This is a genomic window from Streptomyces rubiginosohelvolus (assembly GCF_014649875.1).
Classification (GTDB): domain Bacteria; phylum Actinomycetota; class Actinomycetes; order Streptomycetales; family Streptomycetaceae; genus Streptomyces; species Streptomyces rubiginosohelvolus.
In genome coordinates, this window is sequence record NZ_BMTW01000010.1 from 197031 (window position 1) to 253929 (window position 56899).

Annotated in this window: 55 protein-coding genes (1 of these 55 running past the window's edge); 32 read left to right on the plus strand and 23 right to left on the minus strand. The window is 71.4% G+C overall.

The window, feature by feature from the left end:
- The gene (gene ypfJ, locus IE134_RS22710) at positions 1-891 is read right to left on the minus strand and encodes a KPN_02809 family neutral zinc metallopeptidase (RefSeq protein WP_030713490.1); all 891 of its coding nucleotides are present in this window, start codon (positions 889-891) and stop codon (positions 1-3) included.
- Between the two features lie 203 nt (positions 892-1094).
- Between ypfJ and IE134_RS22715 the strand changes: the two genes are divergently transcribed.
- From IE134_RS22715 to IE134_RS22725, 3 genes are all read left to right on the plus strand, one after another.
- A complete protein-coding gene (locus IE134_RS22715; protein ID WP_030713493.1) occupies positions 1095-2693 on the plus strand; it encodes an ABC-F family ATP-binding cassette domain-containing protein in 1599 nt (532 codons plus the stop codon).
- Between the two features lie 342 nt (positions 2694-3035).
- A complete protein-coding gene (locus IE134_RS22720) occupies positions 3036-3257 on the plus strand; it encodes a helix-turn-helix domain-containing protein (RefSeq protein ID WP_006123601.1) in 222 nt (73 codons plus the stop codon).
- Between the two features lie 144 nt (positions 3258-3401).
- Positions 3402-4193: an enoyl-CoA hydratase/isomerase family protein gene (locus tag IE134_RS22725; RefSeq protein ID WP_030713497.1), complete on the plus strand. Its 792-nt coding sequence runs from the start codon at positions 3402-3404 to the stop codon at positions 4191-4193.
- Between the two features lie 37 nt (positions 4194-4230).
- On the opposite strand, the gene IE134_RS22730 is transcribed toward IE134_RS22725, so the two are convergent.
- Positions 4231-5061 carry a hypothetical protein gene (locus tag IE134_RS22730; RefSeq protein WP_189431534.1) on the minus strand — a complete coding sequence of 277 codons (831 nt, stop codon included), beginning with the start codon at positions 5059-5061 and terminating at the stop codon, positions 4231-4233.
- Between the two features lie 93 nt (positions 5062-5154).
- Here IE134_RS22730 and IE134_RS22735 point away from each other — a divergent pair, with 93 nt between their 5' ends.
- The 5 genes from IE134_RS22735 to amaP are packed head-to-tail and all read left to right on the plus strand — an operon-like array spanning position 5155 to position 7472.
- Positions 5155-5625 carry an Asp23/Gls24 family envelope stress response protein gene (locus IE134_RS22735; protein WP_189431536.1) on the plus strand — a complete coding sequence of 157 codons (471 nt, stop codon included), beginning with the start codon at positions 5155-5157 and terminating at the stop codon, positions 5623-5625.
- A 44-nt stretch (positions 5626-5669) separates the two neighbouring features.
- Positions 5670-5861: a hypothetical protein gene (locus IE134_RS22740; RefSeq protein ID WP_030713507.1), complete on the plus strand. Its 192-nt coding sequence runs from the start codon at positions 5670-5672 to the stop codon at positions 5859-5861.
- Entirely contained in the window at positions 5858-6208 is a 351-nt protein-coding gene (locus tag IE134_RS22745) for an Asp23/Gls24 family envelope stress response protein (protein WP_030713510.1), read from the plus strand. Before IE134_RS22740 ends, IE134_RS22745 begins: the two co-directional genes overlap by 4 nt.
- Entirely contained in the window at positions 6205-6888 is a 684-nt protein-coding gene (locus IE134_RS22750; protein ID WP_030713514.1) for a DUF6286 domain-containing protein, read from the plus strand. The genes IE134_RS22745 and IE134_RS22750 overlap by 4 nt, the downstream gene beginning before the upstream one ends.
- A 5-nt stretch (positions 6889-6893) precedes the next feature.
- Positions 6894-7472 (plus strand): alkaline shock response membrane anchor protein AmaP, encoded by a 579-nt coding sequence (amaP, locus tag IE134_RS22755; protein WP_030713517.1) that lies wholly within the window; start codon positions 6894-6896, stop codon positions 7470-7472.
- 30 nt (positions 7473-7502) lie between these two features.
- On the opposite strand, the gene IE134_RS22760 is transcribed toward amaP, so the two are convergent.
- From IE134_RS22760 to IE134_RS22785, 6 genes are all read right to left on the minus strand, one after another.
- A complete protein-coding gene (locus IE134_RS22760; protein WP_030713521.1) occupies positions 7503-8258 on the minus strand; it encodes an SDR family oxidoreductase in 756 nt (251 codons plus the stop codon).
- 4 nt (positions 8259-8262) lie between these two features.
- On the minus strand, positions 8263-10056 hold the full coding sequence (locus IE134_RS22765; protein ID WP_030713524.1) for a glycoside hydrolase family 15 protein: 1794 nt from the start codon (positions 10054-10056) through the stop codon (positions 8263-8265).
- Positions 10057-10126: 70 nt separating this feature from the next.
- Entirely contained in the window at positions 10127-10930 is an 804-nt protein-coding gene (locus tag IE134_RS22770) for an SURF1 family cytochrome oxidase biogenesis protein (protein WP_030713527.1), read from the minus strand.
- 78 nt (positions 10931-11008) lie between these two features.
- Positions 11009-11242 carry a metallothionein gene (locus IE134_RS22775; protein ID WP_006123591.1) on the minus strand — a complete coding sequence of 78 codons (234 nt, stop codon included), beginning with the start codon at positions 11240-11242 and terminating at the stop codon, positions 11009-11011.
- A 63-nt stretch (positions 11243-11305) separates the two neighbouring features.
- Positions 11306-12337 (minus strand): DEDDh family exonuclease, encoded by a 1032-nt coding sequence (locus IE134_RS22780; RefSeq protein WP_030713530.1) that lies wholly within the window; start codon positions 12335-12337, stop codon positions 11306-11308.
- Positions 12338-12442: 105 nt separating this feature from the next.
- Entirely contained in the window at positions 12443-15037 is a 2595-nt protein-coding gene (locus tag IE134_RS22785) for an MXAN_6230/SCO0854 family RING domain-containing protein (RefSeq protein WP_189431558.1), read from the minus strand.
- Positions 15038-15324: 287 nt separating this feature from the next.
- Here IE134_RS22785 and IE134_RS22790 point away from each other — a divergent pair, with 287 nt between their 5' ends.
- Both IE134_RS22790 and IE134_RS22795 read left to right on the plus strand, forming a co-directional pair.
- On the plus strand, positions 15325-16251 hold the full coding sequence (locus tag IE134_RS22790) for a sterol desaturase family protein (protein ID WP_030713535.1): 927 nt from the start codon (positions 15325-15327) through the stop codon (positions 16249-16251).
- A complete protein-coding gene (locus IE134_RS22795) occupies positions 16248-16946 on the plus strand; it encodes a lysoplasmalogenase (protein WP_030713539.1) in 699 nt (232 codons plus the stop codon). The genes IE134_RS22790 and IE134_RS22795 overlap by 4 nt, the downstream gene beginning before the upstream one ends.
- A 69-nt stretch (positions 16947-17015) precedes the next feature.
- Here IE134_RS22795 and IE134_RS22800 read toward each other — a convergent pair whose 3' ends face one another.
- Entirely contained in the window at positions 17016-18554 is a 1539-nt protein-coding gene (locus IE134_RS22800; RefSeq protein ID WP_030813902.1) for a S8 family peptidase, read from the minus strand.
- A 347-nt stretch (positions 18555-18901) separates the two neighbouring features.
- On the opposite strand from IE134_RS22800, the gene IE134_RS22805 reads away from it, so the two are divergent.
- The 3 genes from IE134_RS22805 (at position 18902) to moaA (ending at position 22088) form a co-directional block, all read left to right on the plus strand.
- On the plus strand, positions 18902-19267 hold the full coding sequence (locus tag IE134_RS22805) for a DUF485 domain-containing protein (protein ID WP_030713545.1): 366 nt from the start codon (positions 18902-18904) through the stop codon (positions 19265-19267).
- Positions 19264-20907 (plus strand): monocarboxylic acid transporter, encoded by a 1644-nt coding sequence (locus tag IE134_RS22810; protein ID WP_030713548.1) that lies wholly within the window; start codon positions 19264-19266, stop codon positions 20905-20907. The genes IE134_RS22805 and IE134_RS22810 overlap by 4 nt, the downstream gene beginning before the upstream one ends.
- 191 nt (positions 20908-21098) lie before the next feature.
- On the plus strand, positions 21099-22088 hold the full coding sequence (gene moaA / locus IE134_RS22815; protein WP_030713550.1) for a GTP 3',8-cyclase MoaA: 990 nt from the start codon (positions 21099-21101) through the stop codon (positions 22086-22088).
- A gap of 27 nt (positions 22089-22115) precedes the next feature.
- On the opposite strand, the gene IE134_RS22820 is transcribed toward moaA, so the two are convergent.
- On the minus strand, positions 22116-22373 hold the full coding sequence (locus tag IE134_RS22820) for a hypothetical protein (protein WP_030713552.1): 258 nt from the start codon (positions 22371-22373) through the stop codon (positions 22116-22118).
- Between the two features lie 256 nt (positions 22374-22629).
- Positions 22630-23007: a DUF3099 domain-containing protein gene (locus IE134_RS22825; RefSeq protein WP_098020036.1), complete on the minus strand. Its 378-nt coding sequence runs from the start codon at positions 23005-23007 to the stop codon at positions 22630-22632.
- 202 nt (positions 23008-23209) lie between these two features.
- Here IE134_RS22825 and IE134_RS22830 point away from each other — a divergent pair, with 202 nt between their 5' ends.
- Positions 23210-23488 (plus strand): GlsB/YeaQ/YmgE family stress response membrane protein, encoded by a 279-nt coding sequence (locus IE134_RS22830; RefSeq protein ID WP_006123578.1) that lies wholly within the window; start codon positions 23210-23212, stop codon positions 23486-23488.
- 85 nt (positions 23489-23573) lie between these two features.
- Here the strand turns inward: IE134_RS22830 and tyrS are convergent, their stop codons facing one another.
- The 3 genes from tyrS to IE134_RS22845 are packed head-to-tail and all read right to left on the minus strand — an operon-like array spanning position 23574 to position 27812.
- Complete coding sequence (tyrS, locus tag IE134_RS22835) at positions 23574-24845, minus strand: tyrosine--tRNA ligase (protein ID WP_030713556.1); 1272 nt, start codon at positions 24843-24845, stop codon at positions 23574-23576.
- A gap of 52 nt (positions 24846-24897) precedes the next feature.
- The gene (locus IE134_RS22840) at positions 24898-26292 is read right to left on the minus strand and encodes a metallopeptidase TldD-related protein (protein WP_030713558.1); all 1395 of its coding nucleotides are present in this window, start codon (positions 26290-26292) and stop codon (positions 24898-24900) included.
- Positions 26289-27812, minus strand: coding sequence for a TldD/PmbA family protein (locus tag IE134_RS22845; protein WP_030713560.1), 1524 nt, complete (start codon positions 27810-27812; stop codon positions 26289-26291). Before IE134_RS22845 ends, IE134_RS22840 begins: the two co-directional genes overlap by 4 nt.
- A gap of 220 nt (positions 27813-28032) precedes the next feature.
- On the opposite strand from IE134_RS22845, the gene IE134_RS22850 reads away from it, so the two are divergent.
- From IE134_RS22850 to IE134_RS22870, 5 genes are all read left to right on the plus strand, one after another.
- Positions 28033-33300, plus strand: a complete 5268-nt coding sequence (locus IE134_RS22850; protein WP_098895008.1) for a hypothetical protein — start codon at positions 28033-28035, stop codon at positions 33298-33300.
- A gap of 1 nt (position 33301) precedes the next feature.
- Positions 33302-34819, plus strand: coding sequence for a hypothetical protein (locus IE134_RS22855; RefSeq protein ID WP_098895007.1), 1518 nt, complete (start codon positions 33302-33304; stop codon positions 34817-34819).
- Positions 34820-35026: 207 nt separating this feature from the next.
- Positions 35027-35746 carry a 3-oxoacyl-[acyl-carrier-protein] reductase gene (fabG, locus tag IE134_RS22860; RefSeq protein ID WP_030713562.1) on the plus strand — a complete coding sequence of 240 codons (720 nt, stop codon included), beginning with the start codon at positions 35027-35029 and terminating at the stop codon, positions 35744-35746.
- Between the two features lie 5 nt (positions 35747-35751).
- On the plus strand, positions 35752-36519 hold the full coding sequence (fabI, locus tag IE134_RS22865) for an enoyl-ACP reductase FabI (RefSeq protein WP_010061423.1): 768 nt from the start codon (positions 35752-35754) through the stop codon (positions 36517-36519).
- Positions 36520-36694: 175 nt separating this feature from the next.
- Entirely contained in the window at positions 36695-37066 is a 372-nt protein-coding gene (locus IE134_RS22870) for a hypothetical protein (protein WP_126931228.1), read from the plus strand.
- Between the two features lie 25 nt (positions 37067-37091).
- Here IE134_RS22870 and IE134_RS22875 read toward each other — a convergent pair whose 3' ends face one another.
- Complete coding sequence (locus tag IE134_RS22875) at positions 37092-37766, minus strand: FadR/GntR family transcriptional regulator (RefSeq protein WP_098020039.1); 675 nt, start codon at positions 37764-37766, stop codon at positions 37092-37094.
- A 127-nt stretch (positions 37767-37893) separates the two neighbouring features.
- Here IE134_RS22875 and IE134_RS22880 point away from each other — a divergent pair, with 127 nt between their 5' ends.
- The 4 genes from IE134_RS22880 to IE134_RS22890 all read left to right on the plus strand — a co-directional run bounded on the left by IE134_RS22880 (position 37894) and on the right by IE134_RS22890 (position 40292).
- Positions 37894-39192, plus strand: coding sequence for a CynX/NimT family MFS transporter (locus IE134_RS22880; protein ID WP_189431539.1), 1299 nt, complete (start codon positions 37894-37896; stop codon positions 39190-39192).
- Between the two features lie 17 nt (positions 39193-39209).
- On the plus strand, positions 39210-39326 hold the full coding sequence (locus tag IE134_RS34465) for an SGM_5486 family transporter-associated protein (RefSeq protein WP_007446146.1): 117 nt from the start codon (positions 39210-39212) through the stop codon (positions 39324-39326).
- 148 nt (positions 39327-39474) lie between these two features.
- Entirely contained in the window at positions 39475-39681 is a 207-nt protein-coding gene (locus tag IE134_RS22885; RefSeq protein ID WP_030713581.1) for a hypothetical protein, read from the plus strand.
- Between the two features lie 92 nt (positions 39682-39773).
- A complete protein-coding gene (locus IE134_RS22890; protein ID WP_010061430.1) occupies positions 39774-40292 on the plus strand; it encodes a SixA phosphatase family protein in 519 nt (172 codons plus the stop codon).
- Between the two features lie 101 nt (positions 40293-40393).
- Here IE134_RS22890 and serB read toward each other — a convergent pair whose 3' ends face one another.
- The gene (serB, locus tag IE134_RS22895) at positions 40394-41668 is read right to left on the minus strand and encodes a phosphoserine phosphatase SerB (RefSeq protein WP_030713582.1); all 1275 of its coding nucleotides are present in this window, start codon (positions 41666-41668) and stop codon (positions 40394-40396) included.
- Between the two features lie 367 nt (positions 41669-42035).
- On the opposite strand from serB, the gene IE134_RS22900 reads away from it, so the two are divergent.
- Positions 42036-44669 carry an ABC transporter ATP-binding protein/permease gene (locus IE134_RS22900; RefSeq protein WP_189431541.1) on the plus strand — a complete coding sequence of 878 codons (2634 nt, stop codon included), beginning with the start codon at positions 42036-42038 and terminating at the stop codon, positions 44667-44669.
- 78 nt (positions 44670-44747) lie between these two features.
- On the opposite strand, the gene IE134_RS22905 is transcribed toward IE134_RS22900, so the two are convergent.
- From IE134_RS22905 to IE134_RS22915, 3 genes are all read right to left on the minus strand, one after another.
- Complete coding sequence (locus IE134_RS22905; protein ID WP_030713587.1) at positions 44748-45524, minus strand: transglycosylase SLT domain-containing protein; 777 nt, start codon at positions 45522-45524, stop codon at positions 44748-44750.
- Between the two features lie 272 nt (positions 45525-45796).
- On the minus strand, positions 45797-46990 hold the full coding sequence (locus IE134_RS22910; RefSeq protein WP_444545691.1) for an S-adenosylmethionine:tRNA ribosyltransferase-isomerase: 1194 nt from the start codon (positions 46988-46990) through the stop codon (positions 45797-45799).
- Between the two features lie 29 nt (positions 46991-47019).
- The gene (locus IE134_RS22915) at positions 47020-47742 is read right to left on the minus strand and encodes an SDR family NAD(P)-dependent oxidoreductase (RefSeq protein WP_030713600.1); all 723 of its coding nucleotides are present in this window, start codon (positions 47740-47742) and stop codon (positions 47020-47022) included.
- Positions 47743-47985: 243 nt separating this feature from the next.
- Here IE134_RS22915 and IE134_RS22920 point away from each other — a divergent pair, with 243 nt between their 5' ends.
- The 3 genes from IE134_RS22920 (at position 47986) to IE134_RS22930 (ending at position 50169) form a co-directional block, all read left to right on the plus strand.
- Positions 47986-49131, plus strand: a complete 1146-nt coding sequence (locus IE134_RS22920) for a GAF domain-containing sensor histidine kinase (RefSeq protein ID WP_030713601.1) — start codon at positions 47986-47988, stop codon at positions 49129-49131.
- A complete protein-coding gene (locus IE134_RS22925; RefSeq protein ID WP_030713603.1) occupies positions 49124-49768 on the plus strand; it encodes a response regulator in 645 nt (214 codons plus the stop codon). The genes IE134_RS22920 and IE134_RS22925 overlap by 8 nt, the downstream gene beginning before the upstream one ends.
- Positions 49769-49917: 149 nt before the next feature.
- Positions 49918-50169 (plus strand): chaplin family protein, encoded by a 252-nt coding sequence (locus IE134_RS22930; RefSeq protein ID WP_126931225.1) that lies wholly within the window; start codon positions 49918-49920, stop codon positions 50167-50169.
- Positions 50170-50421: 252 nt separating this feature from the next.
- On the opposite strand, the gene IE134_RS22935 is transcribed toward IE134_RS22930, so the two are convergent.
- The gene (locus IE134_RS22935) at positions 50422-51213 is read right to left on the minus strand and encodes an Rv1486c family protein (RefSeq protein ID WP_030713607.1); all 792 of its coding nucleotides are present in this window, start codon (positions 51211-51213) and stop codon (positions 50422-50424) included.
- A 144-nt stretch (positions 51214-51357) separates the two neighbouring features.
- Between IE134_RS22935 and IE134_RS22940 the strand changes: the two genes are divergently transcribed.
- The 4 genes from IE134_RS22940 (at position 51358) to IE134_RS22955 (ending at position 54667) form a co-directional block, all read left to right on the plus strand.
- The gene (locus IE134_RS22940; RefSeq protein ID WP_010061441.1) at positions 51358-52155 is read left to right on the plus strand and encodes an ABC transporter ATP-binding protein; all 798 of its coding nucleotides are present in this window, start codon (positions 51358-51360) and stop codon (positions 52153-52155) included.
- A gap of 87 nt (positions 52156-52242) precedes the next feature.
- Positions 52243-52671 (plus strand): NfeD family protein, encoded by a 429-nt coding sequence (locus IE134_RS22945; protein ID WP_030713610.1) that lies wholly within the window; start codon positions 52243-52245, stop codon positions 52669-52671.
- A 163-nt stretch (positions 52672-52834) separates the two neighbouring features.
- A complete protein-coding gene (locus tag IE134_RS22950; protein WP_030713614.1) occupies positions 52835-53815 on the plus strand; it encodes an SPFH domain-containing protein in 981 nt (326 codons plus the stop codon).
- A 78-nt stretch (positions 53816-53893) separates the two neighbouring features.
- Positions 53894-54667: a sulfite exporter TauE/SafE family protein gene (locus tag IE134_RS22955; protein ID WP_030713621.1), complete on the plus strand. Its 774-nt coding sequence runs from the start codon at positions 53894-53896 to the stop codon at positions 54665-54667.
- Between the two features lie 62 nt (positions 54668-54729).
- On the opposite strand, the gene IE134_RS22960 is transcribed toward IE134_RS22955, so the two are convergent.
- From IE134_RS22960 to IE134_RS22970, 3 genes are all read right to left on the minus strand, one after another.
- Positions 54730-55242: an HNH endonuclease gene (locus tag IE134_RS22960; protein WP_189431545.1), complete on the minus strand. Its 513-nt coding sequence runs from the start codon at positions 55240-55242 to the stop codon at positions 54730-54732.
- 138 nt (positions 55243-55380) lie between these two features.
- On the minus strand, positions 55381-55917 hold the full coding sequence (locus IE134_RS22965; RefSeq protein WP_189431547.1) for a YbhB/YbcL family Raf kinase inhibitor-like protein: 537 nt from the start codon (positions 55915-55917) through the stop codon (positions 55381-55383).
- Positions 55918-56004: 87 nt separating this feature from the next.
- The gene (locus IE134_RS22970) at positions 56005-56787 is read right to left on the minus strand and encodes a sporulation protein (protein WP_010061447.1); all 783 of its coding nucleotides are present in this window, start codon (positions 56785-56787) and stop codon (positions 56005-56007) included.
- Positions 56788-56874: 87 nt separating this feature from the next.
- Between IE134_RS22970 and IE134_RS22975 the strand changes: the two genes are divergently transcribed.
- Positions 56875-56899 carry the 5' portion of a DNA-3-methyladenine glycosylase gene (locus tag IE134_RS22975; RefSeq protein ID WP_030713627.1) on the plus strand. The gene runs 629 nt beyond the window's last position, so the window shows 25 of its 654 coding nt (coding positions 1-25); it begins with the start codon at positions 56875-56877; the stop codon falls past the right edge of the window.

Below are 56899 nucleotides of genomic sequence, written 5' to 3' on the forward strand. Positions count from 1 at the left end.
TCAGGCGAACGTGTCGCACCGCTCCATGTCGCCCGTGCGGAACCCGGTGGAGAACCACTGCTGCCGCTGCGCGGCCGAACCGTGCGTCCACGACTCCGGGGTGACCCGGCCCTGGTACCGCTCCTGGATCCGGTCGTCGCCGACCGCGGCCGCCGCGTCCAGGCCGTCCCGGATGTCCGCCCGGGTCAGCTCGGTGATCAGCGGCCGGCCCGTCGACTCGTCCGGTGTCGTCGTGGCGTGGTGCGCCCAGACCCCGGCGTAGCAGTCGGCCTGCAGCTCCACCCTTACCGCGTTGCTGTTCTCGCCCTGCCGCCCGTCCTGCGACCGGCCCAGCGTGCCCATCAGGTTCTGCACATGGTGGCCGTACTCGTGCGCCACCACGTAGGCCTGCGCGAACGGGCCGCCGCTGGAGCCGAACTTCGTCCGCAGGTCCTCGAAGAAACCGAGGTCCAGATAGACCTTCCGGTCGCCGGGGCAGTAGAACGGCCCGACCGCCGAGGTGGCAGCTCCGCAGGCGGTGCCCACCTGCTGGCTGAACAGGACCGTGCGGGCCCCCGCGTACATGGCGTCCCGCCGCTGGAACTCCAGCCGCCAGAAGTCCTGCACGCTGTTGACCACCGCCACCGTCCGGCAGTCCTCCCGGCTGTTCGCGTCCTGCCCCTTCAGACAGCTCTCCTGCACCTGCCCGGCCGACGAGGCGGTCGCCGCCGGGTCGGCGCCGTCGGAGGAGAGCCCCAGCTGATCGGGGCCCACGCCGAAGAGCAGGCCCAGGATCAGGGCGATCACCCCGGCGATTCCCCCGCCCACGGTGGCCCGCCCGCCCGGGATCCGGCTGCCGCGGACGTCTTGGACCTCGGAGGTGTCCAGATCGGCGTCGTCGTCGAACTGCACGCTCGCACCACCCTCGGGATCGGGCGGGCGACGGCGTGCCGCCCTGGGGCGAGTATCGGACGGTTCGTCCCACCGGGCACGCGGAAAAGCAGTTGCGCACCGCCAGTAGAATGGCCCTATGGCCTACCTCCTTGTGCATTAGCGGCGTCGAGAGACCTCCGCCCTCGTCCCTCCGCCGTCCTGACTGCCCTGGAGTTTTTCCCGTGATCACCGCTTCCGGCATCGAGCTGCGCGCCGGCGCCCGCATCCTCATCGAATCCGCTTCCTTCCGTATCGCCAAGGGCGACCGCATCGGCCTCGTCGGCCGCAACGGAGCGGGCAAGACCACTCTCACCAAGTGCCTCGCGGGCGAAGGCACCCCCGCCGGCGGCACCATCACCCGGTCCGGCGAGGTGGGCTACCTCCCGCAGGACCCGCGCACCGGCGACCTCGACATCCTCGCCCGGGACCGCATCCTCTCCGCCCGCGGTCTCGACACGATCCTGCGCAAGATGCGGGAGAACGAGGACCGGATGGCGAACGGGCAGGGCGCCACCCGCGAGAAGGCGATGAAGAAGTACGAGCGCCTGGAGACGGAGTTCCTCACCAAGGGCGGGTACGCCGCCGAGGCCGAGGCCGCCACCATCGCCGCCGCGCTCAGCCTGCCCGACCGGGTGCTCGGCCAGCCCCTGCACACCCTCTCCGGCGGCCAGCGCCGCCGTGTCGAGCTGGCCCGGATCCTCTTCTCGGACGCCGACACCCTGCTCCTGGACGAGCCGACCAACCACCTCGACGCCGACTCCATCGTCTGGCTGCGTGACTACCTCAAGACCTACCGCGGCGGCTTCGTCGTGATCTCCCACGATGTCGAGCTGGTCGAGACGGTCGTCAACAAGGTGTTCTACCTCGACGCCAACCGCTCCCAGATCGACGTCTACAACATGGGCTGGAAGCTCTACCAGCAGCAGCGCGAGGCCGACGAGAAGCGCCGCAAGCGCGAGCGCCAGAACGCCGAGAAGAAGGCCGCGACCCTCAACGCGCAGGCCGACAAGATGCGCGCCAAGGCCACCAAGACCGTCGCCGCCCAGAACATGGCCAAGCGTGCCGACCGGCTGCTCTCGGGCCTGGAGGCCGTGCGCGTCTCCGACAAGGTCGCCAAGCTGCGCTTCCCCGACCCCTCGCCCTGTGGCAAGACCCCGCTGATGGCGGAGGGCCTGTCCAAGTCGTACGGCTCGCTGGAGATCTTCACCGACGTCGACCTCGCCATCGACAAGGGCTCCCGCGTCGTCATCCTCGGCCTCAACGGCGCCGGCAAGACCACGCTGCTGCGCCTGCTCGGCGGCGCGGAGAAGCCCGACACCGGCGAGGTCATCGAGGGCCACGGCCTCAAGCTCGGCTACTACGCCCAGGAGCACGAGACCCTCGACCCGGAGCGCACGGTCCTGGAGAACATGCGCTCGGCCGCCCCCGACCTCGACCTCGTCGAGGTCCGCAAGACCCTCGGCTCCTTCCTCTTCTCCGGCGACGACGTGGACAAGCCCGCGGGCGTCCTCTCCGGCGGCGAGAAGACCCGGCTCGCGCTCGCGACCCTGGTCGTCTCCTCCGCCAACGTGCTCCTGCTCGACGAGCCGACGAACAACCTCGACCCCGCCAGCCGCGAGGAGATCCTCGGCGCGCTGCGCACCTACAAGGGCGCCGTCGTCCTCGTCACCCACGACGAGGGCGCCGTCGAGGCGCTCCAGCCGGAGCGGATCATCCTGCTCCCGGACGGTGTCGAGGACCTCTGGGGAGCGGACTACCGCGACCTCGTCGCCCTCGCCTGATCCACCGGGGCGACTGCCCGATTCACCGGGGATAGATCATTCGGCCTACGCGTGATCCGTCATCTGCGTGAGAGCGTCTCGTACTCCGGTGGTGCGCCCGGCGCTCACCCGTCGCACGCCCCTTTTCCGGGTGCTCCTCCCCGCACGGCCCTGACCTGCCGGTTCTCCGGTCGGTGAGGGCCGTGCGCCCTCGTGCGCCCGCGGGAATCAGGGATTCCGCTCGTGTCGACGCGCCTCTCGTCAGGGAAACCGCTCGCACCGACCTTGCCGAATGGGTGGCCAGGAAGCGCGGGAGGGGTGATCATGAGAAGTCCAGAGCGCACTTCCCATGAGGAGGCACGGGTGGCCGAGACTCTGAAGAAGGGCAGCCGGGTTACCGGCGCCGCGCGTGACAAGCTCGCGGCAGACCTGAAGAAGAAGTACGACTCCGGTGCGAGCATCAGGGCGCTGGCCGAGGAAACCGGCCGCTCCTACGGGTTCGTCCACCGGATGCTCAGCGAGTCCGGAGTGACGCTGCGGGGACGCGGCGGCGCGACACGGGGCAAGAAGGCCGCTTCGGCCTGAGGCCTCAGAATTTCGGCGTCGTCGGCGTCATTCGGGACCGACGGATTTCGGGGTGGCCACCCGGCTGACCGCAAGGTCGCCCGGGTGGTTACTGTTCAGTCACTTACTACCGAGTGCTGACTGCACCCCATCCGGAGGCGCCCCATGACCTCGCTCGACACTGTGCTCGACAAGGACGGCGTACGGCTCACCGTCGACGATGCCGTCGCCACGGTGACGCTCACCAACCCGGCCAAGCGCAACGCTCAGTCTCCCGCTCTGTGGCGGGCGTTGACCGAGGCCGGACGGGCGCTGCCCGGCACGGTGCGGGTCGTGGTGCTCCGCGGCGAGGGCAAGTCCTTCTCCGCCGGCCTCGACCGGCAGGCCTTCACCCCCGAAGGCTTCGACGGCGAGCCGTCGTTCCTCGACATGGCGCGCGGCCCGGAGGCCGAGCTCGACGCGACCATCGCCGAGTACCAGGAGGCGTTCACCTGGTGGCGCCGCAACGACCTCGTGTCGATCGCCACGGTCCAGGGCCACGCCATCGGCGCCGGCTTCCAGCTCGCCCTCGCCTGCGATCTGCGGATCGTCGCCGAGGACGTGCAGTTCGCCATGCGCGAGACCAGCCTCGGTCTCGTCCCCGACCTCACGGGCACCCACCCCCTGGTGAACCTCGTGGGGTACGCCCGCGCGCTCGAAATCTGCGCCACGGGCCGCTTCGTCCACGCGGAGGAGGCCGAGCGCACCGGCCTCGCCAACCTCGTGGTCCCCGCCGACCAGCTCGACGCGGCGGCCCGCGACCTCGCCGGGGCCCTGCTGGCGGCACCCCGCGACGCCGTCGTCGAGACGAAGGCCCTCCTCGCCGGCGCGCTCTCCCGCGACTACGAGCAGCAGCGCGTCGCCGAGCGCGCCGCCCAGGGCCGCCGGCTCCGCGACCTGGCGGGCATCACCGACTGACACCTGGCACCCCACGAAGGCCCGCGAACGGCGGCTGTCATACGCCGCTGTCCCGGCCGGGCTCCGCCCCCGGAGCCCGGCCCGCCCCCACCACGTCCGTGACCAGCACCGACACCGGCAGCCGTTCCTCCGTGGCCGCCGCCACCGCCGTACGCACCGACCGGGCGACATCCAGCGCCCGGTGGTCCCCGGCCGTCGCCACCTCGACCCGTACGTGGTCCCGCGCGGTATGCACCGGGCTGCCCAGGACCCGGGTCAGCGAGACGACGCCCGGCACCCCGGCGGCCGCCTTCGCCGCCGGATCCTCCGGCTCCGCGCCCCGGGCCGGCGGCGCGGCCGGGGTCACGGTCACCTGATCGGACGCACCGTCCTCCAGCAATGCCGTCACCGTCAGGTCCACCTCGGCGATCTCCAGGCCCAGCCGGGCCGCGGCGGCCGTCAGGAGCGCCGCGCGCAGGGCCGCGGCGGTGTCCGGCAGCGGCCGGTCCGGGGCCGCCGCGAACTCCGCCTCGATCCGCAGCGGCCCCGGTGGCAGCGCGCTCGGCGGAGCCGGGGGCGCCCCCGGGCCTCCCGGGTCCGCAGAGGCCCCCGCACCAGCGGGGCCGCCCCCGGCGCCCGCGCCCGCCACCGGGTCACCCTCCACCGTGCCCTCCACGGGAACCGCTTCCTCCGCCAGGCCGATCCGCAGCTGCCCGAGCACCGCCCCCGGGTGGGCCGCCGCCCCGCGCAGCACCGACGCGGCAGCCGTCTCCGCGATCCACACGCCGTCCGCCGGACCGCCCAGCGGCAGCAGCCGGCCCAGGCCCAGCCGTTCCCGTACCCCAGCGGTCCATTCGTCGGCCCTCCGCGGGCCCCGCGCCGTTGTCATCCCCCCAGCCTGCCGTATCCACGGCGCGGGATGGGGAAAGCGCACTTAACGTGGGCACGGAAGTCCAACCCTGTCCCGAAGGGAAGAGCGGCGATGACTGAGAGTTCACAGCGCAACAACCCCACCGGCGGTGCGGGCGACAAGTCCCTCGGCAAGCGCGGCGGCGGTGACCCCGGGACCCGGGGCCGCACCACCATCGCCGACGGCGTCGTCGAGAAGATCGCCGGAATGGCGGCACGCGATGTCGTCGGCGTCCACGCCATGGGCAGCGGCCTGTCGCGGACGTTCGGCGCGGTCCGCGACCGGGTCCCCGGCGGCGGCAAGTCCGTCACCCGCGGCGTGAAGGCGGAGGTTGGCGAGTCCCAGGCGGCCCTCGACCTGGAGATCGTCGTCGACTACGGCGTGTCCATCGCCGACGTGGCCCGCGACGTCCGCGAGAACGTCATCTCCGCGGTGGAGCGCATGACCGGTCTTGAAGTCGTCGAGGTCAACATCGCGGTCAGCGACGTCAAGCTGCCCGACGAGGACGACGACGAGGACGAGAGCGAACAGCGAGTTCAGTAGCCCTTCCGCACCTCCGTCGCACGGCAGTTGAGGAGAGAGACACGATGAGCATGGCTGTCGCCGGTCTGCTGGCCGGCATGGCGCTCGGATTCGCCGGCTATTTCGGCGGTTTCGGAGCCTTCGTACTGGTGGCCGCGCTGGGCGCGATCGGCTTCATCGCCGGCCGCTTCCTGGACGGTGACCTGGAGCCCGGCGACTTCTTCCGGAGTCGCGATCGCGGCGACCGGCGACGGTGACGGCGGTGACCGGCCGGGTCGCCGCCGCCGAACGGGGCGAGACCCGGATCGCCGACCGTGTCGTCGCCAAGATCGCCGCCCAGGCGGCGAAGGAAGCGGTCGAGGAACTGCCCGCCGACGGGGCGTCGCCGCGTGCCACGGTGACCGTGCACCGCGACGCCGCCCGGGTCCGGGTCAGCCTGGAGCTCGGCTACCCCAGCGACATCGGCCGCCAGTGCGGTGCCGTACGCCGCCGGGTCGCCCAGCGGGTCAAGGCGCTGGCAGGGATGGAGGTGCCCGAAGTGGCCGTCCAGGTCGAACGGCTGCACCCCGCCGGAGCGAACGCCGCACACGGGAGGATCCGATGACCGACCCCGGCGAACCGACCGGCTCCACCCGACGGATGCCCACCGTGGAACCGGGCGGCGACGACGCGCGCACCCCCGCCCCGGACGCGCCGGCCGACGCCCGCGAACCGGTCCCCACCCTGGAGCGGGGCGACGGAAGGGCCGGCCGCTTCTGGTCCGCCCGCCGGGTCCCGGCCGCCCTGCTGGCCCTCGTGCTCCTCGGCGCGGCCGGACTGCTCCTCTACGACATCGCCGCCGTACGGGCCGATCACCCGGCCATGCAGTGGCGGCGCTCCCTCGCCGACGGCCTGGCCGAACAGCGCCTGGATGACACCCCCGTGCTCATCGGAGCCGGGGTGGCCGCGGCGATCGGCCTCTGGCTGATCCTGCTGGCCCTCACCCCCGGGCTGCGTGACCTGCTGCCGATGCGCCGCGACCGCGCCGACATCCGGGCCGGACTCGACCGCACCGCCGCGGCCCTCGTGCTGCGGGACCGGGCCGTCGAGGTGTCCGGCGTGCAGTCCGTACGGGTCAGGATGGGACGGCGGAAGGCGAAGGTGCGGGCCCTCTCGCACTTCCGGGAACTCGACGACGTGCGGACCGACCTGGACTCCGCGATGGAGAAGGCCGTCCGGGAACTGGGCCTGGCCAGGCCGCCGGCCCTCTCCGTCCAGGTGCACCGACCGGCGAAGAAGGGATGAGCCGTATGCGCTCCACCGTCAACCGGGTCCTGCTGGCCCTGGCCGGACTGGTGCTCGTCGCCGTCGGCGGAGCCGTGCTCGCCACCGGCCTCGGCGCGTCCGTACCGTCCTGGTCGCCCTGGGACGGCAAGAGCGACGTCCTGCTCAGCGTGGCCGACCGGCACCGCTGGCGCGACGAGGGCTGGTGGTGGCCGGTCGTGATCGCCGTCCTGGCCGTCCTCGTGGTCCTCGCCCTGTGGTGGTTCTTCGCCCAGTTCCGCCGCGGCCGGCTCACCGAGGTCCTGGTGGACAGCGGCGACGGCGAAGGGGCCCAGCTGCGGGGCCGGGCCCTGGAGGGTGTGCTCGTCCAGGAGGCGGGCGAGCTGGACGGAGTGGCCCGCGCCCAGGCGATGCTGACCGGCCGCCGCACCGAGCCCCGGTCCCGGCTCCGGCTGCTGATGGAGCCGCACGCCGCGCCGCTCGGGACGCTGAAGGCGGTCGCCGACGGGGCGCTGGCGCACGCACGCGATTCGGCCGGTCTGGACGAGCTCCCCGCCGAGGTGCGCCTCAAGGCCGTCAAGCACCGCGCGGAACGGGTGTCCTGACGGCCCAGCGGCGTACTGGGGCCTGCGGGCTCAGAAGCCGTGCCGGTAGCCGCCGTCGACCGGGACCATGATGCCCGTGAGGTACGAGGCGGCGGGGGAGAGCAGGAAGGCCGCGGTCTTCCCGAACTCCTCCGGCGTCCCGTAGCGTCGCAGCGGGATCCGCGCCTCGTTCGCGGTGCGGGCGGCCTCCGCGTCGCCGGACAGCGCGTCCAGCTCGCGGACCCGGTCGGTGTCGATCCGGGCGGGCAGCACGCCCACGACCCGGATGCCGCGCGGGCCCAACTCGTCGGCGAGCGACTTGGCGAAACCGGCGAGACCGGGACGCAGTCCGTTGGAGATGGTCAGCCCCGCGATCGGCTCGTGGACCGACCCGGAGAGCACGAAGCCGATCGCGCCGCCCTCGCCGAGCGCGGCCGCCGCCGTCCGGGCCAGCCGTACCGCTCCCAGGAACACCGTCTCGAACGCCGTCTGCCACTGGTCGTCCGTGTTGTCCGCGAGGAAGCCGGGGGCGGGTCCGCCGACGCTGACGAGGATGCCGTCGAGCCGCCCGAAACGTTCCCTCGCGGTGTCCACGAGGCGTTGGGCGGCGCTCGGGTCGGCGTTGTCGGCGGCGAGCCCCAGTACGTCCCCGCCCAGCTCGGCGGCGGCCTCCTCGACGGACTTCTCGTCCCGGCCGGTGATGATCACCTTCGCTCCGTCGGCGGCCAGCGCCCGGGCCGTGGCGTTGCCGAGGCCCCGGGTCGCTCCGGTGACGATGTAGACGCGGTCCTTCAATCCAAGATCCATGGCCCTATCCTGCCGGGTCGTCCCCGGCGAGGTCGACAGCGGAGTTCACCAGTCCGATATGACTGAAGGCCTGCGGGAAGTTGCCGAGCTGCCGCCCCGCCGCCACGTCGTACTCCTCCGCCAGCAGCCCCATGTCGTTGCGCAGCTCCAGCAGATGCTCGAACAGCTCGCGCGCCTCGTCCGGCCTGCCGATCCGCTGCAACGCGTCGACCAGCCAGAACGAGCAGGCGAGGAACGCCCCTTCGTCGCCCGGCAGTCCGTCCACCGAGGCGCCCTCGGTGCTGTAGCGGCGGACCAGCCCGTCGCTGCCCAGCTCGGCGCGGACCGCGTCGACCGTGCCGATCACCCGGGGGTCGTCCGGCGGCAGGAACCCGGTCCGCACGATGAGCAGCGTCGAGGCGTCCAGCTCCCGTGAACCGTAGGACTGGGTGAAGGTGTTCCGCTCGGGGTCGTACCCCTTCTCGCAGACCTCGGCGTGCACGGCGTCCCGCATCGCCCGCCACCGGTCGGCGTCGCCGGGCAGCTCCGGGTTCTCCTCCAGCGAGCGCACCGCCCGGTCGGCGGCGACCCACGCCATCACCTTGGAGTGCACGAAGTGCCGCCGCGCGCCCCGGATCTCCCACAGCCCTTCGTCCGGCTCACGCCAGCTCGACTCCAGGAAGCCGAGCAGGCTGAGCTGGAGGTTCCAGGCGTGCGGTTTGTCGTCGAGCCCGGCGACGCGGGCGAGGCGGAGCGCGTCGATGACCTCGCCGTACACATCGAGCTGACGCTGACGCACGGCCGCGTTCCCGATCCGCACCGGACGGGAGTGCTCGTATCCGGAGAGCCACGGCAGCTCCATCTCGGGGAGCCGGCGCTCACCCGCCAGCCCGTACATGATCTGGAGGTCGGCCGGGTCCCCGGCGACGGCCCGCAGCAGCCAGTCCCGCCAGGCCTCCGCCTCGTCCAGATAGCCGGCCGAGACCATCGCCCCGAGGCTCAGCGTGGCGTCCCGCAGCCAGCAGAAGCGGTAGTCCCAGTTCCGCACGCCGCCGATCTCCTCCGGCAACGAGGTGGTCGGGGCCGCCACGATGCCGCCGGTCGGGGCGTACGTCAGCGCCTTCAGCGTGATCAGCGAACGCAGCACCGCGTCGCGGTAGGGCCCCTCGTACGTGCACCGCTCGGTCCACTTCGCCCAGTCGTGCAGCGTGTGTTTCAGCGCCTTGTGCGGGTCGATCAGCTTCGGGCGCGGCGAGTGCGAGGGGTGCCAGGTCAGCACGAACGCCACGCTCTCGCCCTCGGCGACGGTGAACGAGGAGCAGGTGCTGAACTGCTGGCCCCACGTCTTGACCGCCGGTTCGCTGCGCAGCCACACGGAGTCGGGCCCCGCGACGGCGACCCGGTGGCCGTGGGACTTGCGCACCCAGGGCACCACGGACCCGAAGTCGAAGCGCAGCCGCAGCACCGAGCTCATGTCGACGGTGCCGCTGACGCCCTCGACGATCCGCATCAGGTCCGGCGCCTTGTCGCGCTGCGGCATGAAGTCGATGACCTTCACCGTGCCGGTCCGCGTCTCCCAGTACGTCTCCAGGACCAGGGAGTCCTTCACATAGGCGCGCCGGGCGCAGGCGTCCGAGGGGCCCGCTCCCTTGGGCGCGATGCGCCAGTGGCCGTTCTCCTCGGTGCCGAGCAGGGCGGCGAAGCAGGCGCCGGAGTCGAAGCGGGGCAGGCAGAGCCAGTCGACGGAACCGTTCCTGCCGACGAGCGCGGCGGTCTGGAGATCGCCGATCAGGGCGTAGTCCTCGATGCGTGGGGTCACGCCAGGCGTTTTCCCGAACCGGGCCGTTGTCAACCAGCCCGTGTGACCCGACGGGTGTGTGCCGTGGGTCTCAGGCGCTCGCCGGTTCGGGCTGCTCGGGGGCGTCGGCCGTCGCGTTCCCGGCCGCGGCCTCCTCGCGGTCGCGCTTCTCCCGGCGTACGAGAATGATCCAGCCGACCGGGACGGCGGCGACGAACAGCCACCACTGGACGGCGTAGGCCATGTGCGGGCCGATCGATCCGTCGTCGGGGCGGGCGATCTGCTCGGGCAGATCACCCGACGGCGTGGGCTCGGTCTGCTCGATGTATCCGCCGAGGACCTTCCGGGACAGCAGCTGGGACTGCTGCTCGCTGTTGATCAGCATCACCTGCCGGTCCGGCAGCCCCGCCAGGTCCTTGATGCCGCTGCTGCCGGTCGTCTCGTCCGCCTTCAGACGGCCGGTGACGGTCACTTCGCCCCGGGGCGCGGGCGGCACGTCGGGGAACGCGGTCTGGTTCGGCGCGGCCGGGACCCAGCCCCGGTTGACCAGCACCGTGCCGCCGTCCTTGAGGTCCAGCGGGGTCAGGACGTGGACGCCGATGCGATCGTCGTCCGAGGTCCGGCGGCGGACGACCACCTCGTGCCCGGTGTCGAACGTGCCCGTCGCGGTGACCGTCCGCCAGTAGTCCGAGCGGGGGACGGTGTGCCCGGGGGAGGTGAGGTCGGTGACCGGGACCGGCTGCGCTTCGAGGTTCCGCGAGATCAGCGCGTTCTGCTCGACCCGGTGCTCGTGCTTGTGGAACTGCCAGAAACCCAGCTCGATCATCGTCGGGATCAGCGCGAGGCCGAGCAGGGTGAGGATCACCCACTGCCGGGTCAACAGGAAGCGGTACACCCCATGACCGTACAACCGGGGTCATGGGGTGCGGCACTCAGGGGTGCTGCCGGGCAAGCCCGGCAATGAGGTGATCCGTCACACTTTGTCCACGATGCCCGCCTTCCCTTCGGCGCGGGCGCAGTGGGCGCCGCAGTACCAGTGCCCGTCGGCCTCGACGCCCTGCCCGATCACCTGGACCCGGCAGTGCTCGCAGATCGGCGCCATGCGGTGGATGGCGCAGGAGAAGCAGTCGAAGACGTGCACCGCACCTTGTGCGTGCACCTCGAAGGACATGCCGTAGTCGTTTCCGCAAACCTCACAACGTGCCATGCGCCACAGGGTGGGACGCCCGGCGCCCCCGGGCGAGCGGCTGCCGGGCGAGTCGTGCCCGGTTCACTCCGATGACGGGGTCGCCTCCGGTGGCGGCGGGGACGCCTGCTGCGGCAGGACGGCCCCGTCGGCGGGGGCCACATCGCGCAGCAGATGGGTGAAGGCGCTCTCCTCCAGGATCGGCGTGCCGAAGGACTTGGCCTTCTGCGTCTTGGAGGTGGCCGCGTCCGGATCGTTGGTCACCAGCAGACTGGTCAGCCGCGACACGCTGGTCGCCACATGGAGCCCGGCCTCGATCGCCCGGTCCTCCAGCAACTCCCGGTCGATCGAGGTGTCCCCGGAGAAGGCCACCCGCATCCCCTGCTGGAGCGGCTTCTCCTTCTCGTACCGCCCCGGATTGGGATACGGGCAGGCCGGCCGCTTCCGCGAGGGCCGCCAGCCGTTCGGCTGCCGCGAGGTCTGATACCCGACGCGCGGGGTGACGGGGGAGTCGGACCACTCGGTCAGCGGCCGGCACTCCAGCAACGGCAGCCGCACCCCGCCCCGGGCCGCCGCGTGCAGACTCGGCCGGAACGCCTCGGCCAGCACCCGGGCGTCGTCCAGGGCGTGGTGGGCCTGCTGCTGGACGACCCCGAAGTGCGCGGCGAGGGAGGCCAGCTTGTGGTTGGGCAGCGGCAGCCGCAGCTCCTTGGCGAGCGCGATCGTGCACAGCCGGTGCTCGACCGGGGCGACCACGGATGCCCGGGCGTACTCCCGGGCGATCATCGACCAGTCGAACGCCGCGTTGTGCGCGACGAGCACCCGGTCCGCGAGCCGCGCGGACAACTCCTCGGCCACCTCGGGAAAGAGCGGAGCCCCATCGAGCACATCGCTCGTCAGCCCATGGATCCAGACCGGCCCGGGGTCGCGCTCCGGGTTGACCAGCGTGTACCAGTGGTCCTCGACGTTGCCCAGGGCGTCCAGCCGGTAGACGGCGGCGGAGACTATCCGGTCGTCGCGGGCGAGGCCGGTGGTCTCCACGTCGACGACCGCGTACCCCTGGGGGTAGGCGGTCGGCCACGGTGCGGCTGTCTGGCGGTCGTCGAGCATGGTCACAGAGAATACGGGCCGCGACTGACAGTGCCCCATTCGGCCGGGTGGGCCAGGTCTGGAGTGGCATCGCGGAACTTGCAACTCCGTTTCCCGCCCGCCGCCTTCGGGTCAGCCGAGCGCGGCCACCAGGTCGCCCGCGGCCAGCCGGTCGAGACCGCAGCCGTCCACCGGACCGGGCAGCAACCGGTAGACCGTGCCGCTCACCTTCTCCGGGGCCGCGTCCCCGTTCACCACCGCGAGCAGCACCCGCTTCCCGGCCGCCGCCCGCTCCACCGCGGCGACCCCGTCCCCGTCGCCGGACCCCGTACCGTGCGGCTCCTCCGCGTCCGGGGAGCGGAGCGTGCGTATCCGGCCGGCGAAGGCGGCCGTGTCCTCCCCGGCCCCGCGCCGGTAGCGCACCAGTCCGTGCCTGCGGGAGACCGCCACCTCGTCGGTCCGGGCCGCCGCGTGCCACACCGCCAGGTCCCACAGCGTCGTACGCCCCGCGGAGAAGTACTGGTACAGGTCCCGGCCCGCCCGGCCCAGCTCGTCGATGTGCCGGCTCACGCTGTGGTGGCCCGCCGACGGCGGCAGATGCAGATCGGTCCAGAGGAAGGTGCGCCGCTCCACGTCCACCACCATCGGCACATGGACCCGGGAGTGGCCGATCAGGTCATAACGCTGGCGGACGGTCCGCGGGTCGAAGTGCGCGACGCGCCCGGCCACCGACGGCAGCGCCATGAACCCGGCGAACGCGTCGGGCAGCAGCTCGAAGGGCATGTTGTTGTAGCTGAACACCACCGGCATCGCGAACCGCACCCCGGCCCGGGTGAGCCCGTCCAGGTCCAGGTCGGCGTACTCGCTGGCGCCCCTCGGCGCGGGCGCGGAGGTCAGGTCGCCGGAGTGCACGGCCACCCGGTTCCGGTACACCAGGTTCGTGTAGTCGCAGAGCCCGAGGTACGTCCAGTCGGCGTCGAAGAAGGCCACCGACAGGTCGAGATCGACGGTCTCGGCGGGCGGCTGCATCCAGTGCAGGAACATCCGCAGCACCTCGCCCCCGGGCAACGGCTGCGTACTGCCCCGGGGAACCGCGACCAGCGCCTTGGCCGCCGCGCTCTCGGCGGAGGGCACGGCGAGCGCGGCCAGCCCCTCGTCGAGCACCGCCAGATCGAAGCGGGACGCGGTGGAGAGTCGTCGCAGCACCTCGCGCTCCAGCAGCGCGCAGACCCGTTCCACGGTCGGGGCGGGCAGCGGGGGACGGGTGTCATCCAGGGTGTACGAGTGCGTCACCTGGCCCCGGGGGAAGAAGACCCGCCGCCCGCCGGGAACGTCACGGATCCTCAGCCGCCCCAGCGCCGCCAGCAGCGGGCCCGGCCCCGCACCGGCGAGCCCGTGCTCCAGCACGCCGGCCAGGGCGTCCGGCAGCGTCCCGTCCCCCTCCAGCCGCAGCACCTGGTCGAGCCGGCGCAGCAGGGTGCCCGGGCGCTGGGCGAGGAGGGCGATCACGGTGCCGCTCTCGCGCGCCGCGAACGCCTGCTCGACCCGCCCGGTCCAGGTGTTGGCTTTGAACAGCGCCCCGTCCGCCCGTACGGCGAGCGGGTTCTCGGCCGCCGTACGGACCAGGGTCGCCGCGAGCGGTTCCGACACCGTGGACACATGCGTCGCCCGCAGCACGGCGAAGGCCAGGGCGGCCCGGGGGTGGCGGGCGTGCTGCTCGTTCGGGTGCAGCGTCTCGGCGGCCCGCTTCCACCGCTCGGGGTGCCGCAGGACGTCCTCGACCAGGGCGGAGGGGTCCAGTCCGTCGAGTACGCCGAGGAGTTCGCGCCGCAGCCCGCGCGGCAGGGACCGGTGCCGGGGGGTGTCCAGCAGGTCGGCCCCGCCGCCCGACCACACGGCGAGCAGCCGCAGCACATCGGTGGCGGTGGTCAGCCGGGCGGGCAGGACCGCCCGCACGGCGTCCCGGGTCCGCCGGTCCCGCAGCAGCGTGCCCAGGACCAGCGCCTTCGTCTCCCGTACGGGAATCTCCACCGGCAGCCATCCGAGCCCCGCCGGAGTGTGGGCCAGCAGCGTCACGACGTCGTCCCGGTCCTGCGGAGGCAACGGGGTGCGCCGTGCGAGCAGCCGTCCCAGCGCCGTGACCGCGTCCGCCGCCGCGTCGGTGCCGAGGGCCAGCGGCTGCACCGGCCCGGCCGCCGTGTCCACCCGTCGGCGCGGCGGCGCGGGCCTCAGGAACGGGTCGTCGTCGGCGGTGCGGCGGTGGCAGACCGGACAGCCGGAGTAGTCGGCGCCGTCCCAGCACTCCCGGCACACGAGGTGGGCGCAGGGGGCGACCGGGTGCACGCTGCCGACCGTGGAACAGAGCACGCACGGCTGGTGCGGCCACTGGAGCAGCAGGGTGAACACCCGGTCCACGTACAGCTGGAGCGTGTCGTCCGGCACCGAGGCCGGGAAGCTGCGGAAGAGCGGCATGTGCGTACGGTCCGCGCCGAGCTCGGCGTCGATGTGCCCCACCAGCCGCTTCCCCGCGTCGGCCAGTCCGGCGGGCCCGAGCCACGCGAGGGCCGCGTGCAGAGCCGGTGTGAGGGCGAACCCGCGGTCCAGGAGTTCGGCCTCCAGGGCCACCAGCCCGGTCGTGGTCGGCGGATCACCGGGCCGGTGCCCTGCCTCCCCGACGTACACCGTCCGAAGACGGCGGAGCAGCACGGACGACAGCGACGGCGACACGGACAAACAGGCCCCCGGGGCGGGTGAGGAGAAGGAGAGAGGCAGCGGGGGCGGAGAGTGGGTGCGCTACGAGTGTCGTAGAGGTGGAGAAGGAAGCACACCGCGGAGCCGCCCCCGCGCAAGAAGGAGCTTAGGGAGGCGTGTTGAAGGGCGCCACGTATTTATCAGGCCGACCGACGGGCGGAGGTCCATTGGCAGAAGGTGCCAAAGTCTGCTGACAGCAGGTCTCGCATACTTGTGGGTAACAACCTCTAGCCCTCACCGACCGACGGCCCTACGGTGCTCGCATGGAGCCGAACCTGCCCGATGTCGTGCTGTGGTCAATACCGGCCTTCGTGCTGCTCACCGTGATCGAGATGGTCAGCTACCGCCTCCATCCGGACGAGGACGCGGCCGGGTACGAGACCAGGGACGCCGCCACCAGCGTCACCATGGGGCTCGGCAGCCTGGGCTTCGACCTGCTGTGGAAGATCCCCATCCTGGCGATCTACATGGGGGTCTACGAGCTGACGCCGCTGCGGGTGCCCGTGGTGTGGTGGACCGTCCTGCTGATGCTCCTCGCCCAGGACTTCTTCTACTACTGGTCCCACCGCGGCCACCACGTGATCCGGATCCTGTGGGCCTGCCATGTGGTCCACCACTCCAGCGAGAAGTTCAACCTCACCACCGCGCTGCGCCAGCCCTGGACCTCCGCGACCGTCTGGCCCTTCTACCTGCCGCTGATCGCCTGCGGCGTTCACCCGGCGGCGCTCGCGTTCTGCCAGTCGGCCAACCTCGTCTACCAGTTCTGGGTGCACACCGAGCGGGTCGGCAAGCTCCCGCGCCCCTTCGAGTACGTCCTCAACACCCCCTCCCACCACCGCGTCCACCACGCCTCGCAGGGCGGCTACCTGGACCGCAACTACGGCGGCATCCTGATCATCTGGGACCGGATGTTCGGGTCCTTCGCGGCGGAGGCCGAGCGGCCCGTCTACGGGCTCACCAAGAACATCTCCACCTACAACCCGCTGCGCGTCGCCACCCACGAGTACGCCGCCATCGCCCGGGACGTCCGGGCCGCCGACACCTGGAGCGAGCGGGCCGGCCGGGTCTTCCGAGGGCCGGGCTGGCAGCCGGCGGCGAAGGCGGGGGCGCCTGCGCACGGTTCGGCACCCGTACAGGCCGCAGCGGTATCCGTACCGGACCAGGCCCCCGCCCCGGAACGCGCCCTGTGACCGCCACCGCCGCCCGCCCCGGCTCCACCGGGGCCGACGGGCGGGCCGAGCGCTTCGCCCGCCCCGTGCTCCTCGCCTTCCTCCTCGTCGCCGCGGCCGACCTCGCCGGGCTCCTCGCCGGGGCCGAGACCGTCCATCTGGTCGCCAAGCCGCTGCTGATGCCGCTGCTCGCCGGGTACGCTGCGCTGCGCGGCGCCCCCCGGCTGCTTGTCGCGGCCCTGCTGTTCGGGTGGGGCGGCGACGTCTTCCTGCTCGCCGACAACGACCTGGCCTTCCTCGTCGGCATGGGGTCGTTCGCCGTCGGCCATGTCTGCTACCTGACGCTGTTCGGGCGGGGGGAGGGGCGAGGCCGGGCTCCCGCACCGCTGGTCACCGGGGCCGGTTACGCCGTCCTCCTCGTCGTCTTCCTCGTGCTGATCTGGCCGGACCTCCCGGCGGATCTGCGGATCCCGCTCACCGGCTACAGCCTGCTGCTCACCGCCATGGCCTGGCGGGCGGGCGTGTTCGGACCGTACGCGGCGGCCGGCGGCGCGCTCTTCCTGCTCTCGGACGCCCTCATCGCCACCGGTATCGCGGAGTGGCCGCAGGCGCCCGCCCCCGACTTCTGGGTGATGCTCACCTACATCGCCGCACAGGCCCTGCTGACCCTCGGGGTGCTGACGAAGCGCAAGACGAAGCACAAGCCGGGGGCGTGAGCCCAGGGAAGGCCCGAGGGCCCGGGGAGAACGGTCTCCCCGGGCCCTCGGCCGTGCCGCGACGTGCCGTTACCAGCGCACCGCGTCCAGCGCGTCCACCACTCCGGCCCCGTAGAAGCCGTTGTAGCTCTTGCCGCCCTCGCAGACCGCGTCGATGACGCCGTCACCGTTGATGTCGTACGGCTCGCCGCACGCCTTCGCGTCCGCCTCCACCGTCAGCAGCGCCTTGACCGCGGCCGGCGAAGCGTAGGGGTGCTTCGACTTGATCAGCGCCACGACGCCCGCGACATGCGGGGACGCCATCGACGTACCGGCCTTGTAGCCGAACTTGCCGCCCGGCAGCGTGGAGAGGATCAGGCCGTTGACGGCGGGCGGCTCGGGGGTCTGGTAGACCGTCGAGTCACCGCCCGGGGCCGCCACGTCGATGATGCCCTTGCCGTAGTTCGAGTACGAGGACTTCAGGCCCTTCGCACCCGTCGCGGAGACCGTCACGACGCCCGGCAGCATGGTCGGGATGTCCGGGCAGGCGCTCGGGTCGATCGTCCGCGTGACCGGCTCGGTGTCGTTCGGGCTGGTCGTGTCCTCGATCGCGTCGAGGGCCAGGTCGTGGCGGGAGTTGCCCGCCGCCGCGACGTTGACCGTGCCCTTGCGCTCCGCGTACTTCACGGCGCGGGTGAGCGCGTCGACCAGGGCGCCCTGGTCGGGGTCGTTCTTGCAGTTGAACAGCCACGGGTCGGTGTAATAGCTGTTGTTGGTCACCTCGACACCGCGCTCGGCGGCCCAGAGGAACCCGCAGACGACGGCCTCGGTGTAGAAGAACCCGTCCGGGTTCGACACCTTGATGCCCGACACCTTCACGCCCGGGGCGACACCGGTGACACCGGCGCCGTTCTTCGCGGCGGCGATGGTGCCCGCCACATGCGTGCCGTGGTCGCTCTCGCCCGCCGCCGGACGCCAGGAGCCGGCGGTGGTGTCCGGAGCGCCCGACACACAGTTCGCCGAGGCGCGCTCGTCGAAGTTCGGGGCCAGGTCCGGGTGGGTGTCGTCGACGCCCGTGTCGATGACGGCGACCGTCACCTTCTTCGAGCCCAGCGACTTCTGGTGCGCCTTGTCCGCCTTGATCGCGGGCAGCGACCACTGGAGCGGCTCCAGCGGGTCCTCGCCGGCCTTCGCGTCCGCGGCGGCGGCCGCCGCCTGCTCGGCGGTGAGCGGCTCCGCTATCGAGCCGACGTCCTTCGTCGCCTGCGGCACGATCGGGTTCGTGCGGGTGGCGCCCGCCGACTCCACGCCCCGTGCGCGGCGGATCGTTTCGCCGAAGGCCGGGTTCTGCGAGTGGACGACGATGACGCCGATCTGCTCATAGGCGATGACGACGGTGCCGCCGGCCTTGGCGATCGCCTTCTTGACGTCCTTCACCGTGCCGTGGCCGCCCCGGACGTTGACCACGTAGGACAGCTTCGGCCCGTCGGTCCGCACGCTCGCGGCGGCCTGCTCGCCGGTGGGCGCCGCCGTGGCCGTCGCCGTCGGCAGGAAGCCGATCGAGGCGGTCAGCGCGAGTCCGACGGGCACCGCGAGTGCGCGGGTCCGTCTCGATGCCAGATGAGCCATGGGTTCTCCACATCATCCGTGCCGAACGACCGGACACCTGGCGTGTTCGGTCGCGTACATGACGAGTGAAGCTATCGCTGATCATCCCGGCGCATCAACGTTTACGGGCAAGTGAGTTCGAAGAGTGACCGATGCGGCCGAATGTGAACGGGTGACGCCCCGCCAACCGGCCGAACGGCGACCCCTCCGGGAAGGCGAACGAGAAGGCGAAAGACGCGGTGAACCGCTTCGTCGTGCCCTCCGTGCCGTTGTCCAGGAGGTACATCACCGTCCCCCGCCGGCAAAGAGGCCTCCCTTTGGCACCCAACGTCCCCCAGATCACCGCACCCGCGTCGCGAGGAGATTCCGTGGCTACCGATGCACCGCCCCCCGAGGGCACATCGCCCACCGGGCCCGTACAGCCCACCACCGAGGCGTTCGTCGCGGAGCAGTCGAGCCCGGAGTTCGCCGACCTGCGCCGCTCCTACCGCTCCTTCGCCTTCCCCCTGACCATCGCCTTTGTGACCTGGTACCTGCTCTACGTCCTGCTCTGCAACTACGCGGGCGGATTCATGGCCACCAAGGTCGTCGGCAACATCAACATGGCGCTCGTCCTCGGACTCGCCCAGTTCGCCACCACCTTCCTCATCGCCTGGCTCTACTCCCGGCACGCCGCGAGCAAGCTCGACCCCAAGGCCGAGGCCATCAAGTCCCGTATGGAGGCCGACGTATGAGCGCCGCCCACGCCCTCTATCCCACCGTCCAGCTCGCCGCCACCGAGGGGGCGAGCGAGCACCGGCCGCTGATCATCACGCTGTTCGCCGCGTTCGTCGTCGCCACCCTCTTCATCACCGTGTGGGCGGGCCGCCAGACCAAGAGCGCCTCCGACTTCTACGCGGGCGGCCGCCAGTTCACCGGATTCCAGAACGGACTCGCGGTCTCCGGCGACTACATGTCCGCCGCGTCCTTCCTCGGCATCGCCGGAGCCATCGCCCTCTTCGGGTACGACGGCTTCCTGTACTCCATCGGCTTCCTCGTCGCCTGGCTCGTCGCCCTGCTCCTGGTCGCCGAACCGCTGCGCAACTCCGGCCGCTACACGATGGGCGACGTCCTCGCCTACCGGATGCGCCAGCGCCCCGTCCGTACCGCCGCCGGTACGTCCACGATCGTCGTCTCGATCTTCTACCTGCTGGCCCAGATGGCCGGAGCCGGCGTCCTCGTCTCGCTGCTGCTCGGCATCACCAGCGACTTCGGGAAGATCGTCATCGTCGCCCTGGTCGGCATCCTCATGATCCTCTACGTCACCATCGGCGGCATGAAGGGCACCACCTGGGTGCAGATGGTCAAGGCCGTCCTGCTCATCGCGGGCACCCTGCTCATCACCTTCCTGATCCTGCTGAAGTTCAACTTCAACATCTCCGACCTGCTCGGCACCGCCGCCAGCAACAGCGGCAAGGGCGCGGCCTTCCTGGAGCCCGGCCTGAAGTACGGCGCCACCGGGGTCTCGAAGCTGGACTTCATCTCGCTCGGCATCGCCCTGGTCCTCGGCACCGCCGGCCTGCCGCACATCCTGATCCGCTTCTACACCGTGCCGACCGCGAAGGCCGCCCGTAAGTCCGTGAACTGGGCGATCGGCATCATCGGCGCCTTCTACCTGATGACGATCGTGCTCGGCTTCGGCGCCGCCGCGATCCTCAAGCAGGACGACATCATCGCCTCCAACAAGGCCGGCAACACCGCGGCGCCACTCGCCGCACTGGAGATCGGCGGCGGCTCCGGGTCCACGGGCGGAGCCATCCTCCTCGCGGTCATCTCCGCGGTCGCCTTCGCCACCATCCTGGCCGTCGTCGCCGGACTGACCCTCGCCTCCTCCTCGTCCTTCGCGCACGACATCTACGCCAACGTCATCCGCAAGGGGCAGGCCACCGAGAAGGAGGAGGTCCGCGCGGCGCGCTGGGCCACCGTCGCGATCGGCATCGTCTCCATCGCGCTCGGTGCACTCGCCCGCGACCTGAACGTCGCCGGACTCGTCGCCCTGGCCTTCGCGGTCGCGGCCTCCGCCAACCTGCCGACGATCCTCTACAGCCTCTTCTGGAAGCGCTTCACCACGCAGGGGGCCCTCTGGTCCATCTACGGAGGTCTCGCCTCCTCCGTCCTGCTGGTGCTGTTCTCGCCGGTCGTCTCCTCCAAGCCGACCTCGATGTTCCCGGACGTCGACTTCGCCTGGTTCCCGCTGGAGAACCCCGGCCTGATCTCGATCCCGCTGGGCTTCCTGCTCGGCTGGATCGGCTCGCTGATCTCCAAGGAGAAGGCCGACACGGACAAGTACGCCGAGCTGGAGGTCAAGTCCCTCACCGGCGTCGGAGCCCACTGAGCACACCGGAGCGGGCGGGCCCGTTCGGCCCATCGCCCACCCCCTGCGGCCGGGCCGCGTCGTAGAGTCCTACGACGCGGCCCGGCCGCACCTCGTGGCAAACGGGCCACGCCGTTGTCACATGTCTCACGTAGGCTCGGAAGTACCAGAAGCGAAGAAGAGCGATCGCACCACCGGGGGAGGGACCCACCGTGCTCATCGACACCTACGACCGGGTCGCCACCGACCTGCGCGTGTCACTCACCGACAAGTGCAATCTCCGCTGCACCTACTGCATGCCGGAAGAGGGCCTTCAGTGGCTCGGCAAGAGCGAGCTGCTCTCCGACGACGAGATCGTCCGCCTGATCCGGATCGCCGTCACCCGGCTCGGCATCACCGAGGTCCGCTTCACCGGCGGCGAGCCTCTGCTGCGCCCCGGCCTCGTCTCCATCGTCGAGCAGTGCGCCGCGCTCACCCCGCGCCCCCGCATGTCCCTCACGACCAACGGCATCGGACTCAAGCGGACCGCCACCGCCCTCAAGGCCGCCGGTCTCGACCGGGTCAACGTCTCGCTGGACACCCTGCGGCCCGACGTCTTCAAGACCCTCACCCGCCGTGACCGCCACAGGGACGTGCTGGACGGCCTGGAGGCCGCCCACGAGGCCGGGCTCACCCCGGTGAAGGTCAACTCCGTCCTGATGCCGGGACTCAACGACGACGAGGCCCCCGAGTTGCTCGCCTGGGCCGTGGCCCACGACTACGAGCTCCGCTTCATCGAGCAGATGCCGCTCGACGCCCAGCACGGCTGGAAGCGCGACGGCATGATCACCGCCGGGGACATCCTCACCTCGCTGCGCACCCGCTTCACCCTGACGCCCGAGAGCGACGCGTCCCGCGGCTCCGCCCCCGCCGAGCGCTGGACCGTCGACGGCGGCCCGCACCGCGTCGGGGTGATCGCCTCCGTCACCCGCCCGTTCTGCCGCGCCTGCGACCGTACGCGGCTCACCGCCGACGGCCAGGTCCGCACCTGCCTCTTCGCCCGTGAGGAGACGGACCTGCGCGGGGCGCTGCGCGGGGACGCGCCGGACGAGGAGATCGCCCAGCTCTGGCGGACGGCGATGTGGGGCAAGAAGGCGGGCTCCGGACTGGACGACCCGTCCTTCCTGCAGCCCGACCGCCCGATGTCGGCGATCGGCGGCTGACGCCGGGGCGTTCCGGGGGGCCGACGCTCAGGCGTCCCGCGAGCCCTCGGGTCCGGGGTCCCAGTCCTTCAGCGCCACGACATCCTTGAGGAAACCCCGTACACCGAGGAACGAGGACAGGTGCTCCCGGTGCTCGTCGCAGGCCAGCCAGGTCTTGCGCCGCTCGGGCGTGTGCAGCTTCGGGTTGTTCCAGGCGAGCACCCACACGGCGGCGGCCCGGCAGCCCTTGGCGGAACAGAGCGGGGCACCGGAGGGGCTCTCGGCGGACGTCTCGGGGAAAATCACGGGTCCCAGCCTAGGACAGGTGCTCGCGAGCCAAGTCAGGTGGATCGCAAGCCTTCTGAGGCATCCCCTGCGGACGCATCCCCTGCCGGAGAAAAGGCGACGCCGGGCAGCCACGGGGGGAGCTGCCCGGCGTCGGTCCATCGCTCCGACGGGGGATGCGGAGCGCTTTCGAAGTATGTCACGGGGACCGGGGTGCGGTGCACCGGAACGTCATGATTGATCTGAGCTTTTCCTGAGCTTCGCGCGACCTGCGGGGTCAGCCGGGCTCATGCGACGGCGGAACCCGGCCGGACGCCCCCTGAGCGTCCCCCGGCTCCGCCGAACCGGTCACGGGAGCGGCCTCCAGAGCCGGGCGCATCGGCATCGGCACGAACGTCGTCGGCAGCGAAGTCACGTTCTCCCGGCCCGCGTTGGCGATGACCACCGCCACGTACGGCAGCAGGACGCCGAGCACGAGCGCCACGATCGCCACATGCCGCTCCACGTTCCACAGCACCGCGGCGAGCACCACGGACACCGTGCGCACCGACATCGAGATCACATAGCGCCGCTGCCGGCCGCGGACGTCTTCCGTCAGCCCCTGACGGGCGCCCGTGATCCGGATGACCTCCGAATCCGCGTTCTTCCGCAGCATGCTCCACCACCAGATGTCGTCGCCGGACGCTCACGGACCGGGCCGCATCCACGGTACGCCCGTCATCCGCCGGGCGGGCGACCGGGCCCGGCCCGACAGGTGGGACCCGGGGTCCCCCGGACGGCCCAACCGGGCATGCGGGCGCCCGGACGGCGGGCCGAGACTGGGCGGACGCGCACTCCGCGCCGTACGAGGAGGCGAAATGAGCTGGTTGTGGGCAATCATCGTGGGATTGGTGCTCGGTGTCATCGCCAGAGCGATCCTGCCGGGTAAGCAGGACATCCCGCTCTGGCTGACGGCCGTGTTCGGCATCCTCGGCAGCATCCTCGGCAACGCCGTGGCGGGCTGGATCGGTGTGGAGGACACCAAGGGCATCGACTGGATCCGCCATGTGCTCCAGCTGGCGGGCGCCGTGGCGGTCGTCGCCGTCGGCGACATGGCCTGGCAGAAGATCCGGGGCGGCCGCAGTCAGAGAACCTGACCGGTCACCGCTCCACCGCTCCATCGAACGCCGCGGCCGGACACGCGAGGAAAGCGTGTCCGGCCGCGGCGTCGTACTGAGCAGGTCAGCCCGCCGGGCTGACCTCCACGGCCGCCAGGTTCTTCTTGCCGCGGCGCAGCACCAGCCAGCGCCCGTGCAGCAGCTCACCGGCGTCCGGCGCGACCTCGCCGTCGACGACCTTCACGTTGTTCACGTAGGCGCCGCCCTCCTTGACCGTACGGCGGGCCCCCGACTTGCTCGGCGCGAGACCGACCTCCACCAGCAGGTCCACCAGCGGACCCAGCTCGGCGACCGTGGCGTGCGGCACCTCGGAGAGAGCGGCGCCGAGCGTCGCCTCGTCCAGCTCGGCCAGGTCGCCCTGGCCGAAGAGCGCCTTCGACGCCGCGATGACCGCCGCGCACTGCTCGCCGCCGTGCACCAGCGTGGTCAGCTCCTCGGCCAGCGCACGCTGCGCGTTGCGGGCCTGCGGCCGCTCCTCGGTCAGCTTCTCCAGCTCCTCCAACTCCTCACGGCTCTTGAAGCTGAGGATGCGCAGGTAGCGGGAGACGTCCCGGTCGTCCACGTTCAGCCAGAACTGGTAGAACGCGTACGGCGTGGTCATCTCCGGGTCGAGCCAGACGGCGCCGCTCTCGGACTTGCCGAACTTCGTCCCGTCGGCCTTCGTCATCAGCGGCGTCGCCAGCGCGTGCACGACCGCCCCCGGCTCCAGCCGGTGGATCAGGTCGATGCCCGCGGTGAGGTTGCCCCACTGGTCGCTGCCGCCCTGCTGAAGGGTGCAGCCGTGCCGGCGGTACAGCTCCAGGAAGTCCATGCCCTGGAGCAACTGGTAGCTGAACTCGGTGTAGCTGATGCCCTCCTGCGACTCCAGCCGCCGGGCGACGGAGTCCTTGGTGAGCATCTTGTTGACCCGGAAGTGCTTGCCGATGTCCCGCAGGAACTCGATCGCGGACATGCCCGCGGTCCAGTCCAGGTTGTTGACCATCGTCGCCGCGTTCGGGCCCTCGAAGGTGAGGAAGGGCTCGATCTGGCCCCGCAGCCGCTGCACCCACGCGGCGATGGTCTCCGGGTCGTTCAGCGTGCGCTCGGCGGTGGGCCGCGGGTCACCGATCTGCCCCGTGGCCCCGCCGACCAGCGCCAGCGGCTTCAGCCCGGCCTGCTGGAGCCGCCGCATGGTGAGCACCTGCACCAGGTGCCCGACGTGCAGGCTGGCCGCGGTCGGGTCGAAGCCGCAATAGAAGGTGACGGGACCGTCCGCGAGAGCCTTGCGCAATGCGTCCTCGTCAGTGGACTGGGCGAACAGCCCGCGCCACTTCAGCTCGTCGACGATGTCCGTCACGGTTCCGGTGCTCCTTATGCCTGGTAGAGATGTACGTGTCAGTCTAGGCGGGTCATACGCCCGGGCTGACCGAGCTCATGTTGAAGTCCGGGATGCGCAGCGCGGGCATCGCCGCACGGGTGAACCAGTCGCCCCACTCACGCGGCAGCGTCTTCTCCGTACGCCCGGCCTCCGAGGCCCGCGACAGCAGGTCCACCGGCGACTCGTTGAACCGGAAGTTGTTCACCTCGCCGATCACCTCGCCGTCCTCGACCAGATAGACGCCGTCCCGGGTCAGCCCGGTCAGCAGCAGCGTCGCCGGGTCCACCTCGCGGATGTACCAGAGGCAGGTCAGCAGCAGCGCCCGCCCGGTCGTCGCGGCGACCATCTCCTCCAGCGACTTCTCGCCGCCGCCCTCCAGGAGCAGGTTGTCGATGCCCGGGGCGACCGGGAGGCCGGTCAGGCCCGCCGAGTGCCGGGTCGTCGTCAGCCGCTCCAGCTTCCCGTTCCGGACCCAGTCCGTCGGGGCCAGCGGCAGCCCGTTGTCGAAGACGGAACCGCTGTCGCCGGAGGAGTGGGCGATCACGAACGGCGCCGACTCCAGACCCGGGGCGTGCGGGTCGCTGCGCAGGGTGAGGGGGAGCGGCGCGAGCTGCTCGCCGAGCCGGGTCCCGCCGCCCGGCGTCGAGAACACCGTCCGGCCCTCCACCGCGTCCCGCGCGGTCGACGACCAGAGCTGGTAGATCAGCAGGTCCGCCACCGCGGTCGGCGGCAGCAGCGTCTCGTACCGGCCGGCGGGCAGCTCGATGCGCCGCTCCGCCCAGCGCAGCCGCTGTGCCAGCTCCGCGTCCATCGCCGCCGGGTCGACGTCCTTGAAGTCCCGGGTCGCCCGGCCCGCCCACGCCGAACGCGTCCGGTCCGGCGACTTCGCGTTCAGCTCCAGCGTCCCGTTCGGCTGGTCGTGGCGCAGCCGCAGCCCCGTCGACGTCCCCACGTAGGTGGAGGTCAGCTCGTGGTTGGCGAAGCCGTACAGCTCACGGCCGCCCGAGCGGGCCCGGGCGAAGGCGTCGCCGAGCGCCGGGGCGAAGTCCGCGAAGACCTCCGAGCCGGTCTCGGCGGGCGCGTCCGTGAAGTCGGGCGATGCGGGCACCCCGCTCACCAGCGGCTGCGCGTCCTCCGCCGGACCCGCGCCCCGGGCGGCGGCCTCGGCGGCGCGGACCAGCGGCTCCAGGTCGTCGGTGGTCACGGCGGACCGGGAGACGACACCGGAGGCGGTTCCCTCGGCCCCGTCCACGGTCGCGATGACGGTCAGGGTCCGCCCCCGGGTCACCCCGTTCGTGGTGAGCGCGTTGCCCGCCCAGCGCAGATTGGCGGAGGACTGCTCGTCGGCGATGACCACCAGACCGTCCGTGGTGGACAGCTCCAGAGCCCGCTCGACGATCTCGTACGGCTTGCTGACGCGGCTCATCGCCCGGCCTCCTGCGTCGTGTTGAGGATGTTGACGCCCCGGAAGAGGGCGGAGGGGCAGCCGTGCGAGACCGCCGCGACCTGGCCCGGCTGGGCCTTGCCGCAGTTGAACGCGCCGCCGAGCACATACGTCTGGGGGCCGCCGACCTTCTCCATCGAGCCCCAGAAGTCGGTGGTCGTCGCCTGGTACGCCACATCGCGCAGCTGTCCGGCGAGCCTGCCGTTCTCGATGCGGAAGAACCGCTGCCCGGTGAACTGGAAGTTGTAGCGCTGCATGTCGATGGACCAGGACCGGTCACCGACCACGTAGATCCCGCGCTCGACCCCGCCGATCAGGTCCTCCGTGGAGAGCCCGCCCGGATCCGGCTGCAACGACACGTTCGCCATGCGCTGGACGGGGACATGGCCCGGCGAGTCCGCGAACGCGCAGCCGTTGGAACGGCCGAGGCCCGTCAGCTTCGCGATGCGGCGGTCCAGCTGGTAGCCGACGAGCGTGCCGTCCTTCACCAGGTCCCACGACTGCGCCTCGACGCCCTCGTCGTCGTACCCGATGGTCGCGAGGCCGTGCTCGGCGGTGCGGTCGCCCGTCACGTTCATCACGGGGGAGCCGTACGCCAGCTTGCCGAGCTGGTCGAAGGTGGCGAACGAGGTCCCGGCGTACGCCGCCTCGTACCCCAGCGCACGGTCCAGCTCGGTGGCGTGGCCGATCGACTCGTGGATCGTCAGCCACAGGTTGGACGGGTCGACGACGAGGTCGTACGCCCCCGCCTCGACGCCCGGCGCCCGCATCTTCTCCGCCAGCAGCCCGGGGATCTGTTCCAGCTCGGCGTCCCAGTCCCAGCCGGTGCCGGTCAGATACTCCCAGCCCCGGCCCACCGGCGGCGCGATGGTGCGCATCGAGTCGAACTCGCCGGTCGTGCCGTCCACCGCGACGGCGGTGAACTGCGGGTGGATCCGCACCCGTTGCTGCGTGGTGACGGTGCCCGCCGTGTCCGCGTAGAACTTGTTCTCGTGCACGGTCATCAGGGACGCGTCCACATGCGCGACGCCCTCCGCGCCCAGCAGCCGCCCGCTCCACTCGGCGAGCAGCGCCGCCTTCTCCTCGTCCGGTACGGAGAAGGGGTCGACGTCGTACGCCGAGACCCAGGTCCGCTCACCGTGCGACGGCTCGTCCGCCAGCTCCACCAGCTCGTCCGAGCCGGCCGCCGCGATCACCTTCGCCGACAGCTTGGCCATCGCGACGGCCTGCGAGGCCACCTTCGCGGCCGCGTCCATCGTCAGATCGACCCCCGACGCGAACCCCCAGGCCCCGCCGTGCACCACGCGGACCGCGTACCCGAGGTCCGTGCTGTCCGACGCCCCGGCGGGCCGCGCGTCCCGCAGCCGCCAGGTGGCGCTGCGCACCCGCTCCAGCCGGAAGTCGGCGTGCGTCGCGCCGAGGGCCCGCGCTCGGGCGAGCGCCGCGTCGGCCAGCGCGCGCGACGGCAGTGCCAGGAATGACTGATCTACCTCGTGGGGCACAGGGAGTTCCCTTCTCGATACACCACGGCAGTGAACCACGCGGAGGGTGACCGCACCGGGGTGGAGCCTGACCTTTCGTCATGAGATCCGCCAACTTCATGGACCCCGAAGGCGCTGCGGTGAGAAGATCCGCCTATACACGGGTGGCCGGTGGGGTTGATCCCGGTTCTTCCCCCAAGTTCCCCGGAGTTCCGGGCCGGAGAATGAGGTCGTCGTCCCGATGGAGAGAACCGCGCCCGCCGTGGCCGCGCAGGACGTGTTGGCGGAGTTGCGCAGTTCGGGGCAGCGGCTGGCTGCTGCCCTGCGCGCGTCGGCTGTCGCAGTCGAGGCCGGGACCATGCCGGTGGCCGGCGCCGCCGACGAGCTGATCCGGTGGACGGACGACCGGGCCAGGGCCGCCGAGACTCTGGGCGCGGAGGGCTGTCCGTGGCCCGCGGACGCCGGGTACGAGGTGGCCGAGTCCGCACTCGCCCGCGTGCACAGCGCTCGGCAGGAGCAGGCCGAGGCGCTCCGGTGCAAGGCGGCCACGTACACCCAGCTCCTGGAGATGGCCGACGACGGGGAGGAGGCCGACGACCTGCGGCGCCATCTCCTGCGCATCCAGAAGCAGTTGGAGCAGTACGGCGATGTGGTCGGCACTGTTCTCCCGGAGGCCTCCGGCACAGCCGCGAGGCCGTCGGGCACCGGTGCGGGAGCGGGGGCGGAGGCCGCCGGAGAGGCTGGCATCGACGAGGGCGGAGGGACCGGAAAAGGGGAGGCCGGACCGTCTGAGGCGGCTCCCGTTCCACCCGAACAGGCGCAGCCTGCCAGGCCCGTCACTTACGCTGCTGCCTCAGCCGAGGAGCTTCCGGCCCCGCGGCGGCGTCCGGACCCCGTACCAGAGCAGCCGGAGCCCGTGCTCCGCGAGGCGCCCGAACAGGCGCCGGAGGCCGAGCCGGTCGCACCTTCCGCCGAGGCCGAGCCGGTCGCGGCCGATTCCGCCGCCGAAATGGTCGCCGAGAGCCCGGCGGGGCTCCAGTCGCGGCAGCCCGCCCCGCCGAGTGAAGAGTCGTGGCCCGAAGGTGTGGACCGCCCCGACTGGGACCCGCGGGCGCCCTGGGACACGGGAACGGTCTCGCCCGTGGTGCGCCTGCTCGCGGAGGGCCGGGTCGCCGAGGCGTACTGGATGACCGTCGCCTCCGACGAGAGCCCTGTACGCGCCAGGGCCCTCGCCTTCGCCACCGCCGCCTTCGGCTGTGTGTCCGACGCCGAGGCCACTCCCGTACAGATCGCCCACGAGTTCGAGCCCGCCCTGGCGACGGAGGACCGCGAAGCGCACCTCGTCGCGCTGGCCGCCGCGCTACGGACCGGCGTCACCACCCGCTGGCCGCACGTCCTCATCAGCGGGTTCGTCTCACCGGCCGGTCTCTCCGGCCCCTGGCAGCACCTGCTCAACGTCATGGTCTCCGCCGTCCGCGACGGGAGGGTCTTCGAGCCGGGCATGCTGCAGACCGACGAAGGCGGACTGGAGGCCAACGCCCGCGACGAGATCGGCTGCACCGCCCGCAGGCTGCTCGACGACCTCCCGCGCCGCAAGATGAAGTACCAGCGCGCCTCCCAGGTCCTCCAGCACCTGGTCGGCCCGTCCGGGCGGCTCCGTCAGGCGCTGAACCGGGTCATCGAATGGGCCGAGGGTAACCAGGGTGCCGAGGCGGGCGGATTCCGCGTCCTCGGCGAGGAACTGTGGCGCCCCGAGGACATCGACCGCCTCATCCAGGACACCGACGCGCTGTTCCGTACCTCCAAGCAGGCGAAGGAACCGATAACCGCAGGTGCACTGCGACAGCTCCACACCGCGTGCCGCTCCGTCGGAGAGGTCATGATGCGGGCCGAAGCCGCGGCCGTCGCGACCCGTCCCCAGCCCGGGGCCAACGAGCGGGGCATTCCCGAACTGGTCTCGGTGGTCCGCGACCTGGCGGATCACCCCGAGCCGACCGGTGTGGGCGGTGCCGCGCTCGGGCTGCTGCGCAGGTGGCTCGCCGGTGAACCCGTGCCGCTGACGGAGAGCGCCGAGCGCATCCGGGAGAACGGCGGCCCGGTCCCGCCCGCCGACTGCCTGCTGGGCCTGCCGGACCTGCCCCGAGGGCCTGACGGCGAACCTCGGCTCGGCGACCCGCGGACGGCCCTGCGGATGGCGGCCCTCCTGGCCCCCGGGGACGCGGAGTCGGCACTCGACCGTTATCTGGAGAACGGCGATCTTCACCTCGCCCGCGCGCTCATCACGGCCGCCGAACGCGAGCCAGCTGCCTTCGGCGCCGGTCCGGAGTGGGCCGACGCCGCACAGCAGCGCCTGGCTCAGGGGCACGAGGACTGGCGCCGGGAGGTCGGCTCACGCCACCGCGCCGCCGCCGGACTGCTGGCCCAGATGCGGACGCTCAACCAGCTCGCACCCGACCGGGAACGCGAGTTCGCCGGCCAACTGCAGGAGTTCGCGGACGGGGAGGAGTCGGGGCGCTACCGCTTCGCCCTCGACTCGCTGCACGCCCTGGAGGCGGAACTGTCCTCCCTGGTCCACGAGGCCACCCGCGCCCTCCGCCAGGACCTGGCCCAGCTCCGCCGGGACCCGGACCATCCGATGGACCCGGTCGACCACGAGCGCATCGCGCGCCTCATCGACGAGGGGGACACGGTCACTGCCCAGGAGTTCCTCGCGCTCGCGTCGAGCCACCAGCCCCTGCCCGAACGCATCGCGGACGAAGGTGATGAGCTGGCGGGCTTCCTCGCCGGCGTCGTCGCCCCCGACGCGCCCCGCGCCGGAGGAGAGGGCGTCGAAGCGCACTGGTGGGCCGACCGGTACAGCGACCCCAGCGCCTCTCTCACCCAGGCGGCCCGCGCGGGCCTCGACTCTTGGCGGTCCCTGTGCACCAAGCAGGGTCGCAGCAGCGAGTGGCAGCAGCACCTGCCCCGGGTGCTGAGACTGCTGGGCCTCGAACTCTCAGGGAGCCAGCTCCACACCGACCGTGCCGCCCTCGGCCAGGGAATGCGCCGCTTCAAGGTGCGGGCGAACGTCGCCGAACGGGTCGGCTACGTCGCGGCCCTAGGTTCACGCGCCACGTCGTACACGGTCCTGCTCGTCTGGGAGGAGCAGCCCGCCGACGGGCCGCTCGCTCACCTGGAGGACGCCGACGTGGGTGCCAACATCGTCCTCTATCTGCACCCTCTCGGCTCCGAGGGGCGGCGCAGCCTCGCGGAGTCGGCCCGCTCCTTCGCGCAGCAGGCCCTCGTCGTCGACTCCGCCGTCATGGGCTGGATGGCCGCGCGCGCCCCCGGGGCCTTCCGGTCGCTCCAGCGCGTGACCCTGCCCTGGGCGGCGTACAACCCTTACACCCCCTTCGTCGCCGGACTCGTGCCGCCCGAGGTCTTCTACGGGCGCGACGACGAGATGCGCGAAGTCATGGGGCGCGAGGGCGGGATGTTCCTCTACGGAGGCCGGCAGCTCGGCAAGTCCGCCCTGCTGCGCCGGGTCGCGGAGATATTCCCCAGCCGCTCCGACACGCACGTCGCGGTCTACCTGGACCTGCTCAAGGCCGAGATCGGCCACGCCGAGGCGCCGGAGCGCATCTGGAGCAGGCTGGTGGAGGACCTCAAGCGCAAGGGGGTCTTCAACAACAAGATGTCCGAACAGGCCAGCCCCGAAGTCGTGGTGAAGAACCTCCGGGCCTGGCTCGACGAGGACGACACCCGCCGCGTGCTGGTCCTCGCGGACGAGGCGGACGCCTTCCTTAACACCGACTCCCGTCGCGCCTTCCGGGTCGGCAGCGAGTCGACCTTCCCGAACGTCATGCTGTTCCAGCGGCTCATGGAGCAGACAGAACGCCGCTTCAAGATCGTTTTCGCCGGTCTGCACCAGGTGCAGCGGTTCGGCCACCTCTCCAACGTCTCCACCGTGCACGGCGGTCCCGACGTGCTGGTCGGCCCGCTGGGCCAGCAGGCCGCCATCCGTCTGGTCACCGAGCCGATGGCCGCCCTCGGCCACTCCTTCGAGCGGGCCGAGCTGGTGTGGCGGATCCTCGCCATCACCAACTACCAGGCCAACCTGGTGCAGATCTTCTGCCGCGAGCTGGTGCGCACCCTGCACTCCCGCCCCTACGCGTTCTCCGACGGGCCGGTGCGTATCAGCGAGGACGACGTGCAGAAGGTCGCCGCTTCGGAGACCGTGCGACGGCAGATCGCCGAGCGGCTCCGTTTCACGATCAACCTGGAGGACCGCTACCGGGTCCTCGCCCTCGTCATCGCGTTGCGCAGCCTCAAGGACGGCTATCGGGGCGACTACACCGCGAGCGCCCTGCTGCAGGAGGCGCGGGAAGCGTGGCCGCAGGGCTTCGAGATGCTGAGCGCCAAGCAGGCCCAGATTTTCCTGACCGAGATGGTCGGCCTCGGCCTGCTCATCCAGCTCGGTGACCGGTCCCGGTTCGCGGTCCGCAGCCCCAACGTCGTGAACATGCTCGGCACCCGTGAGGAGCTCGAACTCGAGCTGAAGGAGACCGAATTCGGTCTGCCCTACGACTACAACCCGAGGGCCGCGCGACGGATCCTGGGCCGGGACCGGCACAGCGTTCAGCGCTACAGTCCGCTTACCGAGGAGCAGTTGCACGACACCGCCCAGCCGGGCGTGAGCGTCATCGGCACGACCGAGCTCTTCCGACCAGAGCTGGTGCGGCAGGCGGTGGTCGCCTTCGCCGAGAACCGGGGCGTGGAGGTGCTCAAGCACGAGCGCGGTGGAGACCTGCCGGCGCTGGTCAAGCAGCGCCGGCGCAAGGCGCACCTCCTCATCGCCGATCTCCGCGGAAGCAGCGCGGGAGAGCTGCGCACAGCGGTACAAGTGTTGCTCAACCACGCCGGTCCGGCCTCCGACGACCTGGTCAGGCAGGTCGCGGGCCGCACTAGCAGCACCGCGAACCGTTCCGCCGTCGTGGTGGCCGACGCGGCTGCGGTCGCCGAAATGGAGGCGGCCCCCGGGGAGGAGCTCTCGGTCCGGCATCTGCGGCCGGAACGCTGGACGGCCGACGCGCTGCGCGCGTGGTCCGAGTGCCCGTTCGTCTCCCGCGAGGACCGGAGCCGACTGGTCGCGGCAACCGGAGGATGGCCGCACTGGATGGAGGCGGCGGTGACGGACGTTTCGGTACACGGCTCCACTCTCGTGCAGGCCGTCGAGCGCATCCGGGCCGTCATCGACCGGCCGACCAACGCGGATCTACACCTGCGCCAGGCCGGTCTGGACACCGGAGACCTGGACCTGCTCACCGCCTGGACCAACTACGTCGAGGAAGGGCAGGGCGCGCCGCTCGACGATATCCAGGCCGCGGTCGAGCTGACCGAACCGGAGACCGACGAGTGGCTGACCCGGCTGGAGCGGCTCGGCCTCCTTGACACCACCGACCAGGGCTTCGCCGTGGAACCGGTGACCTACCGCGCGGTGCGCGCGAGGGCCGCCGCCGGGGAGAGGTGAGATGTCGGAGGCACCGGCCGGGCTGCCGGTCCTGGCTGATCTTCCGGGCGCCCGCGCACAACTGCGCGGGCTGACGGAGGACCTGCGCGCGGGCCTGAACAGCATCTGGCTGCTGCCCGACCGGCTGGTGGCCAACGGGCAGGCCGAGGAACTGTATCTGCGGGCCCTGTCCGGCGCGCGGCCGTACATCGACGTGCCCTCGACCTTGGCGGCCGACGCCGAACTCCTACTGTCCGCACGGCAGACCGAGAGCCGTCCGGCGCGGGTCGCCGGGTACGGGGCCGACGCCGATCAGCTCCCCTACCTCGACCAGTACGACGATGGATTCGATCTCGGCTGGGAAACGGACGGGTACGTCCCGGTGATCCCCGCGCCCAGGGCGGAGAGCACCCGTGCGGCTGTATCGCAGGACGATCTGACGCTGCGGGTCGCCAAGGAACTCTCGGTCCAGGTCGACGACGTCATCGCGTGGCTCGTGGCGCCGGGCAGCGACGGGCCGCCACCCGTGATCGGGATACGCGCCTGGGCGGAACCGGACGGCGGGCCGGTGCGCGGAGCGGCCGTCGAGCGGCTGTACCGCTCGCTGTCCGCGGCGGTCAAGGCGGCCGGCCTGCCACCGGGGGAGCGGCCGAGGCTGCTGGTCGCCGCCCGGCTGCGCGACCTGCCGACGGGGCTGCCGGACGCGCTGCACCTCGACTCGGCGGCCACGACCGTGCACTGGTGGTGGGGCGCGCTGGGGCGGCTGGACGTCTCGACCGCCGTCGCGTCGTGCCTGACCGCCGCCCGGACCGCGGGGCGGGACGGGGACTCGCTGGGAGACCGCGTACTACGCCAGCTCACGGCGGAGACGGTCATCGAGGTCTGCGGTCCGGATCTGGAGCTGGCACGGCGGCTAGCCCTCGACTGGGACGGCAGGCAGCGCACGCTCGACGCCGCACTCCGGCGATGCCTCGCCGCCGGTACGCCGGTGACCGGCGGCTCCCCGGAGGCGCCCACGCGGATGGGTGCCCGGCACCGCCCGGGAGTCGACGTGCGTGAGGCGTGGTCGGGCGGTGCCATTGCGGCGTGGGAGGGGCGGCTGCGCACGCACCCGGGCACCTGGTACCCCGTCGGCCCGGCCGCCGAACTGACGGGGGACGCCCGGGCGCGGCTGGCCGCCCTGATCGCTCAGGCCCAGCAGCGGGTGGTGCTGCCGTGGATCGAGGAGGCCCGGCAGCGGCTGGCCGCGCGCTCCCTGCACCATCTGAACCGTCCCGTCGAGAGCGTCGTTGAGGACTACATCGAGCGCCCCGCCCTTCACCTGCGCACCCGGCCCGAGCGCGCGTTCCTCGAAATCCAGGTGGGGGAGCTGCTGCACGCCCACCGGCAGGGCGCGGTGGCGCTGCCCGGACACGAGGCGCAGTTGCTTAGGCTCCTGGTCAAGGTGCGCAACATCCTGTCCCACCGGTCCGTGCTGCACGACGCCACCGTGAGGGAGTTCGGCGACGAGCTGTCCCGGTCGGACCTGCGGACACCCTGATACGGGCGGATCCGGGCGTTCCGGTATGCCCCGGGCCCGCCGGGTACGTGGAACACACGTGGTGACGCGGACTGTAGGAACCCCACAGCCCCCCGGACAAGCCACTGTCAGGGCCCGATTCCCCGATCGGAGCACGGTACCGATAGGTTTTCGACGTACCCGACCGCCCGGGAACACGCACCAGACCGCCAAGGAAAGGGTGATCCGTTGAGCCGCTCGGTTCTCGTCACCGGAGGAAACCGGGGCATCGGCCTCGCCATCGCCCGCGCCTTCGCCGACAACGGCGACCAGGTCGCGATCACCTACCGCTCCGGCGAGCCCCCTCAGGCCCTCACCGAAGCCGGTGTCCTCGCGGTCCGCTGCGACATCACCGACACCGAGCAGGTGGAGCAGGCCTACAAGGAGATCGAGGACAAGCACGGTCCCGTGGAGGTGCTCGTCGCCAACGCGGGCATCACCAAGGACCAGTTGCTGATGCGGATGTCGGAGGAGGACTTCACCTCCGTCCTCGACACCAACCTCACCGGCACCTTCCGGGTCGTCAAGCGCGCCAACCGCGGCATGCTGCGCGCCAAGAAGGGCCGGGTCGTCCTGATCTCCTCCGTCGTCGGCCTCCTCGGCTCGGCCGGTCAGGCCAACTACGCCGCCTCCAAGGCCGGGCTGGTCGGCTTCGCCCGGTCGCTGGCCCGTGAACTCGGTTCGCGGAACATCACCTTCAACGTCGTCGCCCCCGGTTTTGTCGACACCGACATGACCCAGGCGCTCACCGAGGAGCAGCGCAAGGGCATCGTGGCCCAGGTGCCGCTCGGCCGCTACGCGCGGCCCGAGGAGATCGCCGCCGCCGTGCGCTTCCTCGCCTCCGACGACGCGTCGTACATCACTGGAGCCGTCATTCCCGTTGACGGCGGATTGGGCATGGGTCACTGATCACCATGAGCGGAATTCTCGACGGCAAGCGCATCCTCATCACCGGGGTGCTGATGGAGTCGTCCATCGCGTTCCACGCCGCGAAGGTGGCCCAGGAGCAGGGTGCCGAGGTCATCCTGACGGCCTTCCCGCGTCCCACCCTGACCGAGCGCATCGCCAAGAAGCTGCCGAAGCCGGCCAAGGTCATCGAGCTGGACGTGACCAACCAGGAGCACCTGGACCGGCTGGCGGGCCTGGTCCGCGAGGAGCTCGGCTCTCTCGACGGTGTCGTCCACTCCATCGGCTTCGCGCCGCAGGACGCGCTCGGCGGCAACTTCCTCAACACCCCGTTCGAGTCCGTCGCCACCGCGATGCACGTCTCGGCGTTCTCGCTGAAGTCGCTGGCCATGGCCTGCAAGCCGCTGATGAGCGAGGGCGGCTCGATCGTCGGCCTCACCTTCGACGCCCAGTACGCCTGGCCGCAGTACGACTGGATGGGCCCGGCCAAGGCCGCGCTGGAGGCCACCTCCCGCTACCTCGCCCGTGACCTGGGCAAGGACGGGCTGCGCTGCAACCTGATCTCCGCCGGGCCGATCGGCTCCATGGCCGCCAAGTCCATCCCGGGCTTCTCGGAGCTGGCCGACGTCTGGAACCACCGCGCTCCGCTGGCCTGGGACATGTCCGACCCGGAGCCGGCCGGCCGCGGCATCGTCGCCCTGCTCTCCGACTTCTTCCCGCGCACCACGGGCGAGATCATCCACGTCGACAGCGGCGTGCACATGATGGGCGCCTGACCGCGCACTGCCCCAGCTGAACGGCCCCCGGCCGCGTCACCCCTCCCGCACACGGAGACGGTGGCACGACCGGGGGCCGTCGCCGTGCGTGGTCGCTCGGGTCGAAAAGTCCGCCGATCCACCGCAGAATGTGGAGGAACCGGACTTCTGGTCAGGCTGCGGGAGGGAGACTGCTGTGCGCCCCACGCGCCGACGAACCCGTCTCCTCCTGGCCGCCTCGGTGGCCGCCGCGGCTCTCGCCGTACCCCTGGGAGTGCACGCCGCCAGGGGAGCCGACTCCGGTACGGAAGTGGCGCCCCCGAAGCCCGAACCGGCCGGCTCCGAGTGCCGTACGTCCGTCGAGGGCTCCCGGGTCGTCGCGTACTGCCACAACCCCTACCCCTCCACCGACCTCGTCCGGCTGCACACCGAGTGCGACCGCTGGTGGGACGTCGACGCGGACGGCGCGGCGGTCGCGGTGGAGCCCGGCCGGACCGTACGGCTGGAGGACCGCTGCTGGAAAGAGGTTGCCACCGCCTGGGTCAGCCACCGCCCCGCCCCGCTGTGAGCGAGCCTCCGGGCCGCGCCCGGTGCTACACCCGGTCCGTCAGACAGTTCAGCGCGTGGCTCGCCGCCTCGGCCGCCGCCGTCTCCGCGTCCCCGGCCCGGATCGCCTCGACCAGCCGGCCGTGGTCCATGTGGTTCTCCGGCCGCAGCTCGGGACCCACGTCACCGCGCAGATAGTCGCGCAGCAGATCCCCGAGGTCGGCGTAGAGCCCGGTCAGGACGTCGTTGTGCGACGCGGCGACCACCGCCAGGTGCAGGGTCGCGTCCGCCGCCACGAACGCCTCCGCGTCGCCCGACGCCCAGGCATCCTCCCGGCGCGCCATCAACGCGTCCAGCTGCCGCAGATCCCGCTCGGTGCGCCGGGCCGCCGCCAGCCGGGCCGCCGACGACTCCAGCGTCGAGCGCAGCTCCGCGACATGCCGGGGGTCCGCCGCCGCGAACCTGCGGTGCATCACCCCGGCCAGCTCGCTCGTGGCGATCACATACGTGCCGGAGCCCTGCCGGATGTCCAGCAGCCCGTTGTGCGCGAGCGCCCGCACGGCCTCGCGGACGGTGTTACGGGCCACGCCCAGCTGCTCGACCAGCTCGGGCTCGGTCGGAATCCGCGAGCCGACCGGCCACTCGCCCGAGGTGATCTGGTTCCGCAACTGGGCGATCACCTGGTCGGAGAGTGCCGAACGCCGAGGAGACGTCAGCGCCATGGTGCTCCTTGCTCGTGAGCTTGAGGTCCGGGCCGGATTCTCTCCCGCATTCTCTCAACGCATGCGGGGGAACCCGGGCTATGGCCGGATTGGACAATCAATCATCCCATGATTCTATGATGGCTCCATGCCGGACGACGAGACGCAGACCCCGACCCTGAACCGCGAGGCCACCGCGCGCACGCCCCACGCCACCCGGGCCCAGCCGCTCCCCGGAGCCGCCGAGGGGCCCTCACCGTGGCTGCTGCGCCTCATCGCCGTGGGACTCGTCCTGGCCGCGCTCAACCTCCGCCCCGCCATCACCAGCCTCGGCGCCCTCCTCGAAGAGGTCCGCGAAGGGCTGCACATGAGCGGCAGCGTGGCCGGAGTCCTCACCTCCGTACCGCCGCTCTGCTTCGCCGTCTTCGGCGTCATGGCGCCGCGCCTCGCCCGCCGCTTCGGCGCGGGCGCCGTCGTCTGCGCGGGCATGGCCGCCATCGCGGTGGGCCTGGTCGTCCGCCCGTACATCGGCTCCACCGCCGGATTCCTGGCCGCCAGCGCCCTGGCCCTGATGGGCATCGCCGTCAGCAACATCCTGATGCCGGTCATCGTCAAGCGCTGGTTCCCCGACCGCGTCGGCACCATGACCGGCCTCTACTCCATGGCCCTGGCCCTCGGCACCGCCCTGGCCGCCGCCCTCACCGTCCCCGTCACCGGGGCGCTGGGCGGCAACTGGCAGACGGGCCTGGTCGTCTGGGCCGTGCTCGCCGCCGTCGCCGTGCTGCCCTGGATCGTCCTCGTACGCGACCGCACCCCGGCCCCCGGCCAGCCGGCGCCGCTCGCCGCGAACGCCACCGAGGCGCCGACCCTGAAGATCGCCCGCAGCCGCACCGCCTGGGCCCTCGCCTGCTTCTTCGGGCTCCAGGCCACCGCCGCGTACATCACCATGGGCTGGATGCCGCAGATCTTCCGCGACGCCGGGGTCTCCGCCGGCACGGCCGGACTCCTGCTCGCGGTCACCATGGCGATGGGCGTCCCGCTGGCCTTCGTCATCCCCCGGGTCGCCTCCCGGCTCAAGAACCAGGGTCCCATCGTCGTCGTCCTCGGCCTGTGCGGCCTGATCGGCTACAGCGGCCTCTACCTCGCGCCCGCCGCCGGGGCCTGGGCCTGGGCCCTGCTCCTCGGGGTCGCGAACTGCGCCTTCCCGCTCGCCCTCACCATGATCGGCATGCGGGCCCGGTCCGGCGCGGGCGTGGTCCGGCTCTCCGCCTTCGCCCAGTCCACCGGCTACCTGCTCTCGATCCCCGGCCCGCTGCTCGTCGGCGTCCTCTACCAGCACAGCGGCGGCTGGGGGCTGCCGATCGCCCTCATGGCGGGCCTCATGATTCCCCAGATGGTGGCCGGAATCCTGGCCGGCCGGGACCGGACGATCGAGGACGAGAGCTGAGATGCGACACTGACCTCATGCCAGTGCTCGATCCGAATCCCCAGAACGGACAGAAGAAGCTTCTCCTCGTGTTCGGGGCGATGCTCCTCATCACCGTCGTCATCGGTGTGATCGCCACGATCGCCTCACCCTGACGCCCGTGACCCCCCGAGGGGTGGGGCTAGCCCCACCTTCCCCTAGGGGGCCAGGGTCAGGGTGAAGTGGGTGGGTCACCGGATGGGACCCACCGTCCCCGTTCCGTAAGTTCTTCGGTGACGAACCGATGACTCGACGGAGGCGGACATGCCGGCACCGACGCACACCAGGTCCCACCGACCGGCCGCCGACGGTGTCGAGATCCGGCTGCCCTGGTGGGCCGTCGCCCTGCCCGCCGTCGCGTTCGCCGCGCTGCTGCTGATGATCCTCAGCCCCGGACAGGCCCAGGCCGCCACCGCCGATCCCGCGCTCGGACAGCTGATCGAGCGCACGTACCAGCTGCTGTTCCGCTGAGCCGAAGCCGCCCCGGACCAGCGCGTGAACTGTCCGGACGAGCCCGTCAACACCCTGCGCCGGAGGGCGCGTTTCATGCGAAGCTGAGATGTATGAGCGTCGAGACACCTCGCAGGATCGTCCTTCTCCGGCATGCCAAGGCGGAATGGTCACAGGCTTCCGATCATGAGCGCCCGCTGGCCGAGCGCGGCCGAAAGGACGCGCCCGTGGCCGGCCGCAGGCTCGCCGATTCCGGCATCGACTTCGATCTGGCCCTCTGCTCCAGCGCGGCCAGGACACGGGAGACCTGGAAGCTGGCGGTCCATGAATTCTCCCAGCGCCCCCGGACGGTCTACGAGGAGAGGCTGTACGAGGCCTCCCTCGGCGAACTGATCGCCCTGTTCAACGAGACCCCCGACGAGGTGCGCAACCTCCTGGTCATCGGTCACAACCCCGGGATGCACGGGGCCGCCGACGCCCTCTCCGGCTCGGCCGAGGGCGACACCCTGGCCCGGATGACCCGGGACGGTTTCCCCACAGCCGCCTACGCCGTGGTGGAGTTCCCCGGCTCCTGGAAGAGCGTGGAGCACGGAGCGGGCCGGCTCACGGAGTACTGGACCCCGAACGACTGATCACGCACAGAGCCCCTGAGCACGCGCGGAACGTCCGAGCGCAGGCACAGGGCCCCGGCACCACATCGGTGCCGGGGCCCTGTGCCTGCGCTCGGACGGGTTCAGTCGACGAGTCCGTCCGCCGCCTCGACCTCTTCCCGGGTGATGCCGAGCAGATAGAGCACGGTGTCCAGGAACGGCACGTTCACCGCGGTGTGCGCCGCCTCGCGGACCAGCGGCTTGGCGTTGAACGCGACGCCGAGCCCGGCGGTGTTCAGCATGTCGAGATCGTTCGCCCCGTCCCCGATCGCCACCGTCTGGGCCAGCGGTACGCCCGCCTGCTCGGCGAAGCTGCGCAGCAGCCGGGCCTTGCCCGCCCGGTCCACCACCTCGCCGACGACCCGGCCGGTGAGCTTGCCGTCCACCACCTCCAGGGTGTTGGCCGAGGCGAAGTCGAGGCCGAGCCGCTCCTTCAGATCGTCCGTGACCTGGGTGAAGCCGCCGGAGACGACGCCGACCTGGTAGCCGAGCCGCTTCAGCGTACGGATGAGGGTGCGGGCGCCGGGGGTGAGCCGTACCTCGGTGCGGACCTTGTCCACCACCGAGGCGTCCAGACCGGCCAGCAGCGCGACCCGGGCGTGCAGCGACTGCTCGAAGTCCAGCTCGCCGCGCATCGCCTGCTCGGTCACCTCGGCGACCTTGTCCTCGCAGCCCGCGTGCGCCGCGAAGAGCTCGATCACCTCGTCCTGGATCAGCGTGGAGTCGACGTCCATGACCACCAGCCGCTGGGCCCGCCGGCTCAGCCCGGCCGAGACCACCGCGACGTCCACGCCGATCTCGGCGGCCTCGGTCGCCAGCGCGGTCCGCAGCTCGGCCGTCCCGGTCCCCGACACCGCGAACTCGACTGCGGTGACCGGGTACTTCGCCAGCCGGAAGATACGGTCGATGTTCCCGCCGGTCGAGGTGATGGTGGCCGCTATGGCGGCGGTCGACTCGGCGGTGAGCGGGTGCCCCAGCACCGTCACATGGGAACGGCCGTCACCGCGGGGCCGGTTGTCGCCGATGCCGGAGATGATCTCGGCCTGCAGCTTCAGGGAGTCGGCCCAGCTGTGCACGGTCGCCCGCAGATCGCCCTCGGTGGTCCCGCCCGCCGTGGGCGCGGTGACCAGGGCGCACAGCACGATGCGGCCACGGGTGACGACCTGCTCGATGTCCACGACGTCGACCGCGTACGCGGCGAGGGTGTCGAAGAGCCCGGCCGTGATGCCGGGGCGGTCCTTGCCGAAGATCTTGACCAGCAGCGTGGGTGCGTCACTGCCCGGTGGCGGCCCGAGGGGCTCAAGAGACTCAGAGGGCTCAGAAGAGGAGGGGGGCTGAGGTGGCTGAGATGCGCTCATGGTGTTCCCACCGTATCGGTCCCGCCACCTCCTCCGGCCGCCCGTCCCGAGTGCCGGACGGAATCGCACCGCTGCCGCCGACGCCGCGTCCGGATCTGGCCGGTACGGGTCTTGCGCCCGGCCGCACCGGCTGTCTCGTATCCTCCGGTATGGCGTCGCTGGACATCTTCTGGGAGGTAACCGCACCTTCGTCCGGTCCTGTCCGCGTCCACTCCCGTTTCGCCCCCCGGTATCGGGGTGTTCGCGCAGGTCTCCTCGCGCTCTTCACCCGCCCGACTTTCGGATCGGGGACCGATCCTGGAATAGTTCCCCACGATGTTCAGCATCCCTAGACTCCCTGCGACGGGGGTATCACGGGGGACAACTAGTGGGGCGCGGAGTGCCGGAACTCGTACTGGAATTGAATGGCAGCACCTGGACGCTCGATCCGTCCAGGTCGTACACCCTTGGACGTGATCCGCAGGGCGACCTGATGATCGACGACGCCAGAGTGTCGTGGCGGCACGCCACGATCAGCTGGAACGGCCGCAGTTGGTCCATCGAGGACCACGGCAGCACCAACGGCACCTATGTGCAGGGCCGGCGGATCCAGCAGGTGGAGCTCGGCGCCGGCTCGGTGCTGCACCTCGGCAACGCCACCGACGGACCCCGGGTGAGCCTCAGCGCCGCCGCGGGAGCCGGTGTCGCCGGCGGCCAGGCGGCCGGCGCGCAGCAGGCCCCGGCGCACCAGCCCCACCAGCAGCCCCAGGGCGGTGCCGCGGGCTGGCACGGGCAGCAGGCACCCGCCCAGCACCAGGCCCCGGCGCACCACCAGGCCCCTGCCCAGCAACAGGCCCCTGCCCAGCAGCAGGCATGGCAGCAGCCGCAGGCGCCCCAGCAGCAGGTCCCGCACCAGCAGCCCGCGCACCAGAACGTGCCGCACCAGCAGCACCCCGGGCAGCAGGGCGGACCGGGACAGGGCGGTGCCGCGGGGGCGCCGCCGGTCTACGGCGACCGCAGCCCCACCACGTTCCACCAGCTGGCCCTCGGCCGGGTCATGCGCATCGGCCGTGCGCTGGAGAACGAACTGGTCGTCTCCGACCTCCAGGTCTCCCGCAACCACGCCGAGTTCCACGCGACGCCCGACGGCCGCTTCGAGATCCGCGACCTCGGCTCGCACAACGGCACGTACGTCAACGGCCAGCCGCTCCACAAGTCCGGCTCGGCCCTCATCGGCCCGAACGACATCGTCGGCGTCGGCCACTCGACGTTCCGGCTGGTCGGCGACCGGCTGGAAGAGTTCGTCGACACCGGTGAGGTCTCCTTCTCCGCCCGCCACCTCACGGTGACGGTCGACGGCGGCAAGCAGATCCTCAAGGACGTCTCCTTCGGCGTCCCCGAGAAGTCGCTGATCGCGGTCATCGGCCCGTCCGGTTCCGGAAAGTCCACCCTGCTCAAGGCGCTCACCGGCTACCGGCCCGCCAACCAGGGTGACGTCCTCTACGACAACCGGAACCTGTACAAGCAGTTCGCCGAGCTGCGCCAGCGCATCGGTCTGGTCCCGCAGGACGACATCCTGCACAAGGAACTGACCGTCACCAAGGCCCTCAAGTACGCGGCCAAGCTCCGCTTCCCCGCGGACACCACCGAGGCCGAGCGCCAGTCCCGGATCACCGAGGTCCTCGCCGAGCTCAAGCTCGACATCCACAAGGACAAGAAGATCACCTCGCTCTCCGGCGGCCAGCGCAAGCGCGTCTCGGTCGCCCTGGAGCTGCTCACCAAGCCGTCGCTGATCTTCCTGGACGAGCCGACCTCCGGCCTCGACCCGGGCATGGACCGCGACGTCATGCAGCTGCTGCGCGGTCTCGCCGACGACGGCCGCACGGTGCTCGTGGTCACGCACTCGGTCGCCGAGCTGGCGATCTGCGACAAGCTCCTCGTGATGGCGCCCGGCGGTTCCGTCGCCTACTTCGGTCCGCCGGAGGAAGCGCTGAACTTCTTCGGCTACACCAGCTGGGCCGACGTCTTCTCCGCCTTCGAGAACTACCGCGACTACGACTGGGCGGGCCGCTGGCGCGGTTCGCAGCACTACCAGATGTACGCCGCCGACATCGACGCGGTCGCGGCCCAGCCGGTCAACATGCCGCCCCCGCAGCAGATGCGCCCGCCGAAGCCGCAGGGCTGGACGGCCCAGCTGTGGACGCTGATCCGGAGATACTCCTCCGTCATCGCGTCCGACAAGGGCTTCATGGGCCTGATGCTGATCCTGCCCGCGGTGCTGGGCGTGGTCAGTGTGGTCATCCCGGCGGAGTTCGGACTGGGCGACCCCACCCCGCCGTCCCGGTTCAACGGCAAGGCCGGGACGATCATGCTGATCCTCGCGGTCGGCATGTGCTTCTCCGGCGCCGCCAACTCCGTACGAGAGCTGATCAAGGAACGGGTCATCTACGAGCGCGAGCGGGCCACCGGCCTCTCCCGCTCCGCGTACCTGATGTCCAAGGTGATCGTCCTCGGTGTGATCACCGCCTTCCAGGGCGTGATCATCTGCGGCATCGGCTTCGCCACCCGCCAGCTGCCGGAAGAGGGCCTGATCATGCCCCCGGCCGTCGAGATCTGTCTCTCGATCATCGCGCTGGGCTTCACGTCGATGATGGTGGGCCTGGTCATCTCCTCGCTGGTGAAGACCGCGGAGAAGACCATGCCGCTGCTGGTGATGTTCGCGATCGTCCAGGTCGTCTTCACCGGCGTGCTCTTCCAGGTGTACGGGTCGCCCGGCCTGGAGCAGTTCGCCTGGCTGATGCCGTCCCGCTGGGCGATGGCCGCGGCCGGCACCACGCTGGACCTGGGGCGTCTGACGCCTCCGTGGGACCCGAAGAACCCCACCGATGTCGACCCGCTGTGGGAGCACACCGCGAGCCAGTGGGGCATCAACATCACGATCCTGCTCGCGCTCGGCGTGATCTGCTGCTTCGTGGTCGCGCGCCTGCTCCGCCGCCACGAGCCCGAGGTCATGCGCAAGTAGGCACCGGGTACGACGCCGAAGGCCGGCACCCCCGCAGGGGTGCCGGCCTTCGGCGTGTGTACGGCTGGGCTCGGCGGATCAGTACGCGCTGTCCACGTTGTCCATGGAGCCGTAGCGGTCGGCCGCGTAGTTGCAGGCGGCGACGATGTTGGCGACCGGGTCGTACAGGTCCTTCTTGGTGCCCGCCACGTGGTAGCGGTCGAAGGTCGGCTGGATCACCTGGAGCAGACCCTTGGACGGGATGCCGTTCTGGGCGTTGATGTCCCAGTTGTTGATGGCCCAGCGGTTACCGCTGGACTCGCGGATGATGTTGCGGTGGATCCCCTCGTAGGAGCCGGGGATGCCTTCCTTCTTCATGATCGACATGGCCTCGCGGATCCAGCCGTCCAGGTTGTTGGCGTAGACCGGCTTGCGCGGGGTGGAGCGGTTGGCCTTCTCGGACGCGCGCTTCTTCGCGTCCGCCTTGGCCTTGGCGGCCTTCTCGGCCTTGTCCTTCGCGTCGGCTGCGGCCTTGGCCTTCGCCTCGGACGCGGCCTTCGCCTTCGCGGCCTTGGCCTTCGTCTCGGCGGCGGCCTTCGCCTTGGCGGCGTCGGCGGCCTTCACGAGCTTCTCGGCGGTGGAGTGCTGCTCGATCATGCTGTTCTGCACGGTCTTGGCCTGTGCGGTACCCGTGGCGTTGGTGAAGGCCACGGGCGCAGCGGCGGCTGCCGCCTGCGGGGCAATCTCGGCATCGGCGTTCGACGGGACGAGCGAGAAGGTCAGGGCGGCGACGCCCAGGGCCGACACACCGGCCACGGAGATCTTCTGGACCTTGTTCAGACGACGGAGACGACTGGGAATGCGAGTCGCAGACATGTAGGGCTACCTCTTCGAATGCTCAGGTGTCCTCACGGAGGACGAGACCGGAGGCGGTGATGCGCACCTCCGTCGGGGACGAGAGCAATTCTTAGCGGCAGCAAAATCCTGAGGCAAAGGTGTGACGTACGAAGCCAGGTAGTGGAGAAGGGTCCCGTTAGTCCGAAATGACCCTCGTGTGCGCCTGCTCAAAACGCCCTTATGGACCCACTAGGTACCTTCGTAAGTGACGTACACCCTATGCCTGGGCTCACATCGGCGACGTAACAGTCTCACCACTCGTTGCTGAAGCAATCCGGAGCGTTACGTTCCTCATCCGGCAGGATGAGGTGGACGTCCCCGAACTCATGCCAGAGGTACCGCTCCTGGAGCGCCGCCTCGTACCCGCGGCGCAGCGCCTCGCGCCCCGCCACCGCCTCCAGCATCAGCAGATGCGAGGCCTGCGGCTCATGCAGCCCGGTCAGCAGCCCGTCCACCACCCGGACCCCGCGCCGCGGCGTCACCACGAGGTCCGTCCACCCCTCGGCGGGCCGCACCACCCCGTCCGCGCCCACCGCCGACTCCAGCGCCCGCACGGCCGTCGTCCCCACCGCGACCACCCGACCGCTCCCCGCCGCCCGTACCGCGTTCACCAGCCAGGCCGTCGCCGCCGGTACCGCGAACCGCTCCGGGTACGGCGGCTCGTCCGCCTCCGCCGATGCCACCCCCGTATGCAGGGACAGCGGGGCGAACAGCACCCCCCGGCGCACCAGCTCCGCCACCAACGGGACCGTGAAGGGCCGCGCGGCACTCGGCATCTCCGCCGAACCGCTCCCGTCCGGGGAGTCCACCGCGAACACCGTCCGGTACGCCGACAGCGGCTGATCCCTATCCGTGTACCCGTAGCGGATCGGCCGCCCGTACCTGCGCAACATCTCCGGCACCCGCTCCGGCGCCCGCGCCCACCACAGCCGGGCCCCGGCCGAGGGCCCCAACGGCTCCTCCAGTACCAGGGCCCGCCCGCCCGGCAACCGCACCACCGCCCCCGCCGGGCCACCCGGCCGCGGCCCCGTGACACCCGCCCCCCTGGGCGCCCGCAGCTCCACCGCCCACCGCCCGTCCGCACCCCGCGTCGAGAAGTGCACGACGACCCGCTCCCCGCCGACGCGCCCGTTCACCGCGGCGGGCAGCGTCATGGACGTGTTCACCACCAGCACGTCCCCGGCCCGCAGCTGCTCCGGCAGCTCCCGGAACGCATGGTGCGTGACCGCCCGCCCCCGGGACACGAGCAGCCGTACGTCGTCACGCCCCGCCCCGCGCTGCTCGGCCGGCACCCGGGCCGACAACGCGTCCGGCACCCGCAGGGCCTCCAGGGCGGTGGCCTCCGCGGCTTCGGCTCGGCCCGGCCGCGCGTCCAGGGCCGGGGAATCCGCGGCGGCCGTCGCCGCCGGCTCCGCCCCGCCCGCCCCCGGCACGGCGAGGGCCACGTCGCCGCTCCCGCACCGCCCCCGCGCGGTCATCGCGCACCCCCGCCCTGCCCCGCCGGCCCCTCCAGCAGGGCCGGAGCAGCGTACCGGCCGCCGGCCGGCCGCTCCCGCACCAGCCGCAGGTACGCGGGAGCCACGCTCTCCGGCGACGGCCGCGCGTCCGTGTCCTCCGGGACCGCCGCGGCGTACAGGTCCGTCGCCATGTCGCCCGGGTCGACCGCCCACACCCGCAGCCCCGGCTCCTCCTCGCCCAGCACCGCCGCCAGCTGGTCCAGCGCCGCCTTCGACGCCCCGTAACCGCCCCACGTCGGGTACGGCTCCGCCGCCGCGTCCGAGCTGATCACCACCACCGCCCCCGCCTCCGAGGCCCGCAGCGACGGCAACGCCTCCTGTACGAGACCGAGCGCCGCCACCACATTCGTCTCCAGCGCCCGCCTGAGCCCCTCCAGCGGCAGCGCGTCCAGCCGGACCAACGGCTCCGCGCCCAGCACGCTCGCGTTGCTCACCAACAGGTCGAGCCCGCCCAGCGAACCGGCCGCCGCCACCAGATCCGCCCGGTGCGCCGCGTCCGTGACGTCCCCCGGCACCGCCACCACCCGCGTCCCGTACCGCCCGCGCAGCTCCCGCGCCGTCTCCTCCAGCACTCCGGCGGTCCGGGCGTCCAGCACCAGGTCCCAGCCCTCCCCGGCCAGGGCCCCCGCCAACGCCCGTCCCAGCCCCTTCGAACCACCCGTGATCATCGCGACCGGCATGGTGACCGTCCCCTTCGTACCCTCGGCGTCCGCCGGGAGACCCCGGCGATCTCACCGTAGGAAGGCCCGGCCGGACCGCGCCTCGCCCGGGAGCCGCACCCGTACCCGGCACTTCGGCGTAGGTCCCGGGCAGTCCTACGACCTCCGGCCGAGGGGCCGGTCCACCCGGGCCTAGGCCCCGGCGCGCCGAGCACCGACCCGGGCCCGATACGACCGCCCGGCCCCCGCCGGTACGGTGATCCCATGAGTCATCGCCCACCGTCGGGCCTCGCCGCGGTGAGTGCCGCGCTGCTCGCCATGAGCCGGCACCTCGAAGTGGGCGACGTCCTGAAAACGATCGTCGCCTCCGCCCGCGAGCTGCTCGACGCCCAGTACGCGGCCCTCGGCGTCCCGGACGACCACGGCGGCTTCGCCCAGTTCGTGGTCGACGGCGTCAGCGACGAACAGTGGAAGGCCATCGGCCCGCTGCCCCGCCAGCACGGCATCCTCGCCGCGATGCTCCACCAGGCGAAGCCCGAACGCCTCGCCGACGTCCGCGAGGACCCCCGCTTCGAGGGCTGGCCCGACGCCCACCCCGACATGTCCGACTTCCTCGGCCTGCCCATCACGGACGGCGACGAGATCATCGGCGCGCTCTTCCTCGCCAACAAGATGTGCCCCAAGCCCGACGGCGGCTGCGGCTTTACCGCCGAGGACGAGGAACTGCTCCAGATCCTCGCCCAGCACGCCGCGATCGCCCTCACCAACGCCCGCCTCTACGAACGCAGCCGCGAGCTGACCATCGCCGAGGAACGCTCCCGCCTCGCCCACGAGCTGCACGACGCGGTCAGCCAGAAGCTGTTCTCGCTCCGCCTCACCGCCCAGGCAGCCGCCGCCCTCGTCGACCGCGACCCGGGCCGCGCCAAGGGGGAGCTCCAGCAGGTCGCCGCCCTCGCCGCCGAAGCCGTCGACGAACTGCGGGCCGCCGTCGTCGAGCTGCGTCCGGCGGCCCTCGACGAGGACGGCCTGATCGCCACCCTCCGCACCCAGATCCAGGTCCTGGACCGGGCGCACACCGCCGAGGTCGCCTTCGAGAGCTGCGGAGTGCGCGCACTGCCCGCCGCCCAGGAGGAAGCGCTGCTCCGGGTCGCCCAGGAAGCCCTCCACAACGCCCTGCGCCATTCCGGGGCGGAGCGCGTGAGCGTCACCCTGGCCCGGCGCGGCACCGCCACCGTCCTGCGCGTCACCGACGACGGGGGCGGATTCGACCCCACCTCCGTCCGGCGGGCGGGCCGCCACCTCGGCCTCGTCTCCATGCGCCACCGGGCGAGCAGCGTCGGCGGCCGACTCACCGTTGCATCGGAGCCCGGCAAGGGCGCCACGATCGAGATGGAGGTCCCCGGTGGCTGACAAGATCATCAGGGTGCTGCTGGTCGACGACCATCAGGTGGTCCGCCGCGGACTGCGCACCTTCCTGGAGATCCAGGAGGACATAGAGGTCGTCGGCGAGGCGTCCGACGGCGCGGAGGGCGTGGCCCGGACGGAGGAGCTGCGCCCCGACGTGGTGCTGATGGACATCAAGATGCCCGGCACCGACGGCATCGAGGCGCTGCGCCGCCTGCGCGCGCTCGACAACCCGGCCAAGGTCCTCATCGTCACCAGCTTCACCGAACAGCGCACCGTGGTCCCCGCCCTGCGCGCCGGAGCCTCCGGCTACGTCTACAAGGACGTCGACCCGGACGCCCTGGCCGGCGCCATCCGCTCCGTCCACGCCGGACACGTCCTGCTCCAGCCCGAGGTCGCCGGGGCCCTCCTCGCCCAGGAGGACGCGGGCACCGGCACGGGCCGGGGGAGCACCCTCACCGAGCGGGAACGCGAGGTCCTCGGCCTCATCGCGGACGGCCGTTCGAACCGGGAGATCGCCCGGACCCTCGTCCTCTCCGAGAAGACGGTCAAGACCCACGTCTCGAACATCCTGATGAAGCTCGACCTGGCCGACCGCACCCAGGCGGCGCTGTGGGCGGTACGCCACGGAGCGGTGGGCTGACGCCGCGGCCGCGGGTGCGGGTTCCCGTCCGGGCTGAGATTCATACTGTCGGGTGTATGTCACCCGAACGGCGCATCCTTCCGGGCGGCCCGGCGTTCTCCAGGACGTGCTGCGGCGGCTTGTCGCAGCCTTTCTAGGAGGATCCTGAAGTGAAGAACCTGAAGAAGGCCGCCGCCGTCACGATGATCGCGGGCGGGCTCATCGCCGCCGGCGCCGGTGCCGCCTCCGCCACCGGCCACAGCGGTGCCGGCGCCCACGGCGCGGCCATCGGCTCCCCGGGCGTCGCCAGCGGCAACCTCGTGCAGGTCCCGGTCGCCGTCCCGGTGAACGTGGTCGGCAACACGGTCAACGTCGTGGGCCTGCTCAACCCGGCCTTCGGCAACTTCGGCCTGAACCACTGAAGCCCTAGCCGTGCCCGTCCGGCGTTTGAGGACGGAACCCTCAGGGCGGGGGTCCCGCACACCAGCGGGCTCCCCGCCCGGGGCATCCCAGCCCGCCAGGGCATCTCACCCAGCCCGTCCGGACACCCCCAGCCCGTCCGGCGCTTGAGGACGGAACCCCCACGGCGGGGCTCCCGCACCAGAACAAGGCCCCCGCCCGGGCACCGCACCACCCCAGCCCGTCCGGTGCTTGAGGACAAAAGGCCCGCGGGCCTACCGCCGAACCTCCCCGCCCTCCACATACGCGTTGTACGCCGCCACCAACGCCCGCCGAGCCACCCGCTCCACCGGCCGCAACGCCTCCCCCCGCGCCGCGATCTCCGACGAGCTCACCGCACCGCCGTGCCCGTTCTCGTACGCCACCGAGACCAGCAGCCCCACCCGCTGCGCCATCTCCAGCACCCGCACCGCCCGCGGCGGATACCCGGGCGCCAGCACCTCGCGCCCCCCACCCCGCTCCACCCGCGCCCGGTACGCGTCCACCGCCGCCTCCGCCACCGGCCCGGAACCGGCCACGTCCAGCCGCGACAGCACCGCCGTCGCATCCCGCAACGCCTCCGCCAGCTCCCGCTCCGCCTCGCCCAGCGACGGCACGTCCGCGGGCGGCGCCTCCCGTACCGGCAGCACCCGCCACACCACCTCGACGTGCAGGTCCCCCTCCGGCCCGGCCTCGCTCACCTCCGGCACCAGCCCGTACGGCACCCCGTACGCGACGACCGCCTCCTCCGCCTCCAGCGCCCGCGCGTTGAAGTCCGGCGGGCCGCTCAGCCCCAGCGGATGCCCCGGCACCGGCAGCGCCACCCGGAAACCGGTGGCCCCCAGACCCCTCAGCCGGCCGAGCGCCAGCGTCAGCCCGACCGGCCCCGCCTCACCCGGCAGCCCCTCGACGCGGTGCACCGCGTCCTCTCCGACAATCGCGAGGGCCGCTTCGTCCGGCGAGACGAGTCCCGCCAGAAGCGCGTTTCCCCAAGCGGCCAACAACCCTGAACGTGGTTCGACAAGCATGCCGACAGCCTAAGGAACGTCCGGGCCGAGCCCGGGGTCCGGACCTCACGCCCGAACCACTCACGCGGTGGCGTAGGTTTTCCCTGGGAGCCGTGCCCACCGGCACGCGACGATCGACGAGACTGCATGGGGAGACAACGCGCCATGAGCGATGTACTGGAGCTGGTGGACGTATCCGTGGTCCGCGACGGACGCGCTCTGGTGGAAGACGTCTCCTGGTCGGTCAAGGAGGGGGAGCGCTGGGTCATCCTGGGCCCCAACGGCGCCGGCAAGACGACCCTCCTCAACCTCGCGTCCAGCTACCTCTTCCCGAGCAAGGGAACGGCCACCGTCCTCGGCGAGAAGCTGGGCGGCGTCGGCACCGACGTCTTCGAGCTCCGCCCCCGCATCGGCATGGCGGGCGTCGCGATGGCCGACAAGCTGCCCAAGCGCCAGACCGTCCTGCAGACGGTCCTCACCGCCGCGTACGGCATGACCGCCACCTGGCACGAGAACTACGAAGCCGTCGACGAGGAGCGCGCCCGCGCCTTCCTCGACCGCCTCGGCATGACCGAGTACCTGGACCGCAAGTTCGGCACGCTCTCCGAAGGAGAGCGCAAGCGCACGCTCATCGCCCGCGCCATGATGACCGACCCCGAGCTGCTGCTCCTCGACGAGCCCGCCGCCGGGCTCGACCTCGGCGGGCGCGAAGACCTCGTCCGCCGCCTCGGCCGCCTCGCCCGCGACCCGTTCGCCCCCTCCATGATCATGGTCACCCACCATGTCGAGGAGATCGCACCCGGCTTCACCCACGTCCTGATGATCCGCCAGGGCAAGATCCTCGCGGCCGGCCCCATGGAGACCGAGCTCAGCTCCCGCAACCTCTCCCTCTGCTTCGGCCTGCCGCTCATCGTCGAGCACACCGGCGACCGCTACACCGCCCACGGCCTGCCCCTCTCCTGACCGCCGCACCCCGATCGGCAGGCATTTCACCGGAGTTGACCCCCGTGCGCCCTGTCGGTGACGCACCGACAGTCCTACGATGACCATGTGGACATCGACGCATGGGTGTGGTGGCTGATCGGCGCGGTGGGACTGGGCATCCCCCTCGTCCTGACCGCGATGCCCGAATTCGGCATGTTCGCCGTCGGGGCGGTGGCCGCCTCGGCCGTCGCGGCCCTCGGCGGCGGAATCGTCGCCCAGGTGCTGGTCTTCGTCCTGGTCTCGGTCGCGCTGATCGCCGTCGTGCGCCCGATCGCCGCCAGACACCGGGCCGGACAGACCGGACAGGCCAGCGGCATCGACGCCCTGAAGGGCCGTCAGGCAGCCGTGCTGGAACGGGTATCGGCCGACGGCGGCCGCATCAAGCTCGCCGGCGAGGTCTGGTCCGCCCGTTCCTACGACGCCGACCAGGTCTTCGAGCCCGGCACCCAGGTCGATGTCATCGACATCGACGGAGCGACGGCCGTCGTCATGTGACCGAAGCGCGCACGGGGCGGGCCCACGTCTGCCAGACTCGAAGTCGATCATGTCGATCATCATGGGACCTCGGCCCGGCCGCAACTCACCGGTCACCGGCCGCACATGAGGACCGACCCGATCACCGCGATCCACCGGCCAACCGAAGGGCACGAGAGACACGATGCAACCGATCATCATCGTTCTGATCATTCTGGTGGTGCTCGTCTTCATCGCCCTGATCAAGACGATTCAGGTCATCCCGCAGGCCAGCGCCGCCATCGTCGAGCGATTCGGCCGCTACACCCGCACCCTCAACGCGGGCCTGAACATCGTCGTCCCGTTCATCGACTCGATCCGCAACCGGATCGACCTCCGTGAACAGGTCGTGCCCTTCCCGCCGCAGCCGGTGATCACCCAGGACAACCTGGTCGTCAACATCGACACCGTCATCTACTACCAGGTGACCGACGCCCGCGCCGCGACCTACGAAGTGGCCAGCTACATCCAGGCGATCGAGCAGCTCACCGTGACCACCCTCCGCAACATCATCGGCGGCATGGACCTGGAACGGACCCTCACCTCCCGCGAGGAGATCAACGCGGCCCTGCGCGGTGTCCTCGACGAGGCCACCGGCAAGTGGGGCATCCGCGTCAACCGCGTCGAACTCAAGGCGATCGAGCCGCCGACCTCCATCCAGGACTCGATGGAGAAGCAGATGCGCGCCGACCGCGACAAGCGCGCCGCGATCCTCACCGCCGAGGGCATCCGGCAGTCCCAGATCCTCACCGCCGAGGGTGAGAAGCAGTCCGCGATCCTGCGCGCCGAGGGTGAGGCCAAGGCCGCCGCCCTGCGCGCCGAAGGTGAAGCCCAGGCCGTCCGCACGGTTTTCGAGGCCATCCACGCCGGAGACCCGGACCAGAAACTCCTCTCGTACCAGTACCTCCAGATGCTCCCGAAGATCGCCGAGGGCGACGCCAACAAGCTCTGGATCGTGCCCAGCGAGATCGGCGACGCACTCAAAGGCCTCAGCGGCGCCTTCGGCAACCTCGGCGGCGGCATGCCCGGCTTCAACACCGGCGGCGACGGCGGCAACGGCGGGGGACCCAAGGGCGGCATCCCGGCCCCCGCGGTGGAACGACGCGAGGAACCCCCGGTCTCCTGACCCGGAAAGCCCTTCGTGCATGATCAGTGAGGCCCCTCGACCTTCATGGCGGGGAGGCGTCACTGACCACCGAAGGAGATGGCCTTGTCCATCTGGGAAATACTCGCCGTCTTCGCGGCCGGAGTCGGCGCGGGCACGATCAACACGATCGTCGGCTCGGGCACCCTGATCACCTTCCCCGTCCTGCTCGCCACCGGCCTCCCCCCGGTCACGGCGACGGTCTCCAACGCGCTGGGCCTCATCCCCGGCTCCATCAGCGGAGCCATCGGCTACCGCAAGGAACTGGCCGGGCAACGCCGCCGCATCATCAAATTGGGCATCGGAGCCGCCATCGGCGGCCTCACCGGAGCCACGCTCCTGCTCGCCCTGCCCTCCACCGCCTTCGAGACGATCGTCCCGGTCCTGGTCGCCATGGCGCTCGTCCTCGTCATCCTGCAACCACGCATCAGCAAAGCCGTGCAACGCCGCCGCGAACACACCGGCACCGAGGCCCGCACCGACGGCGGCCCGCTCCTGTTCACCGGCCTCATGCTCGCCAGCGTCTACGGCGGCTACTTCACCGCCGCCCAGGGGATCATCTACCTCTCGCTGATGGGCATGCTGCTCGACGACACGATGCAGCGCCTCAACGCGGTCAAGAACGTCTTGGCCGCCATCGTCAACAGCATCGCGGCGCTGTTCTTCCTCTTCGTCGCCCACTTCGACTGGACGGCCGTCGCCCTCATCGCGGTCGGCTCGGCCATCGGCGGCCAGATAGGCGCCAAGGTCGGCCGCCGCCTGAGCCCCACCGTCCTGCGCGCCCTCATCGTGGCCGTCGGTACGGTGGCCATCGTCCAGCTGCTGCTCCGCTGACGCACGTGGGCCCGCCCCCTCCCGGGGACGGGCCCGTACATCCATCATCGGGCGTACGCCGACTACGCCGCCGCGGCCGCCCGGTCCAGCCACTCGGGCAGCTCCGCCCGGTCGCCGGCCCCCATCGCCAGCAGCATCGCCTCGGCGGGGGAGGGCACGAACGGCTGCTTCAGCAGCGGCATCCCAGCCTGCTCGGGCGTCCGGGCCGCCTTGCGGTGGTTGTCCTCGGCACAGGAGGCCACCGTGTTCAGCCAGGTGTCCTGCCCGCCCTGGGCACGCGGCACCACATGGTCGACGGTGGACGCCGGCCGTCCGCAGTACGCGCACCGGTGCTGGTCCCGTATGAGCACACCCCTTCTGGACCACGGGGCCTGTCTTCGGAACGGCACCCGTACGTACCGGCAGAGCCTGATCACCCGGGGCGCCGGAATGTCCACGGCGGCACCACGCATACGGAGCTCGGGATGCGACTGCTCGACGACGGCCTTGTCCGTCAGGATCAGGACCACCGCACGGTTGAGCGTCACTGTCGACAGCGGCTCGAAGCTCGCGTTGAGAACCAGCGTGTCACGCATCCTGCCCACCTCCCGTGTGCCGCCCGCCCCCTGGCAGGCCCGGATCAACTCTGGCTGGGCAGGCCGCGATGGACAACGCAATAAAAAATGCCCTGCTCTGATCTCTCCAAGACCAGAGCAGGGCAAACAGCAGACGAACTAATCGCCGGCGGGAGCCCGGTACTCACCGATCAGCTGCGCACGCCCGAGCGCGTGGAACCGGAGGTTGAACCCGACCACCGCGGGCGAGGAATCACTGTCGATCCCGAGCGTCTCGGTGTCCACCGCGTACACGGTGAACACGTACCGGTGGTTCTCGCCGGCCGGCGGCGCGGCGCCGCCGAACTCCTTCGACCCGTAGTCGTTACGCGCCTGAACGGCGCCCTCGGGCAGCCCCTTGAACTCCCCGCTGCCCGCACCGGCCGGCAACTCGGTCACCGAGACCGGGAGGTCGAAGAGCACCCAGTGCCAGAACCCGCTGCCCGTCGGCGCGTCCGGGTCGAAGCACGTCACGGCGAAACTCTTGGTCCCCTCGGGGAAACCCTCCCACCGCAGCTGCGGCGAAGTGTTCCCGGCCGCAAGCACCTGAGCGTCGCCCAGCACGGCCCCCGGCGCGAGGTCGTCGCTCACCACGGTGAACGCCGGTACCTCCGGATGGAAGTCATGCGGCAGCGGGGCCCTGTTCGGCTCGGTCACGTCTCGCACCTCTCCTGATCGGTTCGTCTGCCTTCTTCCCCGACTGTAGGGGGCGTACCGCCCTCGTTCCGGAGGGCTTACCGCCGCCTAGAGCCAGTTGCGCTGACCGCCGACCTGGGCGAGCCACTGGTTGAGGTACGCCGCCCAGTCGGTCTGCTGGTAGTCGTGCAGCCCCACCTTGAACGCGCGGTAGGAGTCGCTGCCCTCGCTGAACAGCCCCGGCTTCTTGTCCATCTCCAGGACGACGTCCATCTCACGGTCGTCGGCGACGAAGGTCAGCTCCACCTGGTTCAGCCCGCGGTACTGCGCCGGCGGGACGAACTCGATCTCCTGGTAGAACGGCAGCCGCTGACGCGTCCCGCGGATGTGCCCGCGCTCCATGTCCGCGCTGCGGAAGCCGAAGCCCAGCTGCCGGAAGGCATTGAGGATGGCCTCCTGCGCCGGCAGCGGGTGCACGTTGATCGGGTCCAGGTCACCGGAGTCCAGCGCCCGGGCGATCTCCAGCTCGGTGGTCACCCCGATGTTCATCCCGCGCAGCTGCTGGCCGCCGAACATCGTGATCGGCGTCTCCCACGGGATCTCCAGACCGAACGGCACCACGTGCACCGCGCCCGCCTGCACCTCGAAGGCGCCGCCGAGGTTCAGCTTGGTGAACTCGATGTCCTGCTTGGTCTCCTGGTCAGCGCTCTCCACCTCGACCCGCGCCTGGAGCCCGACGTTGAGTCCCTCGATCTGCTGGGCGACCGAACCGCCCTGGATCCGCACCTCGCCCTGGACGACCCCACCGGGGACGACATTCACCTCGGTGAGCTCGGTCTCCACCGAGGCACCGCCGGCACCCATGCTCGCGAGCAGCCGCTTGAAGCCCATAGTCACTCCTTCTTGGTCCTGACCCCTACATACGCGCCACGACGGTAGCCGGTTCCCGCCGGAGCGATCCCAGTACCCTCGGACGCCATGACCAAAAGCCCGGACCGCACTC

Bases quoted from the DNA above. Each gene is read 5' to 3' on its own strand.
- IE134_RS22875 (WP_098020039.1), bottom strand. From the start codon at position 37,766: ATGGCGCTGACGTCTCCTCGGCGTTCGGCACTCTCCGACCAGGTGATC.
- IE134_RS22905 (WP_030713587.1), bottom strand. From the start codon at position 45,524: ATGTCTGCGACTCGCATTCCCAGTCGTCTCCGTCGTCTGAACAAGGTC.
- IE134_RS22740 (WP_030713507.1), top strand. From the start codon at position 5,670: ATGAGCATGGCTGTCGCCGGTCTGCTGGCCGGCATGGCGCTCGGATTC.
- IE134_RS22840 (WP_030713558.1), bottom strand. From the start codon at position 26,292: ATGAGCCGCGTCAGCAAGCCGTACGAGATCGTCGAGCGGGCTCTGGAG.
- IE134_RS22940 (WP_010061441.1), top strand. From the start codon at position 51,358: ATGAGCGATGTACTGGAGCTGGTGGACGTATCCGTGGTCCGCGACGGA.
- IE134_RS22825 (WP_098020036.1), bottom strand. From the start codon at position 23,007: ATGCTGCGGAAGAACGCGGATTCGGAGGTCATCCGGATCACGGGCGCC.
- serB (WP_030713582.1), bottom strand. From the start codon at position 41,668: ATGAGCGCATCTCAGCCACCTCAGCCCCCCTCCTCTTCTGAGCCCTCT.
- IE134_RS22775 (WP_006123591.1), bottom strand. From the start codon at position 11,242: ATGGCACGTTGTGAGGTTTGCGGAAACGACTACGGCATGTCCTTCGAG.
- IE134_RS22970 (WP_010061447.1), bottom strand. From the start codon at position 56,787: ATGGGCTTCAAGCGGCTGCTCGCGAGCATGGGTGCCGGCGGTGCCTCG.
- IE134_RS22800 (WP_030813902.1), bottom strand. From the start codon at position 18,554: ATGGCTCATCTGGCATCGAGACGGACCCGCGCACTCGCGGTGCCCGTC.
- IE134_RS34465 (WP_007446146.1), top strand. From the start codon at position 39,210: ATGCCAGTGCTCGATCCGAATCCCCAGAACGGACAGAAGAAGCTTCTC.
- IE134_RS22950 (WP_030713614.1), top strand. From the start codon at position 52,835: ATGCAACCGATCATCATCGTTCTGATCATTCTGGTGGTGCTCGTCTTC.
- IE134_RS22725 (WP_030713497.1), top strand. From the start codon at position 3,402: ATGACCTCGCTCGACACTGTGCTCGACAAGGACGGCGTACGGCTCACC.
- IE134_RS22960 (WP_189431545.1), bottom strand. From the start codon at position 55,242: ATGCGTGACACGCTGGTTCTCAACGCGAGCTTCGAGCCGCTGTCGACA.
- IE134_RS22885 (WP_030713581.1), top strand. From the start codon at position 39,475: ATGCCGGCACCGACGCACACCAGGTCCCACCGACCGGCCGCCGACGGT.
- IE134_RS22915 (WP_030713600.1), bottom strand. From the start codon at position 47,742: ATGCCGGTCGCGATGATCACGGGTGGTTCGAAGGGGCTGGGACGGGCG.
- fabI (WP_010061423.1), top strand. From the start codon at position 35,752: ATGAGCGGAATTCTCGACGGCAAGCGCATCCTCATCACCGGGGTGCTG.
- IE134_RS22855 (WP_098895007.1), top strand. From the start codon at position 33,302: ATGTCGGAGGCACCGGCCGGGCTGCCGGTCCTGGCTGATCTTCCGGGC.
- IE134_RS22760 (WP_030713521.1), bottom strand. From the start codon at position 8,258: ATGGATCTTGGATTGAAGGACCGCGTCTACATCGTCACCGGAGCGACC.
- IE134_RS22730 (WP_189431534.1), bottom strand. From the start codon at position 5,061: ATGACAACGGCGCGGGGCCCGCGGAGGGCCGACGAATGGACCGCTGGG.
- amaP (WP_030713517.1), top strand. From the start codon at position 6,894: ATGCGCTCCACCGTCAACCGGGTCCTGCTGGCCCTGGCCGGACTGGTG.
- IE134_RS22955 (WP_030713621.1), top strand. From the start codon at position 53,894: ATGGCCTTGTCCATCTGGGAAATACTCGCCGTCTTCGCGGCCGGAGTC.
- IE134_RS22880 (WP_189431539.1), top strand. From the start codon at position 37,894: ATGCCGGACGACGAGACGCAGACCCCGACCCTGAACCGCGAGGCCACC.
- IE134_RS22810 (WP_030713548.1), top strand. From the start codon at position 19,264: ATGAGCGCCGCCCACGCCCTCTATCCCACCGTCCAGCTCGCCGCCACC.
- IE134_RS22935 (WP_030713607.1), bottom strand. From the start codon at position 51,213: ATGCTTGTCGAACCACGTTCAGGGTTGTTGGCCGCTTGGGGAAACGCG.
- IE134_RS22920 (WP_030713601.1), top strand. From the start codon at position 47,986: ATGAGTCATCGCCCACCGTCGGGCCTCGCCGCGGTGAGTGCCGCGCTG.
- IE134_RS22890 (WP_010061430.1), top strand. From the start codon at position 39,774: ATGAGCGTCGAGACACCTCGCAGGATCGTCCTTCTCCGGCATGCCAAG.
- IE134_RS22830 (WP_006123578.1), top strand. From the start codon at position 23,210: ATGAGCTGGTTGTGGGCAATCATCGTGGGATTGGTGCTCGGTGTCATC.
- IE134_RS22750 (WP_030713514.1), top strand. From the start codon at position 6,205: ATGACCGACCCCGGCGAACCGACCGGCTCCACCCGACGGATGCCCACC.
- IE134_RS22850 (WP_098895008.1), top strand. From the start codon at position 28,033: ATGGAGAGAACCGCGCCCGCCGTGGCCGCGCAGGACGTGTTGGCGGAG.
- IE134_RS22790 (WP_030713535.1), top strand. From the start codon at position 15,325: ATGGAGCCGAACCTGCCCGATGTCGTGCTGTGGTCAATACCGGCCTTC.
- IE134_RS22735 (WP_189431536.1), top strand. From the start codon at position 5,155: ATGACTGAGAGTTCACAGCGCAACAACCCCACCGGCGGTGCGGGCGAC.